Source organism: Pseudomonas sp. BIC9C, from assembly GCF_034541995.1.
Taxonomy (GTDB): domain Bacteria; phylum Pseudomonadota; class Gammaproteobacteria; order Pseudomonadales; family Pseudomonadaceae; genus Aquipseudomonas; species Aquipseudomonas fluorescens_CC.
Genome location: NZ_JAWDGM010000005.1, coordinates 454,338 through 512,008, shown reverse-complemented (window position 1 = coordinate 512,008; position 57,671 = coordinate 454,338). Strand labels below are relative to the sequence as shown.

Annotated in this window: 46 protein-coding genes, 2 pseudogenes and 2 riboswitches (2 of these 50 cut by a window edge); of the genes and pseudogenes, 20 read left to right on the top strand and 28 right to left on the bottom strand. The window is 61.1% G+C overall.

All coding sequences use genetic code 11. The annotated features are described in order from the left end of the window. The 4 genes in view from RS887_RS23355 to RS887_RS23340 are tightly spaced (at most 19 nt apart) and all read right to left on the bottom strand, a layout consistent with a single transcriptional unit that may run on beyond the window. Positions 1-955 carry the 5' portion of an extracellular solute-binding protein gene (locus RS887_RS23355; RefSeq protein WP_322617221.1) on the bottom strand. It extends 98 nt beyond the left edge of the window, so only the first 955 of its 1,053 coding nucleotides appear in the window; its start codon is at positions 953-955; the stop codon falls past the left edge of the window. A gap of 19 nt (positions 956-974) precedes the next feature. After that, positions 975-1,763 carry an ABC transporter permease gene (locus RS887_RS23350; RefSeq protein WP_111283381.1) on the bottom strand — a complete coding sequence of 263 codons (789 nt, stop codon included), beginning with the start codon at positions 1,761-1,763 and terminating at the stop codon, positions 975-977. After that, a complete protein-coding gene (locus tag RS887_RS23345; protein ID WP_322617220.1) occupies positions 1,760-2,677 on the bottom strand; it encodes an ABC transporter permease in 918 nt (305 codons plus the stop codon). The genes RS887_RS23350 and RS887_RS23345 overlap by 4 nt, the downstream gene beginning before the upstream one ends. A 1-nt stretch (position 2,678) precedes the next feature. After that, positions 2,679-3,764, bottom strand: a complete 1,086-nt coding sequence (locus tag RS887_RS23340) for an ABC transporter ATP-binding protein (protein WP_322617219.1) — start codon at positions 3,762-3,764, stop codon at positions 2,679-2,681. Positions 3,765-3,904: 140 nt separating this feature from the next. Here RS887_RS23340 and RS887_RS23335 point away from each other — a divergent pair, with 140 nt between their 5' ends. The 3 genes from RS887_RS23335 (at position 3,905) to RS887_RS23320 (ending at position 7,387) form a co-directional block, all read left to right on the top strand. Then, positions 3,905-4,594, top strand: a complete 690-nt coding sequence (locus tag RS887_RS23335) for a GntR family transcriptional regulator (protein ID WP_322617218.1) — start codon at positions 3,905-3,907, stop codon at positions 4,592-4,594. Between the two features lie 222 nt (positions 4,595-4,816). Next, positions 4,817-6,928 carry a hybrid sensor histidine kinase/response regulator gene (locus RS887_RS23325; protein ID WP_322617217.1) on the top strand — a complete coding sequence of 704 codons (2,112 nt, stop codon included), beginning with the start codon at positions 4,817-4,819 and terminating at the stop codon, positions 6,926-6,928. Positions 6,929-7,153: 225 nt separating this feature from the next. Next, the gene (locus RS887_RS23320) at positions 7,154-7,387 is read left to right on the top strand and encodes a DUF465 domain-containing protein (protein ID WP_008015939.1); all 234 of its coding nucleotides are present in this window, start codon (positions 7,154-7,156) and stop codon (positions 7,385-7,387) included. Positions 7,388-7,658: 271 nt separating this feature from the next. Here the strand turns inward: RS887_RS23320 and RS887_RS23315 are convergent, their stop codons facing one another. The 5 genes from RS887_RS23315 to RS887_RS23295 all read right to left on the bottom strand — a co-directional run bounded on the left by RS887_RS23315 (position 7,659) and on the right by RS887_RS23295 (position 12,087). Continuing rightward, positions 7,659-8,738: an SMP-30/gluconolactonase/LRE family protein gene (locus tag RS887_RS23315; protein WP_322617216.1), complete on the bottom strand. Its 1,080-nt coding sequence runs from the start codon at positions 8,736-8,738 to the stop codon at positions 7,659-7,661. Beyond that, complete coding sequence (locus RS887_RS23310) at positions 8,735-9,880, bottom strand: sterol desaturase/SRPBCC family protein (protein ID WP_322617215.1); 1,146 nt, start codon at positions 9,878-9,880, stop codon at positions 8,735-8,737. The genes RS887_RS23315 and RS887_RS23310 overlap by 4 nt, the downstream gene beginning before the upstream one ends. A 105-nt stretch (positions 9,881-9,985) precedes the next feature. Next, positions 9,986-10,849, bottom strand: a complete 864-nt coding sequence (locus RS887_RS23305; RefSeq protein ID WP_322617214.1) for a LysR family transcriptional regulator — start codon at positions 10,847-10,849, stop codon at positions 9,986-9,988. Positions 10,850-10,997: 148 nt separating this feature from the next. Beyond that, on the bottom strand, positions 10,998-11,312 hold the full coding sequence (locus RS887_RS23300; RefSeq protein WP_007976511.1) for an SCP2 sterol-binding domain-containing protein: 315 nt from the start codon (positions 11,310-11,312) through the stop codon (positions 10,998-11,000). A gap of 64 nt (positions 11,313-11,376) precedes the next feature. Continuing rightward, a complete protein-coding gene (locus RS887_RS23295) occupies positions 11,377-12,087 on the bottom strand; it encodes a histidine phosphatase family protein (RefSeq protein ID WP_057396924.1) in 711 nt (236 codons plus the stop codon). Positions 12,088-12,288: 201 nt separating this feature from the next. Here RS887_RS23295 and sohB point away from each other — a divergent pair, with 201 nt between their 5' ends. Then, on the top strand, positions 12,289-13,311 hold the full coding sequence (gene sohB / locus RS887_RS23290) for a protease SohB (RefSeq protein ID WP_008015932.1): 1,023 nt from the start codon (positions 12,289-12,291) through the stop codon (positions 13,309-13,311). A 73-nt stretch (positions 13,312-13,384) separates the two neighbouring features. Here the strand turns inward: sohB and RS887_RS23285 are convergent, their stop codons facing one another. Both RS887_RS23285 and RS887_RS23280 read right to left on the bottom strand, forming a co-directional pair. Beyond that, the gene (locus RS887_RS23285; RefSeq protein WP_111283403.1) at positions 13,385-13,879 is read right to left on the bottom strand and encodes a DUF934 domain-containing protein; all 495 of its coding nucleotides are present in this window, start codon (positions 13,877-13,879) and stop codon (positions 13,385-13,387) included. Continuing rightward, positions 13,863-15,521 carry a nitrite/sulfite reductase gene (locus RS887_RS23280; RefSeq protein WP_322617213.1) on the bottom strand — a complete coding sequence of 553 codons (1,659 nt, stop codon included), beginning with the start codon at positions 15,519-15,521 and terminating at the stop codon, positions 13,863-13,865. The genes RS887_RS23285 and RS887_RS23280 overlap by 17 nt, the downstream gene beginning before the upstream one ends. Positions 15,522-16,044: 523 nt before the next feature. Between RS887_RS23280 and RS887_RS23275 the strand changes: the two genes are divergently transcribed. After that, the gene (locus tag RS887_RS23275; RefSeq protein ID WP_322617212.1) at positions 16,045-17,130 is read left to right on the top strand and encodes an ABC transporter substrate-binding protein; all 1,086 of its coding nucleotides are present in this window, start codon (positions 16,045-16,047) and stop codon (positions 17,128-17,130) included. Between the two features lie 6 nt (positions 17,131-17,136). Here the strand turns inward: RS887_RS23275 and RS887_RS23270 are convergent, their stop codons facing one another. Next, positions 17,137-17,355 (bottom strand): DUF2970 domain-containing protein, encoded by a 219-nt coding sequence (locus RS887_RS23270; protein ID WP_008015928.1) that lies wholly within the window; start codon positions 17,353-17,355, stop codon positions 17,137-17,139. Between the two features lie 196 nt (positions 17,356-17,551). Beyond that, entirely contained in the window at positions 17,552-21,262 is a 3,711-nt protein-coding gene (metH, locus tag RS887_RS23265) for a methionine synthase (protein WP_322617211.1), read from the bottom strand. A 156-nt stretch (positions 21,263-21,418) separates the two neighbouring features. On the opposite strand from metH, the gene RS887_RS23260 reads away from it, so the two are divergent. Further along, positions 21,419-23,716 carry a fatty acid cis/trans isomerase gene (locus tag RS887_RS23260; RefSeq protein ID WP_322617210.1) on the top strand — a complete coding sequence of 766 codons (2,298 nt, stop codon included), beginning with the start codon at positions 21,419-21,421 and terminating at the stop codon, positions 23,714-23,716. Positions 23,717-23,901: 185 nt separating this feature from the next. Next, entirely contained in the window at positions 23,902-24,486 is a 585-nt protein-coding gene (gene nfuA, locus RS887_RS23255; RefSeq protein WP_008015925.1) for a Fe-S biogenesis protein NfuA, read from the top strand. A gap of 159 nt (positions 24,487-24,645) precedes the next feature. On the opposite strand, the gene cobM is transcribed toward nfuA, so the two are convergent. The 4 genes from cobM to RS887_RS23235 all read right to left on the bottom strand — a co-directional run bounded on the left by cobM (position 24,646) and on the right by RS887_RS23235 (position 26,798). Next, positions 24,646-25,392 (bottom strand): precorrin-4 C(11)-methyltransferase, encoded by a 747-nt coding sequence (cobM, locus tag RS887_RS23250; RefSeq protein ID WP_322617209.1) that lies wholly within the window; start codon positions 25,390-25,392, stop codon positions 24,646-24,648. Between the two features lie 85 nt (positions 25,393-25,477). Further along, positions 25,478-25,891, bottom strand: a complete 414-nt coding sequence (locus RS887_RS23245; RefSeq protein WP_322617208.1) for a cobalamin biosynthesis protein — start codon at positions 25,889-25,891, stop codon at positions 25,478-25,480. Continuing rightward, positions 25,888-26,595: a CbtA family protein gene (locus RS887_RS23240; protein ID WP_322617207.1), complete on the bottom strand. Its 708-nt coding sequence runs from the start codon at positions 26,593-26,595 to the stop codon at positions 25,888-25,890. The genes RS887_RS23245 and RS887_RS23240 overlap by 4 nt, the downstream gene beginning before the upstream one ends. Before the next feature lie 11 nt (positions 26,596-26,606). Beyond that, positions 26,607-26,798 (bottom strand): CbtB domain-containing protein, encoded by a 192-nt coding sequence (locus RS887_RS23235; protein WP_008015918.1) that lies wholly within the window; start codon positions 26,796-26,798, stop codon positions 26,607-26,609. A 120-nt stretch (positions 26,799-26,918) separates the two neighbouring features. Continuing rightward, positions 26,919-27,145: riboswitch (cobalamin riboswitch) on the bottom strand. Positions 27,146-27,340: 195 nt separating this feature from the next. Then, positions 27,341-27,554, top strand: a riboswitch (cobalamin riboswitch). A gap of 102 nt (positions 27,555-27,656) precedes the next feature. Here RS887_RS23235 and cobW point away from each other — a divergent pair. The 4 genes and pseudogenes from cobW (at position 27,657) to RS887_RS23215 (ending at position 34,401) form a co-directional block, all read left to right on the top strand. Continuing rightward, positions 27,657-28,726 (top strand): annotated as a pseudogene (gene cobW / locus RS887_RS23230) (cobalamin biosynthesis protein CobW). A 3-nt stretch (positions 28,727-28,729) separates the two neighbouring features. Then, positions 28,730-32,579, top strand: a pseudogene (cobN, locus tag RS887_RS23225) (cobaltochelatase subunit CobN). A gap of 150 nt (positions 32,580-32,729) precedes the next feature. Next, positions 32,730-33,755, top strand: coding sequence for an ATP-binding protein (locus RS887_RS23220; protein WP_322617206.1), 1,026 nt, complete (start codon positions 32,730-32,732; stop codon positions 33,753-33,755). Positions 33,756-33,855: 100 nt separating this feature from the next. Continuing rightward, entirely contained in the window at positions 33,856-34,401 is a 546-nt protein-coding gene (locus RS887_RS23215; protein WP_322617300.1) for a vWA domain-containing protein, read from the top strand. 124 nt (positions 34,402-34,525) lie between these two features. Here the strand turns inward: RS887_RS23215 and RS887_RS23210 are convergent, their stop codons facing one another. Further along, positions 34,526-35,770 carry an NADH:flavin oxidoreductase/NADH oxidase family protein gene (locus RS887_RS23210; protein WP_322617205.1) on the bottom strand — a complete coding sequence of 415 codons (1,245 nt, stop codon included), beginning with the start codon at positions 35,768-35,770 and terminating at the stop codon, positions 34,526-34,528. A 76-nt stretch (positions 35,771-35,846) separates the two neighbouring features. Here RS887_RS23210 and RS887_RS23205 point away from each other — a divergent pair, with 76 nt between their 5' ends. From RS887_RS23205 to RS887_RS23165, 9 genes are all read left to right on the top strand, one after another. Continuing rightward, complete coding sequence (locus tag RS887_RS23205) at positions 35,847-36,251, top strand: MerR family transcriptional regulator (protein WP_322617204.1); 405 nt, start codon at positions 35,847-35,849, stop codon at positions 36,249-36,251. Between the two features lie 266 nt (positions 36,252-36,517). Next, a complete protein-coding gene (locus RS887_RS23200) occupies positions 36,518-37,366 on the top strand; it encodes a transporter substrate-binding domain-containing protein (RefSeq protein WP_322617203.1) in 849 nt (282 codons plus the stop codon). A 52-nt stretch (positions 37,367-37,418) separates the two neighbouring features. Next, the gene (locus RS887_RS23195; protein ID WP_008015908.1) at positions 37,419-38,081 is read left to right on the top strand and encodes an amino acid ABC transporter permease; all 663 of its coding nucleotides are present in this window, start codon (positions 37,419-37,421) and stop codon (positions 38,079-38,081) included. Between the two features lie 9 nt (positions 38,082-38,090). Continuing rightward, a complete protein-coding gene (locus RS887_RS23190; protein WP_322617202.1) occupies positions 38,091-38,753 on the top strand; it encodes an amino acid ABC transporter permease in 663 nt (220 codons plus the stop codon). Then, positions 38,750-39,544 (top strand): amino acid ABC transporter ATP-binding protein, encoded by a 795-nt coding sequence (locus RS887_RS23185; RefSeq protein WP_322617201.1) that lies wholly within the window; start codon positions 38,750-38,752, stop codon positions 39,542-39,544. The genes RS887_RS23190 and RS887_RS23185 overlap by 4 nt, the downstream gene beginning before the upstream one ends. Before the next feature lie 29 nt (positions 39,545-39,573). Beyond that, the gene (locus RS887_RS23180) at positions 39,574-39,963 is read left to right on the top strand and encodes a RidA family protein (RefSeq protein ID WP_322617200.1); all 390 of its coding nucleotides are present in this window, start codon (positions 39,574-39,576) and stop codon (positions 39,961-39,963) included. 146 nt (positions 39,964-40,109) lie between these two features. Then, the gene (locus RS887_RS23175; RefSeq protein WP_322617199.1) at positions 40,110-40,874 is read left to right on the top strand and encodes an IclR family transcriptional regulator; all 765 of its coding nucleotides are present in this window, start codon (positions 40,110-40,112) and stop codon (positions 40,872-40,874) included. A 39-nt stretch (positions 40,875-40,913) separates the two neighbouring features. After that, positions 40,914-42,131: an amino acid deaminase gene (locus tag RS887_RS23170; protein WP_322617198.1), complete on the top strand. Its 1,218-nt coding sequence runs from the start codon at positions 40,914-40,916 to the stop codon at positions 42,129-42,131. A 141-nt stretch (positions 42,132-42,272) separates the two neighbouring features. Further along, positions 42,273-43,205: a sugar kinase gene (locus tag RS887_RS23165; RefSeq protein WP_322617197.1), complete on the top strand. Its 933-nt coding sequence runs from the start codon at positions 42,273-42,275 to the stop codon at positions 43,203-43,205. Between the two features lie 140 nt (positions 43,206-43,345). Here the strand turns inward: RS887_RS23165 and RS887_RS23160 are convergent, their stop codons facing one another. The 10 genes from RS887_RS23160 to RS887_RS23110 form a co-directional block, all read right to left on the bottom strand. Further along, the gene (locus RS887_RS23160; RefSeq protein ID WP_007898282.1) at positions 43,346-43,621 is read right to left on the bottom strand and encodes a peptidylprolyl isomerase; all 276 of its coding nucleotides are present in this window, start codon (positions 43,619-43,621) and stop codon (positions 43,346-43,348) included. Positions 43,622-43,697: 76 nt separating this feature from the next. Then, on the bottom strand, positions 43,698-46,235 hold the full coding sequence (locus RS887_RS23155; RefSeq protein WP_322617196.1) for a PAS domain S-box protein: 2,538 nt from the start codon (positions 46,233-46,235) through the stop codon (positions 43,698-43,700). A gap of 251 nt (positions 46,236-46,486) precedes the next feature. Beyond that, entirely contained in the window at positions 46,487-48,442 is a 1,956-nt protein-coding gene (locus RS887_RS23145; protein ID WP_322617195.1) for an acetoacetate--CoA ligase, read from the bottom strand. 102 nt (positions 48,443-48,544) lie between these two features. Further along, positions 48,545-49,318, bottom strand: a complete 774-nt coding sequence (locus tag RS887_RS23140; RefSeq protein WP_322617194.1) for a 3-hydroxybutyrate dehydrogenase — start codon at positions 49,316-49,318, stop codon at positions 48,545-48,547. 7 nt (positions 49,319-49,325) lie between these two features. Continuing rightward, positions 49,326-50,717, bottom strand: a complete 1,392-nt coding sequence (locus RS887_RS23135; RefSeq protein ID WP_322617193.1) for a GntP family permease — start codon at positions 50,715-50,717, stop codon at positions 49,326-49,328. A gap of 285 nt (positions 50,718-51,002) precedes the next feature. Further along, positions 51,003-52,418 carry a sigma-54 interaction domain-containing protein gene (locus RS887_RS23130; RefSeq protein WP_322617192.1) on the bottom strand — a complete coding sequence of 472 codons (1,416 nt, stop codon included), beginning with the start codon at positions 52,416-52,418 and terminating at the stop codon, positions 51,003-51,005. A gap of 145 nt (positions 52,419-52,563) precedes the next feature. Next, positions 52,564-54,141, bottom strand: a complete 1,578-nt coding sequence (locus RS887_RS23125) for an ABC transporter ATP-binding protein (RefSeq protein WP_322617191.1) — start codon at positions 54,139-54,141, stop codon at positions 52,564-52,566. Between the two features lie 13 nt (positions 54,142-54,154). Then, positions 54,155-55,177, bottom strand: coding sequence for an ABC transporter permease (locus RS887_RS23120; RefSeq protein ID WP_085717659.1), 1,023 nt, complete (start codon positions 55,175-55,177; stop codon positions 54,155-54,157). Then, a complete protein-coding gene (locus tag RS887_RS23115) occupies positions 55,177-56,238 on the bottom strand; it encodes a microcin C ABC transporter permease YejB (RefSeq protein WP_322617190.1) in 1,062 nt (353 codons plus the stop codon). Before RS887_RS23115 ends, RS887_RS23120 begins: the two co-directional genes overlap by 1 nt. Next, a protein-coding gene (locus tag RS887_RS23110; RefSeq protein ID WP_322617189.1) for an extracellular solute-binding protein crosses the window boundary here: on the bottom strand, positions 56,238-57,671 show its 3' portion. The gene runs 435 nt beyond the window's last position; the window shows 1,434 of its 1,869 coding nt (coding positions 436-1,869); its start codon lies off the right edge, out of view; it ends in the stop codon at positions 56,238-56,240. The genes RS887_RS23115 and RS887_RS23110 overlap by 1 nt, the downstream gene beginning before the upstream one ends.

Genomic DNA, 57,671 nt, shown 5'->3' with positions numbered 1-57,671 from the left:
TGTTGATGGCGTCCATGACTCGCCATTTGGCGTCAATCAGCTTGTCGCTCTGGATGCCGTTGGCGTAGGCGATGGCGTTGGACACGGCGGCGGCATTTTCCGGTTTCATCATCCAGTCGATGAAGATCTTCGCGTTGCCGGGGTGTGGCGCGCTTTTCGGTACGGCAAAGTTGTCCTGGAACATTGCCAGGCCTTCCTTCGGATACACGTATTTGATCGTGCTCTTCTGCAGGGTGGCCCGCGCTGTAGAACCGTTCCAGTTCTGCATCATGATCACCTCGCCGGAGGCCATGCGGTCGACGGTGTTGTCCGAGCTGTACATCTTCAGGAAGGGTTTCTGTTTTTGCAGCAGTTCGAGGATGCGCTTGGCGTCCTGCGGGTTTTCGCTGCATTCGTCGACGTTCAGGTAGTGGCTGGCGGCGTTGATCACGCTGCTGGAGGTGTCGAGGGCGGCGAGTTGGCCTTGCAGCTCCTTGCGCGGCTCGAAGAACTCTTTCCACGAGTCGTCGAGTTTGCCGCCGGGCACCCGTGCGCTGTCATAGGAGAACCCGGTGGTACCCCACAGGTAAGGTGCCGAGAATTTGCGGCCGGGGTCGAAGCCCGGGTCGCGGAACGCCGGTTTGACATACTGGAAGTTGGGCAGGGTCGAGGCGTCGATTTCCAGCAGCAGGTCCTGGTTGATCAGGGTGCGCATGATCGATTGCGACGGCACGATCACGTCATAGGCCGCGCCGCCGGCCTGCAGCTTGGCCAGCAGGGTTTCGTTGCTGTCGTAGCCGTCCATGGTGACCTTGATACCGGTCTCCTTTTCGAACTTGGCCAGCAGGTCGACCGGGTAGTAGTCGGTCCAGTTGTAGAAGAACAGTTCCTTGGGCTCGGCGGCCTGGGCGCTGAACGCGGTGAAGCAACTCAGGGCCAGACCGGCAACAGCGAAACACATGTTTTTTGTTTTCATGTTTGAAGCGCTCCAGGATTTATTGGTTTTTGCCGCGCTGTCCCAGCCAGAAGGCCAGCACCACCAGCACGATGGATATCACCAGCATCAGGGTCGAGATCGCGTTGATCTCCGGCGTCACGCCGGCCTTGATGGCTGAGAAGATGTACACCGGCAAGGTCGTCGACCCCGGTCCGGCGACGAAGAAGGTCATGATGAAATCGTCGAGGCTGACCACGAACGCCAGCACCGAACCGGACAGCACCGCCGGCCACAGCAGCGGCAAGGTCACCCGGCGAAACACCTGCCAGGGGTTGGCGTACAGGTCGTTCGCCGCTTCCAGCAGGCTCTTGTCCAGGTCATTGAGCCGCGCACGGATCGGCAGGTAGGCGAAGGGAATGCAGAAGCCGATGTGGGCGATGATCACTGTGAGCAAACCGAGCTTGATCCCCAGTGCCATGAACAACAGCAGGGTGGCCACGGCGGTGACGATCTCCGGCAGGATCAGTGGCAGGTTGATCCCGCCCTCGACCATTTTCTGCCCGTAGAACGGCCGGTAAGTCGCCAGCGCCGCGAGCAATGCAATCGCCGTGGCGCACACCGTGGCGATGCTGGCGACGATGATCGAGTTCAGCGCGGCGGTCTGGATCGACGGGTTGGCCAGGATGCGCCCGTACCAGTCGAGCGAGAACTCTGTCCACACCGTCGCCGAGCGGTTGGCGTTGAAGCTGTAGGCGATCAACACGAAAATCGGCAGGTACAGATAGGCCAGCATCAACAGGCTGACTTCACGGGTCAGGGGCAGTTTTTTCAGGTGCAGGGCGATCATGCTTGGGCTCCCCGACGCAGGGTCTTGGCGGCATTGCGGCTATAGAGGGCGTAAAGCACCAGGGACAGCAACATGATCCCCAGCAACAGGAACGACAGCGAACTGCCCAGCGGCCAGTTGCGCGCGGTGCCGAACTGCTGCTGGATCAGGTTGCCGATCATCAGCGTCTTGCCGCCGCCGAGGATGGCGGGGGTAATGAAGGCGCCCAGGCTTGGCACGAACACCAGCAGCGCACCGGCAATCACCCCCGGCATCGACAGCGGCAGGATGATCCGGCGCAATGCGTGCCAGCGGTTGGCACCCAGGTCATAGGCCGCCTCCACCAGGCGCCAGTCGAGTTTTTCCAGGGTCGAATAGATCGGCAGAATCATGAACGGCAGGAAGCTGTAGACCAGCCCGACGCTGACCGCGAAGTCGTTGTAGAGCAGGGTGATGCCACCGGCCTGCGGGAACAGCGCGTTGAGGCTCTGGGCCACCCAGCCCTGTTCGCGCAGGATGATCAGCCACGCGTAGTTGCGGATCAGCAGGTTGGTCCAGAACGGGATGGTGATCAGCAACACCATCAGGTTGCGCCGCCGTGGTGTCAGGCTCGACATCCACAGCGCCACCGGGAAGCCGAACAGGAAACACAGGACTGTGGTACCACCGGCCTGGAACACCGAGCGCAACAACGCTTGGGCGTAGACCCAATTGAGCTCAAGCTCACCGTCGAAGCCTTCCTGGAAAAACAGCTGCACGTAGCTTTGCAATTGCCAGTTGGCCTGCCAGTCGACGCCGCCATAGACGTTGCGCGGCAACAGGCTGATGTAGCCCATGATGCCCAGCGGAATGGCGATCAGGGCCAGCAGGGTCAGGACTACCGGGCTGAGCAACAGCGCGCGGTTGAGGGCCGGGGAAGTGCTGCTGACGCTCATCTCAGGCCTCCATCAACAGGCAGGCGTGGGGCGGCAGGTTGACCGCGACGCGATCACCCACCACCCGCCCGTGGCTCAGGCCTTCGTTGTTCTCGCGCAGCATGACCTTGATGTCGTTGTTCAGGCGGCATTGATAGAGCGTGGCCGTGCCGACATACAGCACGGCTTCGATCACGCCGCGCAGGTGGTGGGGTTGTGTCGGTTCGACCAGTTGCGAGCGCTCGGGGCGGAACGCCAGTTGCACCTTGCTGCCGTCAAAGCCCTGGGCCGGGCAGGGGATTTCCACGGGCATGCCATTGGGCACGAAGAGTTTTTCGTTTTGCTGGCCGCGCTTGAGGTGGCCAGGGAGGAAGTTGATATCGCCGATGAATTGCGCGACGAACTGGTGTTGCGGGCGCTCGTAGATCTCATTGGGCGTGCCGATTTGCAGAATCTTGCCGGCGGACATCACGGCAATGCGATCGGACAGGGTCAGCGCTTCTTCCTGATCGTGGGTGACAAAAATGAAGGTGATCCCGGCTTCTTTCTGCACGCGCTTGAGTTCGACCTGCATTTCCTTGCGCAGCTTGAGGTCCAGGGCCGACAGCGGCTCATCGAGCAACAGCACTTTGGGTTTCGGCGCCAGGGCCCGGGCCAGAGCCACCCGTTGCTGTTGGCCGCCGGACAGTTCGGCTGGTTTGCGCCTGGCCAGGTGCTGCATTTGCACCAGCGCGAGCATCTCATCGACCCGCTGCGGGATCAGTTTGCGATCAAGACCCTGCATCTCGAGGCCGAAGGCGATATTCTGCGCAACACTCATGTGCGGAAACAGTGCGTAACTCTGGAACACCGTATTGACCCGACGCTTGAACGGCGGCAAGTCATTGACCGTCTCGCCCGCGAGGCGAATCTCGCCGTCGCTGACATGCTCGAAGCCGGCGATGGTGCGCAACAGGGTGGTCTTGCCACAGCCGGAAGGACCGAGCAGGGTGAAGAATTCGTTGTCGGCGATGTCGACAGAAACATTGTCGAGGGCAGGAGCCAGCCCTGGATCGTCGGAATAGCGTTTTGAGACGTTTCGCACTTCAATTGCAACTGGATGACCCATAATGGTGCATTCCTCTAATTATTGTATGCAAAATCTGGATGCAATTTAGAAATACCCGGATTAATCTGCTCGTGCAAGCCCCTTTTTCAATGGCTGTTCATTCGCCAGGGTTGTTTGCGCAGGGCTGAAGGAGTTGATGAATGACGGAAAAGAAACTGGAAACCACGGTCGACCGCGTCTACCAAGGGGTTTACGAGGCGATCAGCAAGCGTTCGCTGCGTCCGGGAATGAAGCTGGGCGAAGCCTCGTTGGCGGAACTGTTCAATGTCAGCCGCACGTCTGTCCGGGCCGCGCTCAAGCAATTGGAAGCCGATGGCCTGGTCACCACCGAACCCAATAAAGGTGCATCGGTGTCGTTACCCAGTGACGAGGAGATCCGCTCGCTGTTCGAAACCCGGCGTCTGGTCGAGATCGGTATCGTCAGTGAACTGTGCCGTCGTCGCGATACGGCGGTGACCCAGGACCTGCGCGATCATTTGCTGCTGGAGGACGAAGCGCATCGAAGCGGCGATCACGAGCGGTTGATTCACCTGCTCGGCGAGTTCCACATCAAACTGGCCCGCAGCCTGAACAACCCGGTGCTGCTCGACTGGTTCCAGAAACTGATTTCCCGGGCGTCGCTGTATGCCGCCGCACTGGATGACGACAGCCATGAAGCCTGCCGCGACGATGAACACCTGCGGCTGATCGAGTTCATCGAAGCAGGCAACCAGAGCGCGGCCATCGAGCTGACCTGCATGCATCTGAATGGCATCGAGAAGGCCATTCTCGACGTCGCGGCCACGCTGAAAAGCAGTTACAACCCGCTCAAACATTTGATAGAGGTCTAGACCCCACTGAAGATCAAAACTGTGGGAGCGGGCTTGCTCGCGAAAGCGGTGTGTCATTCAACCTGTTCGTCTGCTGATACACCGCCTTCGCGAGCAAGCCCGCTCCCACAGGGGGCAATAGAGGCCAAATGGCCCGCGAGAATCAGCTATACCTCTATGAAGCGAATAGCGTCCAGAATGCTCGAAACAAACGGGTGCAATTTACCGGGATTGAGCCAGCCAATGCAGTTTCTAGCGGATAGCCACGGGTGTGCCGGATGGAACGGCGAAATGGCCGGGCGTATTCGTGCGTTCGACTGGAGCAAGACTGAACTTGGCCCACTCGACTCATGGTCGAAAAGCCTGAACAGTGCAGTGCAGTTGATGCTTGCCTCGCCGTTGCCGATGGTGATGCTCTGGGGACAGTCGGGGTACATGATCTACAACGACGCCTACTCCAAGTTTGCCGGTGGACGTCATCCGTACTTGCTCGGCTCTACGGTCGAGCTGGGCTGGCCCGAAGTCGCCGAATTCAATCGCCACGTGGTGGATACCTGCCTGGCGGGCGGCACCTTGTCCTATCGCAATAAAGTCCTGGTATTGCTGCGCGACGGCGTTCCCGAGGATGTCTGGCTCGACCTCTATTACAGCCCGGTGGCCGACGATAACGGGCGTCCGGCCGGGGTCATGGCCATGGTGGTGGAAACCACCGAATGGGTGATATCCGAACGTCGGCGACAGGCGGCCGAAGACGCCTATCACGCTGACAATGAACGGGTACGGCTGGCGCTGAACGCCGGAGCGCTGCTCGGTTCCTTTGTCTGGGACATCAAGACCAACCTGTTGTCCGGTGATGAGCGCTTCGCCCGCACGTTTTCCTATCCACCCGGGCAAGACCTGCAAAATCTGTCTCGGGACATCGCTGAAAGCCGGATCCATCCGGACGATCGCGGCTGGGTCCAGGAGCGCATCACACTGTCGGTCGAGACAGGCGAGCCCTACAACGTCGAGTACCGGATCCAGCGCCCCGATGGCAGTTACCTCTGGGTACTCGCCAGCGGGTGTTGCGAGTTCGATGAGCAAGGCGAGGCGTTTCGTTTCCCTGCCGTGCTGATCGATATTCACGAACGCAAGACCGCCGAAGAATCCCTGCTCAAGTTCACCCGCAACCTGGAACAGCGGGTGGCCGATGAGGTCGAGGCGCGGCTGGCAGCGGAAGAACAACTGCGCCAGTCACAGAAACTCGAAGCCATCGGCGGCCTCACCGGCGGTGTGGCCCATGACTTCAACAACCTGCTGCAAGTGATCGCCGGCAACCTGCACCTGCTGGCACGCCATGAGCCGGGCAACGCCAATGTGCAGCGCCGGGTCGCGGCGTCGATTGCCGCCGTCGAGCGCGGTGCCAAGCTGTCCTCGCAATTGCTCGCATTCGCCCGTCGCCAACCGTTGTCGCCTGCGGTCTTTACGCTGCGGCAGATTTTCGATGGCCTGGCGGAGCTGTTGCTGCGTGCCCTGGGTGAAACCCTTCAGGTGCACATGACGGCACCTGAAGATTCCTGGAATGTGTTTGTCGATCGCAATCAACTGGAAAACGCCATTCTCAATCTGGCGATCAATGCCCGTGACGCTCTTCAGGGTGAGGGCAGGATTGACCTTTGCGCGGAAAACATCACCCTCGATCGCAAATTTTGCGCCGCGAAGGGCATTACCGCCGGGGACTATGTGCGGGTGTCCGTGACGGATACCGGTGTCGGCATGCCGCCGCAGGTGCTGGCCCAGGCGTTCGAACCGTTCTTCACCACCAAGGCCGACGGACAGGGCACCGGATTGGGCTTGAGCATGGTGTTTGGTTTCGTCAAACAGAGTGGCGGTCATATCGAAATTGCCAGCGACGTCGGGCAGGGCACCCGGGTGCAGTTGTACTTCCCGCGCACCTTGCGCGCGGCACCCAGCGAAACACTGAGCCCTGATGTGCCGCAGCGGGGCGGGCACGAACGCATCCTGGTGGTCGAAGACAATGAGGCGGTGCGGGTGTCGGTGGTGGAGTGGTTGCGCGAGGAGGGCTATCAGATTCTCACGGCCCCCAACGGTGACGTTGCCATGCAAATGTTGCTGGAAGGGCTGGCGGTGGACCTGATCTTCACCGACGTGGTCATGCCCGGCCTGATCAAGAGTTCGGACTTGGCGGCCTGGGCGAAAGTACAGGAACCTCCGGTGGCTGTGCTGTTCACCTCGGGGCATACCCGCGACATCATCTCGCGCAATCACCAGCTCAGCCCCGACACCCACCTGCTGAGCAAACCCTATAATCCCGAAGCACTCAGGCAAATGGTGCGCACGGTGCTTAACGGCTGACAAAAACAGGTGATTCTCTACACCGGTTTCAAAAGCTGATCGAGTCATCGTCAGCCGGTGGAGGCGTCGGCGCAGGCGAAGGTTTTATCGCCTTTGCGACAGGACGACGAACGGACACCGCTGGTCTGACAGGTGGTCGACAGAACGGGCTAACCGAGGCCATTCTGATAGTTGGTGAACGCAATTGATCGCGTCTCGCTGCCGATCAACAAACGGAGGTGTTCCATGCCGGTGCCCCATGACCTTTATCAGGATCTGAAACGCTCAAAGGAAGAAATCCAGCAGAAACGCACCAAGGATCCGTTACTGGATTCACTGATCAACAAGTATTCCCTGGCTGATGCCGAAGTGGTGAAGGCGGAGGAGGCCAAATCCAGCGATGACACGGTGACGAAGCTCAAGGCGAAGCGCTTGGAGGTCAAGGACAAGATCGTCAAGCAACTTGGCTCGTCGTCCTGATCCCGCGAGCCTGCCACCGTCGATCGGTGGCTGAAAAGCTGGAGCGGCAACCAGAACCGGCACCTCGAATGCTCAGAGACCGATGTTACGGCTCTCGACGAGGTGCCTCATCATCCAGCCCAACTACCCCTGTGAACTGAACTCCGCCCCCTGTAGGAGCGAGCTTGCTCGCGATAAACCCGAGAACGCCGCGGGGCATCTGCCAACCAGCGTTATCGTTGACGACCATCGCGAGCAAGCTCGCTCCTACAGGATCAGATGCGGGGCTTGCTCATTGCAATGCCTTGCTCAACGGCAACCTCGCCATGTTCTGCGCTTTCAGCGAGCCGAAATACAACCAGTCCCCATACTCGCGCACCGTGGTGATGGGGGAGTAGTTGTCGCTGCTGCCGTCCTGCAAATTGGCGATCACTTTGCCTTCAAGGTCCAGGCCCAGGGCAAACCCGCGTTTTTCCACGGGTTTGGGCAAGACGGTCATGGCTCGCACGATCATCTTGCGCACGAACGGATGCGCCGCCGTGCCGTCGAGCAGGGCGTTGCGGGGGGCATAGAGTGCCACCCAGAACCGGTCGTGACCATTGAACGACAGGTTGTCCGGCAGCCCCGGCAGGTTGTCGATGAACAGGTCATGGGTGCCGGCCTTGGGGCCGCTGAGCCAGTAACGGCTGATACGGTAGGCGCCGGTTTCATTGACCAGCACGTAGGCATCGTCCGGTCCCAGGGTCACGCCGTTGGCAAACTCCAGCTTGTCCAGCACAACCGATGTTTTGCCGGTCTGAAAGTCATAACGCAGCAGACGGCCATCGCCGCCGTGTTCGAGCACGGCCTCACCATCGTGGCCATAGCCGAAGCGGCTCGAAGCATCGCTGAAATAGGCGTAGTGACCCGGTTTGTCGATAGCCACATCGTCGGTAAAGCCGAAGGGAACGCCATCGGCCTCCGTGGTCAGGGCCACCAGGCGACCCTGGGCGTCGAGTGACAACAAGCCTTTGATGGCATCGGCGATCACCAGCAGGCCATTGGGATGCCGGGCCAGGCCCAATGGCCGGCCACCGGTATCGACCAGGACTTTGGTGGTCTTGCCGTCCAGGCTGGTGCGGATCAGGCGACCGTCGTGCAGGCCGGTGAGGAGTGTGTCGTTTTCCAGCAACAAGGCCTCCGGCCCGTCGATGTCGGCGGCACCGACGCGTTCCATGCCCTTGAGCCGCTGATTGTCGGCGTAGATGCCGCTGGTGAGGGACGGCGCGGGTTGTGGCGCCCAGGCCACCGGTTGCACCCTGGTTGGCATCAGCAGCAGGAAGGCGCCGATGGCGACGATGACCAGCAACAGGCATTTGAGGATTCGGCTCACGCGTTGACCCCTGTCGCCGCCAGGTATTTCTGCGCCATGTCACGCAACGCCTGCATCGACGCCGCCGATTCCCGATCGATGCGCCGCTGGAGCAACAACCGGTTGGCGATCCGCATTGCCAGGCCGCTGAATTGATATTCCAGGGTCCGGACGAAACGTGTGTCCGGGCCTGTGGCATCGCATTCATAGGTCACCACCAGCGACAGGCCATGATCACCCCGGGCCCGGGCGCTCCAGCGCCGTCCGGGCAGGTACTCCGCTACCTCCCAGCTCAAGTGCCCGTCGCGGCCGCCGGCGCGGATGTCCTCCTCGAATCGTGCGCCGGCATGCAACGGGCCATTTGGCCCATCGATATGCAGCGACGAGGGATGCCATTGCGGCCAAAGGGTCACGGTACTGGCATAGGCCAGAACATCTATCGGATGTCCGGCAATGACAATCTGATGCTGCATGCGGGTCATGGGCGTTCTCGGCGGGTTGAGCGGCGCAGGTTCCGGCTCCCAATAGAGGGTGCCGAACAGGTAGTCCATCAGCGGGAAAACGATGTTGAAATTACGCTGCTGCATCAGTTCGCGGCGGTGATGCAGCTCATGCAGCCGGCGCATCTGGCGGATCCACGGCCACCGCGTAACCGGATTGCGCGGCGGCAAGTGCTCGCAGGCATGAAACACTTCATAAGCCAGGTAACCGAGGACAAGAAGGCCGCCGACCAATCCGGCAACGTTCGCATCCAATGGCTTGAGCAGCCACCAGAGGGGCAAGGCGACGGCGAGGGTGTGCAGCACGATCAGCCATGCCGGAAACAGAATCACCCGCCAGTCGCGGGCGCTGTCGTAGGTCATGTGGCCGGGGGTGAAAAAACTGTGGTGGTCGCCAGCGTGACGGGCATAAAACAGGCGGGCGAAGCTCTTTTTATGATGCCCCAGGTGGCGATGCACCATGTACACGCCGAAGTTGAACAACAGCAGCGTGACGGGCACCGCCAGCCATTGTGCCGGCCGTACCTGATGTACGTTGCTCCAGAAAATGCTGATCGCCAGCGCCCCGAACGACAGGACAAAAGCGCCGTGCAACCAGGGGTTGTAGAGCGGATGAATGGCGGCGCGGTAGCGGCTGCGGAATCCTTCGGTGGTCTGCCTCACTGCAATCACCTGTCGTTATTGTTATCTCTGCAGATTAGTCGATTCCAGCGTGTTGACGGGCCGAACCTTGAAGGCACATTGGCCATGATCCGGTGCAAACCGTTATCAGGTCAGTGGGTCCCAGCGCTGTGACCAGTCTTCGTCGGAATCGATGACCTCGCGCAGCAGGTCGAAGGCGTGTTGCAGGGTTGGCGAGTCACGGTCGCGGGAATAAACCAGGTAGGTCGGATTACTGAATTCAGGGGCCTTGGGCACCAGTTCCAGCACGCCGCTTTCAAGGTAGCGCTGTACCACGCGGGTGCGGAAATAGCCGCTCCCGCCGTTTTCGAGAATGTACTGCAAACCCAACGGACCAAGGTTGAAGGTCAACGCAGCCTTGGCTTTTTCCGGCAGGGCAGCGTCATGCTGGCGGCGAAATCCCGGGCCCCAATCGATGTACACGTAAGGCTCGGGCCGTTCGACTGAACGCACGAGGATGAGTTTTTCTTCAAGAATCTGCTCGACCTGCAATCGCGGCCAATACTCGGGCTGATACACCAGCGCGGCATCCAGAACCCCCAACTCCAGTTGGCGCAGCAGGTTTTCGCCGTCACGGATTTCCATGCGCAAGGCGTGGCTGGGGATTTTTTCGCGGATTTCACCGGCCCAACCGAGCATCAGCGGATTGCACAGACTCACCTCGCCACCGATGTGCAGCACATCGCGATAACCCTCGGGCAACGGTAAATCACGCCGCGCGGCTTCCCAGGTTTGCACCAGTTGATTGGCGTACACCACGAAGGCTTCGCCGTTGGGCGTCAGGCGGGCGCCGGCGCGATTGCGCACGAACAGGGTGCTGCCCAGTTGGCTCTCGAGTTTTTGCACCCGCGCAGTGATCGCGGTCTGGGTGACATGGAGTTTCTCGGCAGCCGCGGCCAGGCTGCCATGGCGGACGATTTCGAGGAAGGTGCGGGCGAGGTCGATGTCCATGGGGCGGCCGGTGTGGGAGGTTCAGGCATTGTAAGAGCTCCCTCGCCACACAGAGTATCTTTTCGAAGCCCGAGAACGACGAATCCCGCCACGAGGGGCGGGATTCACTTGCGGCCTTGCACGCTCCCGAAGATCAGGAGCCAGGTGCTCAGGACGGGAACAGCTCGGACAGTTTCATGGCCAGCATCATGTCGCCTTCGGCGCGCAGTTTGCCGCCCATGAATGCTTGCATGCCGTCAGTCGAACCGTCGACGATGCCTTCCAGGGTTTCGCCGTCCATCACCAGGGTCACCTGGGCGTCCGGGTTCTCGCCTTCCTGCAGTTCGCAAGTGCTGTTCTTGACGATCAGCGAGAAGTTCTTGGTGTCGTCGATGCGGAAACCGAAGACCAGGTCCAGGCCGGCAGCAGCGGCTGGGTTGAACTTGGCTTTCATTGCTTGTACGGCATCTGCTACGGAGGTCATGGTTCGATCCTTTCTTGGGTATTAAGAGCTGGTTGATTACAGCCAGGGTCACAATAGTCCGGACTCAGCGAAACGTGATGAGTTCCGGAGCCTTCAACAGTTGCAGGTGCGCATGACTGTTGAAGGAAGCCAGGGCCACCTCGCGACCACGAAACTTGAGTTGGTTGAGCGAGGTGTTGACGATTTGCCAGTTCAATTCAAAGGCCTGCCGGGCAGGCATTTGCGTAATCAGGTGGAGCAGGGCGGTGATGGTGCCGCCGGAGGTGAACACGGCGATTTTCTGGGTGTTGTCGGCCTGGTCGAGGATGCGATGCAAACCGGCCTGTACCCGCTCGACAAACCCCAGCCAGCTTTCCAGGCCCGGTGTGTCGTAGGTGCCGGTGAGCCAGCGTTCGATGATCAGGGCGAAGATACGCTGGAACTCACCACGGTTTTGCGCGGCGTTGCGCAAGATGTGCAACGCTTCGGGCTCGTCCGGCAGCATGGCCGGCAGCAGTGCGCGGATCACCGCATCGGCGTCGAATTCGTTGAAGGCAGAGTCGGTTTCCAGCAGCGGCACCGGCAGGCCCGCCGCGGCGAACTGTTCCAGCGCGCTGTTGGCCGTGTGCTGCTGGCGGCGCAAGTCCCCCGCCAGGCAGCGGTCGAAGCTGATCCCGAGTTCGGCCAGGTGCCGGCCAAGGATTTCAGCCTGACGAATGCCGGTCGGCGACAGGACGTCGTAGTCGTCTGCACCAAAGGAGGCCTGGCCATGTCGAATCAAATAGATGCTGCCCACGTCCGCGTCATCCCGGTACGTTGAAGGTTTGGCGAGGTTATGAGGATGGCGGTGAGCTGTCAATGAAAAAACATACGCTTGTTTGAAATGCCCGTTACAGGCCTGTTGCCAGAAGTTACGCGACTGGTCGCAAGGCCGGCGCATGGGTATGCTGGAAGTATCCCGCGCGCGTTTGAGCCGCGCATCGTTTGAGGAGTCCCTGTGGAGTTTTTTTCCGAGTACGCCATTTTCCTGGCCAAGACCGTGACCCTGGTGATCGCCATTCTGGTGGTCCTGGCCAGTTTTGCGGCCTTGCGCAGCAAAGGGCGGCGCAAGTCGTCCGGCCAGTTGCAGGTCAGCAAGCTCAATGATTTCTACAAAGGCCTGCGCGAACGCCTGGAGCAAACCTTGCTCGACAAGGACCAGCTCAAGGCCCTGCGCAAGACCCAGGCTAAAACCGACAAGAAACAGAAGAAAAAAACCGAGGCCAAACCCCGGGTGTTCGTGCTGGATTTCAACGGCGATATCAAGGCTTCGGCCACCGAAAGCCTGCGCCACGAAATCACTGCCTTGCTGACCCTTGCCACGCCGAAGGACGAAGTAGTTTTACGCCTGGAAAGCGGCGGCGGCATGGTTCACAGCTACGGCCTGGCTTCCTCGCAACTGGCGCGTATCCGCGAAGCCGGCGTGCCCTTGACCGTATGCATCGACAAGGTCGCGGCCAGCGGCGGCTACATGATGGCGTGCATCGGCCAGAAGATCATCAGTGCACCGTTCGCGATCCTCGGCTCGATTGGCGTGGTGGCGCAGTTGCCCAACGTCAACCGCTTGCTGAAAAAGCACGACATCGACTTCGAAGTGCTGACCGCCGGTGAGTACAAGCGCACCCTGACCGTGTTTGGCGAAAACACCGAGAAGGGACGGGAGAAGTTCCAGCAGGACCTGGACATCACCCATCAACTGTTCAAGAACTTCGTGTCGCGCTATCGCCCGCAACTGGCGATCGATGAAGTGGCCACCGGCGAAATCTGGCTCGGTGTTGCGGCGCTGGAAAAACACCTGGTCGATGAACTCAAGACCAGCGATGAATACCTCGCCGAGCGCGCCAGGCAGTCCGAGCTTTATCACCTGCACTATGCCGAGCGCAAAAGCCTGCAGGAGCGCATTGGCATGGCCGCCAGCGGTTCGGTCGACCGCCTGTTGCTGAACTGGTGGAGCCGTTTGACCCAGCAACGCTTCTGGTAACGGTTGACGCCGGACACAAAAAAGCCCTGAGCCGGTTTCCGGCTCAGGGCTTTTTTTCGGGCTACGTACTTGCTTAGCGGCGACGGAACAGCGGCAGCGGTTCGTCAGTGGCGGCCTGATAGGTCACCGAGAAGTCCTTGAGACCTTCCAAAGCTTCATACGGGTCTTTATCGGGGCGTACGGCAAAAGCGTCGAATCCACAGCGATGCATGTAGAACAACTGGTCACGCAGCACGTCGCCAATGGCCCGCAATTCGCCCTTGAAACCATAACGGTCACGCAGCAGGCGGGCATTGGAGTAGTTGCGGCCATCGGTGAAGGCCGGGAAGTTCAGGGCGATGACCTGGAACTGCGCCACGTCTTCACCGATTTCCTCGGCTTCTTCATCGGCGTCCAGCCAGATGCCCAGGCCACCGTCGCGGGCCAGGAGCATACGACTGTGTTCGCGCCACAGCTGCAACGGGACGATGTAGTCGTCGCAGTTGGTGATCTCGTCGATACTGAAATCCTTGGGCAGCAGGTGCCAGGTTTCGTCGACGACCTCGTTGTTCTTAATTATTCGCTGCATAGACGCGTTCCTTGAAGAGGTCGATGCCAATACGCTGGTAGGTGTCGATGAAACGCTCGTCTTCGGTACGTTGTTCGATGTACACGTCGATCAGCTTCTCGATCACGTCAGGCATGGCTTCCTGGGCGAAGGACGGGCCGAGGATCTTGCCCAGGCTGGCGTCGCGACTGGCGCTGCCGCCGAGGGAAACCTGGTAGAACTCTTCGCCTTTCTTGTCCACCCCGAGAATGCCGATGTGGCCGACGTGGTGGTGACCACAGGCGTTCATGCAACCGGAAATGTTCAGGTCCAGTTCGCCGATGTCGAACAGGTAGTCCAGGTCGTCGAAACGGCGCTGGATCGATTCGGCGATCGGGATCGACTTGGCGTTGGCCAGGGAGCAGAAGTCACCACCCGGGCAGCAGATGATGTCGGTCAGCAAGCCGATGTTCGGCGTGGCGAAGCCTTGCTCGCGCAGCTCGCCCCACATGGCGAACAGCTTGTCCTGTTCGACGTCGGCCAGAATGATGTTCTGCTCGTGGGAGGTGCGCAGTTGACCGAAGCTGTAACGGTCGGCCAGGTCGGCCACGGCGTCGAGCTGCTTGTCGGTGATGTCGCCCGGTGCAACGCCGGTCGGCTTCAGGGACAAGGTCACGGCCACGTAGCCCGGCTTCTTGTGGGCCAGGGTGTTGCGCGCGCGCCAACGGGCGAAGCCCGGGTGCTGCTGGTCGAGCTCGGCCAGGGCGGCGGTCTGGTTCTCCAGCGCCTTGTAGTCCGGGTCGACGAAGTGTTTGGCGACGCGCTGCACTTCGGCTTCGGTCAGCGTGGTCTGGCCACCGCGCAGGTGCTCCATTTCCGCATCGACTTTCTGTGCGAAGACTTCAGGCGTCAGCGCTTTGACCAGGATCTTGATCCGCGCCTTGTACTTGTTGTCGCGACGGCCGTAGCGGTTGTAGACCCGCAAGATGGCATCGAGGTAGCTCAACAGGTCTTGCCATGGCAGGAATTCATTGATGAATGCACCCACCACCGGCGTACGGCCCAGGCCACCGCCGACCAACACACGAAAGCCCAGTTCGCCAGCGGCGTTGTGCACAGGCTCAAGGCCGATGTCATGGACTTCGATGGCGGCGCGGTCGGAGGTCGAACCATTGACGGCGATCTTGAATTTGCGCGGCAGGTAGGCAAATTCCGGGTGGAACGTGGTCCACTGGCGCACGATTTCGCACCATGGGCGCGGGTCGATCAGTTCGTCGGCGGCGACGCCGGCAAACTGGTCGGTGGTGACGTTGCGCAGGCAGTTGCCGCTGGTCTGGATCGCGTGCATCTGCACGGTGGCCAGTTCAGCGAGAATGTCCGGAATATCTTCCACGGCCGGCCAGTTGAACTGCACGTTCTGCCGGGTACTGATGTGGGCGTAGCCCTTGTCGTAGTCGCGGGCAATCCTGGCCATCATTCGCACTTGCCGCGAAGTCAGTTGGCCGTAAGGCACGGCGACTCGCAACATCGGTGCGAAACGCTGGATATACAGGCCATTTTGCAGGCGCAGGGGGCGGAATTCTTCTTCGCTCAGCTCGCCTGCCAGATAGCGTCGGGTCTGATCACGGAACTGCTTGACGCGGTCCTCGATGATCCGCTGATCGTATTCGTCGTATACGTACATATAAGTCCTGTTCTCAGGCTTGGGTCGCTCGGATACAGCTGCGTTTTTGTGCTTGCCGGAGTCCGATGGAGCCTCTGCAATTCTGCGCGCACGGCCGCGCACTCCCTTCGGAGCCGGGGCAAGATAACAGTTTGCAGTTATGCGTAAAAGTGATGTTTGAGCATATGTAAAGAACCAAATCGCCTAATGAGAATCGTTGCTGCATAGACCCTGTTTGTGGTGCGGGCAATCGTCGTCTTTACTCTGCTCGAGTCTTTCTGCAATCACCGATAAAACCGACAAGAGGCGATGCAATGAGCAACCCAACCAAAGCACGGAAAAGCGATAGCACCGTTGATGCCTGGGCAATTTTGTTCCTGATCATTCTGGTCGTGGGGACGGCGGTTTTCTGGGTCAGCCATCAGTAAACGACCCCGTCCGGGCCCGGTTCCGACGATTGTCCGACAAAAAACGGATAAATCGCCGTTTTACGGACGTTCGCTGGCTATAATGCGCAGCGAATTTCCGGGGGCTCGGACGACCAATGTTGAAGTTTCTGTGTGGCGTATTACTGACGCTGGGCATGGTCGTGGGACCCTGTGCCCAGGCGGCGTCAGTGCTGTTCCTGAACCCGGGAACCCCCACGGAAGCTTTCTGGCTGAGTTACTCGCAGTTCATGCAGGCCGCGGCGACCGACCTGGGGATGGACTTGAGCATCCAGTATTCCGACCGGGTCTCCGAAAATACCATCCACCAGGCTCGTGAAGCCCTTCAGGGCTACCATCGTCCCGACTATCTGGTTTTCGTCAACGAGCAGTACATCGCCCCCGAAATCCTGCGGCTGGCCAAAGGCAGCGGTGTGAAGCTGTTCATGGTCAACAACGCCCTGACCCCGGATCAGATGAAGCTTGTCGACGCGCGACCAGACAAGTATCCCGATTTGCTCGGCAGCCTGGTGCCCAATGACGAAGAGGGCGGCTACCTGATGCTCAAGGAACTGATCCGACAGCACGGCCCGGTAGCTCCCGGCCACACCATCGATTTGCTGGCATTTTCCGGTTTGAAAATCACCCCGTCGGCGCAGTTTCGCGAGAAAGGCATGCGACGCGCCCTGGCCGAGCACCCTGAGGTGCGCTTGCGGCAGTTGGTATACGGCGGCTGGACCCGGCAACGCGCCTACGAGCAAGCCAGGTTATTGTTCAAACGTTATCCGCAGACATCGTTGGTCTGGGCTGCGAATGACGAAATGGCGTTCGGCGTGATGCAGGCCTATGTCGAAGCTGGAGGCGTGCCAGGCAAAGGCGTGTTGTTCGGCGCGATCAACAATTCACCCGCGGCGCTGCAGGCACTGCTGGACGGTCGCCTGAGTGTGTTGCTGGGCGGGCACTTCACCCTCGGTGGCTGGGCGTTGGTGCAATTGCATGACTACGATGAAGGCGTAGACATCAGCCAATACGGTGGCCGTGACCGACAGGTGCCGTTGTTGCAACTGATCGATCGGACACAGGCCAGGCGACTGCTGGCGATGGGCGCCGCGCAGGGCTTCGGTGTGGATTTCCACAAACTCTCGGCCAAGGGGCGTCCCGCGTCATGGCGTTACCCGTTCACCCTGCAAACCCTTATGCACTGAGTCGCCTCAAACCCCGGCCAGCAGTAGCACCAGCTTGACGATGCCGAACAGCGTCAATGCGAACACCACCGTGAACCCAATCCCCAGAATCACGAAATGACTCGGCTTGCCGTGAGTGAAATCACGGGCCCGGTTCTTCCCGCTCTGCACCCCGAACGCCGCCGCCATGACGCTGTGCAGCATTTGCCAGAAGGTTGGCGGCTTGTTGTCGGCCGGATCGTCCATAAATCCCTCGCCACGAATGTGTGAGTCGTAAGCATAGACAATTCAGACATGCACAAGACAAAAGTGGGAGCGGGATTGCTTGCGAAGAGGTCGTGTCAGTCGATATTAAAGTCGCCTGATGCACCGCATTCGCGAGCAAGCCCGCTCCCACAGGAGGTCTGTGTTGGCCACAGTATTGTGGCCAACACAGCGCGGCTTAGTTGTCGTAACCCAGGTTCGGCGCCAGCCAGCGTTCGGTCACGCTCAACTCCTGGCCTTTACGCGAGGTGTAGCTCTGCACCTGGTCCTTGTCGATCTTGCCCACGGCAAAGTATTGCGCCTGCGGGTGAGCGAAGTACCAGCCGCTGACTGCTGCCGCCGGGAACATGGCGTAGTGCTCGGTGAGGAATACACCACTGCGGCCTGCGCGCATTTCCTGGGCTTCTGGATCGAGCAGGGCAAACAACTGGGCTTTCTCGGTGTGGTCAGGGCAGGCCGGGTAGCCCGGTGCCGGACGGATGCCGGTGTATTGCTCCTTGATCAGCGCTTCGTTATCCAGCACTTCATCCTTGGCATAGCCCCAGTGTTCTTTACGCACTTGCTGGTGCAGCCACTCGGCGCACGCTTCGGCCAGGCGGTCGGCCAGGGCCTTGACCATGATCGAGTTGTAGTCGTCGCCAGCGTCCTGATAGGCCTTGGCCACTTCTTCGGCGCCGATGCCGGCGGTGGTGATGAAACCACCCACGTAGTCGGTCACTTCACTGTCTTTCGGCGCGACGAAGTCGGCCAGGGAGAAGTTCGGCTTGCCGTCGGTCTTGATGATCTGCTGGCGCAGGTGATGCAGCTTGGCCATTGGCTTGCCGTCATCGCCATAGAGCTCGATGTCGTCGTCATGCACCTGGTTGGCCGGCCAGAAGCCGAACACCGCGCGAGCGCTGATCAATTTCTCGTCGATCAGCTTGGTCAGCATTTCCCGGGCATCTTTGTACAACGCGGTGGCGGCTTCACCGACCACTTCGTCCTGGAGGATGCGCGGGAACTTGCCGGCCAGGTCCCAGGAGATGAAAAACGGCGTCCAGTCGATGTACTCGGCCAGAACATTGAGGTCGATGTTGTCCAGTACCCGCGTGCCGGTGAAAGTCGGTTTGACCGGCGTGTAGGACGCCCAGTCGAATTGCGGCTTCTTGGCGATGGCCGCGCCATAGCTCAGGCGTTCGGTGCGGGCGCTGCGGTTGGAGGTGCGCTCGCGAACCTCGATGTAATCCTGGCGGGTTTTCTCGACGAAACCGGCCTTGAGCTCCTTGGACAGCAACTGCGTCGCCACACCCACGGCGCGGGAGGCGTCGGTGACGTAGATCACCGCATCATTGCTGTACTTTGGTTCGATCTTCACCGCCGTGTGCGCCTTGGAGGTGGTGGCGCCACCGATCATCAACGGCAGGTGGAAGTCCTGACGCTGCATTTCGCGGGCGACGTGGACCATCTCGTCCAGCGACGGAGTGATCAGCCCGGACAGGCCGATGATGTCGCACTTCTGCTCCCTGGCCACCTGGAGGATCTTCTCCGCCGGGACCATCACGCCGAGGTCGACGATGTCATAGCCGTTGCAGCCCAGCACCACGCCAACGATGTTCTTGCCGATGTCGTGTACGTCGCCTTTCACTGTGGCCATCAGGATCTTGCCCTTGGCCTCCGGCTTGTCGCCCTTTTCCAGTTCGATGAACGGGATCAGGTGCGCCACGGCCTGCTTCATCACGCGGGCGGATTTCACCACCTGAGGCAGGAACATTTTGCCGGCACCGAACAGGTCGCCGACGATGTTCATGCCGGCCATCAACGGGCCTTCGATCACTTCGATCGGGCGGCTGAAGGACAGGCGCGATTCTTCGGTGTCTTCAACGATGTGGGTGGTGATGCCTTTGACCAGCGCATGTTCCAGACGCTTGTTGACGTCCCAGTTGCGCCACTCTTCGGTCTCGGCTTCCTTGACGCTGCCGTCACCCTTGTACTTGTCGGCGATGGCGAGGAGGGCGTCGGTGCCTTCCAGAGTGCGGTTGAGGATCACGTCCTCGACGGCGTCACGCAACTCCACCGGGATCTGGTCGTAGATCTCCAGTTGGCCGGCGTTGACGATGCCCATGGTCAGCCCGGCGCGGATCGCGTACAGCAGGAACACCGAGTGGATCGCCTCGCGCACCGGGTTGTTGCCGCGGAACGAGAACGACACGTTGGACACGCCGCCGGAGGTCAGCGCATACGGCAGCTCGTCACGGATGTAGGCACAGGCGTTGATGAAATCGACGGCGTAGTTGTTGTGCTCTTCGATACCGGTGGCCACGGCGAAGATGTTCGGGTCGAAGATGATGTCTTCCGGCGGGAAGTCCACTTCGTTGACCAGAATGTCGTAGGAGCGTTTGCAGATTTCTTTCTTGCGCGCTTCGGTGTCGGCCTGGCCGGCTTCGTCGAAGGCCATCACCACCACCGCGGCGCCGTAGCGCTTGCACAGTTTGGCGTGGTGAATGAACTGCTCGACGCCTTCTTTCATGCTGATCGAGTTGACGATGCCCTTGCCCTGGATGCACTTGAGGCCGGCTTCGATCACTTCCCACTTGGAGGAGTCGATCATGATCGGTACGCGGGAGATGTCCGGTTCGCCGGCAATCAGATTGAGGAAGGTCACCATGGCCTTCTTCGAATCGAGCATCCCTTCGTCCATGTTGATGTCGATCACCTGGGCGCCGGCTTCGACCTGCTGCAGGGCGACTTCCAGGGCTTCGGTGTAGTTGTCTTCGCGGATCAGGCGGGCGAACTTGGCGGAACCGGTGATGTTGGTGCGTTCGCCGACGTTGACGAACAGCGAGCTGCGATCGATGGTGAAGGGTTCCAGGCCTGAGAGGCGGCAAGCCTTGGGAATGTCCGGAATTTCGCGCGGCGCGTAACCGGCCACGGCCTTGGCGATGGCTTCGATGTGGCCCGGCGTGGTGCCGCAGCAGCCGCCGACGATGTTGAGGAAGCCGCTTTGGGCGAACTCTTCGATGACCTTGGCGGTTTCCGATGGCAACTCGTCGTACTCGCCGAATTCGTTCGGCAGGCCGGCGTTCGGGTGCGCGGAAACGTGGGTGTTGGCCTTGTTCGACAGCTCTTCGAGGTACGGGCGCAATTCACGGGCGCCGAGGGCGCAGTTCAGGCCGACGGAAATCGGCTTGGCGTGGGCCACGGAGTTCCAGAACGCTTCAGTGGTCTGGCCCGACAGGGTGCGGCCCGAGGCGTCGGTGATGGTGCCGGAAATCATGATCGGCAGTTCGACGCCCAGTTCCTCGAACACGCCTTGTACGGCGAAGATCGCGGCCTTGGCGTTCAGGGTGTCGAAAATGGTTTCGATCAGGATCAGGTCGGCGCCGCCTTCGATCAGGCCTTTGGTGGATTCGGTGTAGTTCTCCACCAGTTCATCGAAGGTCACGTTGCGATAGCCGGGGTTGTTCACGTCAGGCGACAACGAGCAGGTGCGACTGGTCGGGCCGAGTACGCCGGCAACGAAGCGCGGCTTGTCCGGGGTTTCCAGGGTCTTGGCGTCGGCAACCTTGCGTGCCAGGCGTGCGCCTTCTACGTTTAACTCATACGCCAGGCCTTGCATGCCGTAGTCAGCCAGAGAGATCTGGGTGGCGTTGAAGGTGTTGGTTTCCAGAATGTCGGCGCCGGCGTCCAGGTAGGCTTTTTCAATGCCGCCAATCACGTCCGGGCGAGTCAGCACCAACAAGTCGTTGTTGCCTTTGACATCGCTCGGCCAGTCAGCGAAGCGTTTGCCACGGTAATCCTGCTCTTCGAGCTTGTAGCTCTGGATCATCGTGCCCATACCGCCATCGAGAATCAGGATGCGCTCTTTGAGGGCGTGCTTGAGAGCTTGAAGGCGAACGCTGCGATCGGACATTTGGACTACTCGGTAAGACCATGACGAAGGGCCGGGATGATAGCAAACCTGTGCGCTTTTAGAGCATGACTCGGTTTTGCATGAATATCGTTCATGTTGGCAGGGATGACAGACCGGTAGAATCGCGGCGTTTTTTCAGGATTCGGGACCAGGGACATGTCGTATCGCTTCGTCATCGGCACATTGCTGTTGTTTTTAAGCTGGGGCGCCGTGGCGCAAAGTCCGGCAGTTTTCTCTGCCATTTCCTACAGCCGTGATATTCAACCGATCTTCACTGAAAAGTGCGTGGCCTGCCACGCCTGCAACGACGCCGCCTGTCAGCTCAACCTGGGCAGCGGCGAGGGCGCGGCACGGGGCGCGACGAAAGTCCCGGTGTATGACGGTGACCGCACCAAAGCGGTGGCACCGACGCGACTGTTTTTGGACGCCTCCGGAAAAACCGCCTGGCAGCAAAAGGGCTTCTATTCGGTGCTCGATGCCCAGGGTAGCCAGGCCGCATTGATGGCGCGGATGCTGGAGCTTGGCCACAACACCCCGTTGCAACCCAACGCGAAACTGCCGCAAGACATCGTCCTGGGTCTGAACCGGGAAAACATGTGCGCCATGCCCGCGGAGTTCGGCGGCTATGCCGCTGCGCACCCGAAGGAGGGCATGCCGCTGGCAGTGACCGGCCTGACCGACCAGCAGTACCAGACGCTGCAACGCTGGCTGGCGGCAGGGGCGCCCATCGACCAGCAGGGCCTGGTCCCGAGCGCCAGGGAAGCCCAGGAAGTGGTCCAGTGGGAAAATCTGCTCAATTCGCCGGGCGCCCGGGAAAGTCTGGTGGGGCGCTGGCTGTACGAGCACTGGTTCCTCGCCCATCTCTACTTCAAGGATGGCGAGCCCGGGCATTTCTTCCAGTGGGTGCGTTCGCGCACCCCGACCGGCCAGCCGATCGACCTGATCAACACCCGTCGCCCGAACGATGATCCGGGCACGCAGTTTTACTACCGCTTGTGGCCGGTGCAGGGTGTGATCGTGCACAAGACCCATATCACTTATCCGCTGAATTCAGCGAAGCTGGCGCGGGTCAAGAGCCTGTTCTACAGCGGCAACTGGCAGGTCGACGCATTGCCGGGCTATGGGCCGCAGAGCCGGGCCAACCCGTTTGCCACCTTCGAAGCGATTCCGGCCCAGGCGCGCTATCAGTTCATGCTCGATAACGCCGAGTACTTTGTGCGCACCTTTATCCGTGGGCCAGTGTGTCGTGGCCAGATCGCCACCGACGTGATCCGCGATAATTTCTGGGCGCTGTTCCAGGCGCCCGAGCACGACCTCTATGTCACCGATCCGAATTATCGCGGGCAGGCTACGCCGCTGCTGGCCATGCCGGGGCAGAACGACGATGTCGGCAGCGTCCTCAGCCTGTGGCACGACTACCGCGACAAACGCAATGAATATGAAGTCTTGCGCCGTGACAGCTACGCCGACCAGCCGGCACCGAGCTGGTCGACCCTGTGGGCCGGCAACGACAATGCGTTGCTCAGTATTTTCCGTCATTTCGACAGTGCTTCGGTGACCAAGGGTCTGATCGGCGAGGTGCCGCAAACGATGTGGCTGTTCGACTATCCGCTGCTGGAGCGCACCTACTATCAACTGGCAGTGAACTTCGATGTGTTTGGCAACGTGTCCCACCAGGCCCAGACGCGCCTGTATTTCGACCTGATCCGCAACGGTGCCGAGCAAAACTTCCTGCGCCTGATGCCTGCCGATTCCCGGGATGGCTACCTCGACGACTGGTATCAGAACAGTGGCAAATTCAAGATGTGGCTGGACTACGAGTCCATCGACGATGACAAGCCGACTGCACTGAAGCTTGACCCGCAGGATCCCAAGCGGGATTTCGCCCAACAATTGCTGGCCCGTTATGGCGATCTCAATGCCCGGCCCGACCCGATCAACCGCTGCGATGGTGCCTACTGCTCGCGACCGAATATCGATCCGGACCTGCAAAGTGCCGAGCAGGCGTTGAGCCGACTGACTTCGCGCCCGGCGGCGGGACTCAAAGTCATCGATCAACTGCCGGAAGCGACCCTGCTGCGGATCGAGACCCGCAGTGGCAAGCGCGAGGTCTACAGCCTGCTGCGCAACCGTGCCCACAGTAATGTCGCGTTCCTGCTTGGCGAATCCCTGCGCTATCAGCCGGGGCTCGACACCCTGACGATTTTCCCGGGCGTGCTCAGCAGCTACCCGAACTTCATGTTCAACATCCCGGCCGGGCAAGTGCCGGCGTTTGTAGATGCGATGGAAAACGCCAAGGATTCCGATAGCTTCGAGAAAATCGTCGAACGGTGGGGAATACGGCGCAGTCATCCGCAATTCTGGGTGTATTTCCATGATCTGAGCCGCTACATCCACGAAACCGATCCGGTGGAAGAGGGCGTGCTGGACATGAACCGATACGAGAACCTCTGATCGGACGCAGATCCCCTGTGGGAGCGGGCTTGCTCGCGAAAGCGGTGTGTCAGTCGCAATTGATTTGCCTGACACGACGCCTTCGCGAGCAAGCCCGCTCCCACAATTCTTTCCCGACAAAATACTAGGACTTTGTCCGGCGCGTTGATTGGCGTAAACTGCGCCCAAGCCTGCGAGGAGTTTCCATGACCGCTATTACCATCACTGACGCCGCCCACGATTACCTGGCTGATCTGCTCTCCAAGCAGAACACCCCGGGCATCGGCATCCGCGTCTTCATCACCCAGCCTGGCACCCAGTACGCAGAAACCTGCATTGCCTACTGCAAGCCGGGCGAAGAAAAACCCGAAGACACTGCGCTGGGGCTGAAAAGCTTCACCGCGTACATCGACCATTTCAGCGAAGCCTTCCTGGACGATGCCGTTGTCGACTACGCCACCGACCGCATGGGCGGCCAGCTGACCATCAAGGCGCCAAACGCCAAGGTGCCGATGGTCAACGCCGACAGCCCGGTCAACGAGCGCATCAACTATTACCTGCAAACCGAGATCAACCCGGGTCTGGCCAGCCACGGCGGTCAGGTCACCCTGATCGACGTGGTCGACGACGGCATCGCTGTCCTGCAGTTCGGCGGTGGTTGCCAGGGCTGCGGTCAGGCCGACGTGACGCTGAAGGAAGGCATCGAGCGCACCTTGCTCGAGCGAATTCCCGAGCTCAAGGGCGTTCGCGACGTGACCGACCATACGCAGAAAGAAAACGCCTACTACTAAGGTGTTCGCTGCGAAACGAAAAAACGGCGCCCCGTGAGCGCCGTTTTTTTATGGGTTGAATTCACTGACGCCTTCGCGAGCAAGCCCGCTCCCACAGGGGAATGCATTCCAAATGTGGGAGCGGCGGTGCGGCGATCCGACTTGCTCGCGAAGAGGGCGCTATGGGCGATAGAGATGCGCATGCCCCGCGCGATACAGCGACGACTCGCTGAAGTGGTCACTGCCCAGCACCCGGCCCACCAGAATCAACGCCGTACGACGAAATCCCCTGGCTTCAACCTTCCCGGCAATATCCTCAAGCGTTCCCACCACCCAATCCTGATCCGGCCAGCTCGCGCGGTGCACCACCGCAATCGGGCAATCGGCGCCGTAATGCGGCAGCAGTTCTTCAACGATCTTCGGCAGGTGACTGACCCCCAAATGAATCGCCATGGTCGCGCCGTGCTGCGCCAGGCCGGAGAATTCCTCACCGGGTGGCATCGTGGTTTTGTCGGCGTAGCGAGTGAGGATCACACTCTGTGAAATATCCGGCAGTGTCAGTTCTGTACCCAAAAGCGCTGCACAAGCGGCTGTGGCCGTCACGCCTGGCACGATTTCGAACGCAATGCCCAGCTCACGCAGATAGCGGATCTGCTCGCCAATGGCGCCATACAGGCTCGGATCGCCGGAGTGCACCCGGGCAACATCCTGACCTTTGCCGTGGGCGGTCTTGATCAGGTCGATGATCTGTTCCAGGTGCAGTTCTGCGCTGTTGACCACCTGTTCGGCACAATGACCTTCCAGTACGGCGGCAGGCACCAGGGAACCGGCATAAATGATCACCGGGCAGCTGCGAATCAGCCGCTGGCCCTTGACGGTAATCAGTTCGGGGTCGCCGGGACCTGCGCCAATAAAGTAGACGGTCATCGTCGGTTCCTGTGGGGAAAAAAGGGGCTGAACAGGGCTTCAGATGAAGAATGTTCATGATTGATGGCGGGGATTATCGGGGATTTCAGGCGGCGCCGGCCAATGCCAGTGTTGCCTGGGCATACTTTTGTCGTGGAATCAGCAGTTTTGCCGGGGCCTGGGCCAGTTGTTCTGCCAGGGCCAGTGCGGCGCTTTCCGCCACGCCGTAGCAACCGGTACGTTCAAACGCTATTTGCGATTGATGACTGAGTTGCGGCTCATAAACGGCCAGTTGTTCGCTGCTGAAGTACATCAATTCCAGGCCAAGTTGCGTCGCCAACTCGATCAGTGCCGGTTCGTCGCGTTTCAAGTCGATGCTGGCCAGGGCCTTGATTTCATGCAGCGGGATCTGATGCGCCGCCAACGCCTGGTCGAGCAGCGCCCGCAACGTGCTGACGGGGCAGCCCCGCTGGCAGCCCAGGCCGACCACCAGGGTCGGCGCTGTGCTGACAATCGTCATGCGTGGTATTGGCCATCGCTTTTGCGACGGAACAACCAGGCGCTGATCAGGCCCAGGGCCAGCCAGAACGCCACGTTGGTCAGTTGCGAAGCGATTTTGAACTGGGCTTCCAGCGCCTCGGGAGCAAGCATCGAATGCACCTCCGGTTGCGGTGCACCAATCACATGGGGAACGGCGAGGATGGCCGCGCCGAGGACTTTCATCAGCCAGTGACGGCTGAATACGATCAGGGCGATACCGACGGCGGTGGAGGCGGCGGTGCCGACCCACCACAGTTGCCGTTGTGCCAGATCGGCTGCGGCAGTGCCAGGCAATTCAGGTGGCAGGCCGAGGGTCGGCGCGAGCACGAATGTCGCATAACCGGCCAGGCCCCAGAGCAGGCCCTGGGAGGTTCTGGTCGGCGCGCGCAAGGTGTACAGGCCGGCCAGCATCAGGGCGAAACCGACAGCCACCACCAGGTTACCGCCGGTGGTCGACAGTACGCGCTGCCAGCCATCTTCCGGCTCCCAGGCTTGCGCATCGTGAGTGTGGGCAGCCATCGCACCGTCGGCATGCTCATGCATTTCAACAGTGGCCGGTTCGGCTTTTTCGTAGGTTTCGGCTTGCAGAATCAGGGGCGCGACCCAGAAGCTTTGCAGCAGGGTCAGCAACAGGGCGGCCAGCAGCCCGGTGAAACCTGCGGTTTGCGCAATACGCTTGATCATATTGGCAGGTCTCAATGGCACGGAAACGCGGAGCTGTGGCGGGTATCGTGGGCGGCGTTGTGCACCGCTTCGATGTGCGAGAAACCGGCGAAATACACCAGGCACGCGCCCAGGATCGACGCGCAGACGGCGGCGGTCAGGCGTTGAGTCAGGGTAGAAGTGGTGCTGGTTGTAGTGTGGCCGGCGCTGCTGATGATCGACATGGCGTTTCCCTCTGGTCTGTCAGCGGGGAATGAGAGCGCATGCAAAACCCCGCACGACCAGGCGCGCAGCGTTTCAAACAGCGCCCGCCCACCGCGGGTTTGTTGTTTCAGTGACCGTTCTGGTCACTTTGTGTTGCGGGCCGGTCTCCGGGCTCACGAGGGGCGCAGGCATCCGCCTGATCCAGCAAGCATCACCTTCCCATGCCGTGATGGCACAGTGGATCTGATGCTTCGCTCGCTTACCGTTGCGGGGGCAGCACCGGACTGACATGGCTTTAGAGTAAAGCACATGATTCACCGGTTTCCCGTTTCACCCTGTGAAGGGCACCCGTAACAAGGTGTGTAGGAGAGCATGGGCAGGGGTTGGGCGTCAATTGGCAAGGGTTCTCAACTGGAAACCGAGTCGCTTTCTTCGCGAGCAAGCCCGCTCCCACACTTGACCCTTTTTCCCTGAAAGGACTCGATCAAATGTGGGAGCGGGCTTGCTCGCGAAGGGCACACCGCAGAAGTCACGTGAACATTGACCCGCCCCAATACCATGCGTAGCCTTGCGCTTTCGAGGTTCTTCGGCGTTTGTCGAAGCTAAGAAGGGAACGCGGTCGATGCCGCGGCTGCCCCCGCAACTGTGAACGGTGATGTTCGTTGCCACGCCACTGCAGGCTCAATCCATGAGACCGGCGGGAAGGCGCAGCGAATGCCAGGCTCAAGGCCGGCACACCGTCAGCCAGGAGACCTGCCTCGACACAGATTCTCACTTTCAACCGGGCGGGGTGATCCGGTGGCGAACTCTTCAGGCAACCGCGTGCGCGTTGCCGGTCGTCGTCCCGTATGCCCGCCACCTAAGCCATAGGGCATCCGATGAAAACACTGGCCAAACTCCCCGTCACCATCGTTACCGGCTTTCTCGGCTCGGGTAAAACCACGCTGCTGCGGCACATGCTCGACAACGCCCAGGGTCGCCGCATCGCGGTGATCGTCAACGAATTCGGTGAATTGGGCATTGATGGCGAAATCCTCAAGCAGTGCTCGATCGGTTGCACCGAAGAAGAAGCCAGCGGCCGTGTCTATGAGCTGGCCAATGGCTGTCTGTGCTGCACCGTTCAGGAAGAATTCTTCCCGGTGATGCGCGAGCTGGTGGCCCGTCGCGGCGATCTCGACCACATCCTCATCGAAACCTCCGGCCTGGCCCTGCCAAAGCCGCTGGTGCAAGCCTTCCAGTGGCCGGAAATCCGCAGCGCCTGCACCGTTGACGCGGTCATCACCGTGGTCGACAGCCCGGCAGTGGCCGCCGGCACCTTCGCTGCGTTCCCGGACCAGGTCGACGCCCAGCGCAAACTCGACCCGAACCTGGACCACGAATCGCCACTGCACGAACTGTTCGCTGACCAACTGGCCAGTGCCGACCTGGTGATCCTCAACAAAACCGACCTGATTGCACCGGTAGACCTGACCCGCGTGCGCCTGGAAGTCGCCGAAGAGTTGCCGCCAGCGGTGAAAATCGTCGAAGCCAGCAGCGGTCGCCTGCCGCTGGACGTGCTGATCGGCCTCGGTGCCGGCTCCGAAGAGCACATCGACAGCCGCCACAGCCACCACGACCATCATCACGATGGCGACGACGATCATGATGACCACGATCACGACGCCTTCGATTCGATTTCCATCGAACTGCCGCAAGCCGACGAAAGCCTGCTGATGGACGCGCTGACCCAACTGGTGGTCCAGCACGGCATCCTGCGCGTCAAAGGTTTCGCCGCCGTTCCGAACAAGCCGATGCGCCTGCTGATCCAGGGCGTGGGCACGCGTTTCGACAAGCACTTCGACCGCCAGTGGGGGCTGAAGAAGCGCGCATCACCCGCCTGGTGCTGATCGGCCAGGAGCTGGACGCCACTGTTCTCGAAGCGCAACTGCGCGCCGCACTCAGCGTGTAAGCCATGCACCTGCTCAGGACCCAGCCCGGCGGTTTCGTGTCGGATGACAACATCGCCGACCTTGGACAAACCCCCGCCGAGCTGGTGGTCCTGTGCAGCGGCGACTCCAGCCTGGCGCTGCTCGCCGAAGCGGCGCAGCGGTTGCCCGACGATTACCCGAGCCTGCGCCTGGCCAACCCGATGCAGGTGCAGAACCATGCCTCGGTCGACTTGTACGTCGACGAAGTGCTGCGTCACGCCAAGGTGATCCTGATCTCACTGCACGGCGGCATCGCCTATTGGCGTTATGGCATCGAACGTCTGGTCGAGCTGTCGCAGCGTGGCGTGCAGGTCATTCTGGTACCGGGCGATGATCGCCCGGACCCGGAGCTCAGCGACCTGAGCACCGTCGGCGCCGAGGATCGCGACCGGCTCTGGCAGTTTCTGCGTCAGGGGTGGCATGGGCAACGCCCTGGATTTCTTCCGCTGTCTGGCCAATCGCTGGCTGGATCGCGACTACGCTTGGGCCGAACCGCAAGCCCTGCCGCGCACCGCGATTTACCACCCACAAAAAAGCCCCGCAGACCTGCGCGATTGGAAAGCTGACTGGCAACCCGATCAACCGGTGGCAGCGGTGCTGTTTTACCGCTCGCATTTGCAGGCGGCGAATACCGCTTTTATCGATATTTTTTGCCAACGTCTGCAAGCGGCGGGGTTGAACCCTTTGCCGATTGCCGTGGCCAGTCTGAAAGAGCCCGGCTGCCTGACGGTGGTCGAGGATTGGCTGGATGAAGTCGAAGCAGGGGTGATTTTGAACACCACCGGTTTCGCCCAATCCAGCCCCGAAGCGCCGCACCTGCGACCGTTTCGCCGCAACATCCCGGTGATCCAGGCGATTTGCGCCCAGGACAACGAACCCGGTTGGCGTGCCAGTGAACAGGGCCTCGGCCCGCGCGATCTGGCGATGCACATCGCGCTGCCGGAACTGGACGGGCGGATCATCAGCCGGCCCATCAGCTTCAAGGACCTGGCCTGGCGCAGCGAGCGCAGTCAGTCCGACGTGGTCTGCTACCGCCCGCAACCGGAGCGCATTTATTTCGTCGCCGAACTGGCGCGGCGCTGGATCGATCTGGCGCGGGTGCCGAATGCTGAAAAACGCATCGCCCTGATCCTCGCCAACTACCCGACCCGTGATGGTCGCATCGGCAATGGCGTCGGCCTAGACACACCCGCCGCGGCGCTGAACATCCTGCGTGCGCTGCATAAAGAAGGTTATCCGCTGCCCGGCGAACTGCCGGACAGCGGCACCGCACTGATCCAGCAATTGCTCGGCGGCGTCAGCAACGATCTGGACACCCTGGACCAGCGTCCATGCCAGCAAAGCCTGGCGATGGATGATTACCTGCTGATGTTCAATGCGCTACCCGAAGCCAACCGCCAGGCCGTGCTGGACCGTTGGGGCACGCCCGAAAACGATCCGATGTTCCGTGGCGGGCGAATGATGATCGCCGGGCTGCGTTTTGGACTGACCTTCGTTGGCATTCAACCGGCACGGGGTTATCAGGTCGACCCGAGCGCGGCGTACCACGACCCGGACCTGGTGCCGCCTCACGGCTACCTGGCGTTTTACTTCTGGCTACGCAACACCTATGGCGCCCACGGCGTGATCCACATCGGCAAACACGGCAACCTCGAATGGCTGCCGGGCAAGGGTGTCGGGCTCTCGGAAAACTGCTGGCCGGATGCACTGCTCGGGCCGCTGCCGAACATCTATCCGTTCATCGTCAACGACCCGGGCGAGGGCGCCCAGGCCAAACGTCGCACTCAGGCCGTGATCATCGATCACTTGATGCCGCCGCTGACCCGCGCCGAAACCTACGGTCCGCTGCGCAACCTCGAACTGCTGGCGGACGAATATTACGAAGCGCAGTTGCTCGATCCGCGCCGCGCCCGAGAGTTGCAACGCGACATCCTGCAACTGGTGCGCGACACGCATATCGACCGTGAACTGCAACTGGACGAACAACTCGACAGCGATGCCGACGCAGCGATCTGGTTGCCGCGACTCGACACTTACCTGTGCGACTTGAAAGAGTCGCAGATCCGTGACGGCCTGCATGTGTTCGGCGAATCGCCCGCCGGTCGTTTGCGTATCGACACCTTGCTGGCGTTGTTGCGCATTCCACGGGGCGATGGCCGGGGTGCGCAGTCGAGTCTGCTGCGGGCGCTGGCCAAGGCTTTCGAGCTGGGGTTCGATCCGCTCGATTGTGCTTTGGCCGAGCCGTGGACCGGGCCGCGCCCCGAACCACTTTTGCTTGTCAGCGACGAAACCTGGCGTACGGCGGGGGATACCCGCGAGCGCCTGGAACTGTTCGCCGCGCAGTTGATTTCGGACGCGTTGAATCGCCCCTGTGGGAGCGGGCTTGCTCGCGAATGCGGTGAATCAATCGATATAAATGTTGAAGGATCAACCGATTCGCGAGCAAGCCCGCTCCCACAAGGGGCCGGTTGGGCTGAGGTGCAGGCCATTCTCGACAGCCTGCGCGAAGTGGTCGCGCCAAGGCTGGACGCCTGCGGCCCGGCGGAAATGCGCGGTTTGCTCGATGCCCTGAACGGCCGTTTCGTTCCGGCCGGCCCCAGCGGTGCGCCGAGCCGCGGTCGTCTGGACGTGCTGCCCACCGGGCGCAACTTTTACTCGGTGGACGTGCGCAACCTGCCGACCACCACGGCGTGGCGCATCGGTTTCCAGTCGGCCAACCTGATTCTCGAACGGCACCTGCAAGACCACGGCGATCATTTGCGCCAGCTCGGCCTGTCGGTATGGGGCACCGCGACCATGCGCACCGGCGGCGATGACATCGCCCAGGCGATGGCGTTGATGGGGGTGCGTCCGGTCTGGGCGACCGGCAGTCAGCGGGTCGATGATTTCGAGATTCTGCCCCTGAGTTTGCTTGATCGTCCGCGGGTGGACGTGACCTTGCGTGTGTCCGGTTTCTTCCGTGATGCCTTCGCCAATCTGATTCGTTTGTTCGACGCGGCGGTGCAAGCGGTCGCCGACCTGGATGAGCCGAATGACCTCAACCCGTTGGCGGCCAAGGTGCGCGCCGAGCGTGCAGCCTTGTTGCAGACAGGGCTCGATGAGGAGGCTGCGCGACGTCAGGCCGGCTGGCGGATTTTCGGGGCCAAACCCGGTGCCTACGGCGCAGGCGTGCAGGGCGCCATCGACGGTCGGCTGTGGCAAACCCGCGAGGATCTGGCCGAGGTTTACCTCAACTGGGGTGGCTATGCTTACGGTGGTGCTGACGAAGGCACCGCTGCGCGTGAACAGTTCACCCAGCGTCTGAGCCAGGTACAGGCGGTGCTGCAAAACCAGGATAACCGCGAGCACGATCTGCTCGACTCCAACGATTACTACCAGTTCCAGGGCGGTATGCTTGCGGCGGTGGAAAGCCTGAAAGGCGAGGCGGCGGCCAGTTATCATGGCGATCACAGTCAGCCGGACCTGCCGAAGATTCGCACCCTGAAGGAAGAGCTGAACCGGGTCATCCGCTCCCGGGCCGCCAATCCGAAATGGCTCGAAGGCGTTAAACGTCACGGCTACAAAGGTGCGTTCGAAATGGCCGCGACAGTCGATAACCTGTTCGCCTTCGATGCCACCACACAGTTGATTGACGATCACCAGTACGCGTTGCTGGCCGATGCCTATTTGCTCGACCCGGACACCCGGGATTTTGTCCGCGAACACAATCCCCATGCCTTGCGCGACATGACTGAACGCATGCTCGAGGCTCAGCAACGCGGGATGTGGAAGGACCCGGGCGAGTACCGCGAGGCGCTGGAGAATTTGTTGCTGGATATAGAAGAAGACGGCTAATCACCGCAAACCCTGTGGGAGCGGGCTTGCCCGCGAAGGCGTCAACACAGTCGACATCGATTTCGACTGTCAGGCCGCCATCGCGAGCAAGCTCGCTCCCACAGGAATTGGGGCGCCTGTGAGATCACCGACCATGACCGAGATTCAACAATGACCGACACCCCGCATTTCCCGCTCTGCGCCGTGGTCGGCGCCGACGATTTGAAGCTGGCCCTGTACCTGACCGCCATCGACCCGAAAATCGGCGGTGTACTGATCGAAGGCCCGCGGGGCATGGCCAAGTCGACCCTGGCCCGCGGTCTGGCGGACCTGCTGGCCAGTGGTCAGTTCGTCACCTTGCCATTGGGTGCCACCGAGGAACGCCTGGTCGGTACCCTCGATCTCGACGTGGCGCTGGGCGAAGGTCGCGCGCAGTTTTCGCCCGGCGTACTGGCCAGGGCTGACGGCGGCGTGCTCTACGTCGACGAGGTCAATCTGTTGCCTGATCACCTGGTAGATCTGCTGCTCGATGTGGCCGCCAGCGGCACCAATCTGGTCGAGCGTGACGGCATTTCCCATCGGCACTCGGCGAAGTTTGTGCTGATTGGCACCATGAACCCGGAAGAGGGTGAGCTGCGCCCGCAATTACTCGATCGCTTCGGCCTGAACGTCGCCCTCAGTGGCAATACGGCGCCGGCCGAGCGCGGGCAGATCATCCGTCGGCGACTGGATTTCGACAGCGATCCGCAAGGTTTCTGCGTCGAATGGGAATCGGCGCAGGCGTCTCTGCGCGATCGTTGCCAGAACGCACGCAACGCACTGGCAAGCATTCCCCTCGACGACCAGGCACTGGCATGCATCACCGAACGCTGCTTTGCCGCCGGCGTCGATGGTTTGCGCGCCGATCTGGTCTGGCTGCGTGCCGCACGGGCTCATGCCGCCTGGCGCGGGGCAAACGCCATCGCCGAGGAAGATATCGACGCAGTCGCCGAGTTCGCCTTGCGCCATCGTCGTCGCGAGCATTCGCCACCTGCATCGCAACCTTTCCAAGCACCGCAGCAGCCATCCACCCAACATTCCAACCCGAGCGAAGGCCAGGGCCAATGGGGCGACATGCCCGCCCAGGTGCTGCCGGTCGGCGCACGTCGTGAAGTGCCGAGCTGGCCAAAAAGCCATAGGCATTCGCCCTCGCTCTGACGCGGGGGCGAATGCCAGACCCCGAGCCGGACGGCTGGACCACGGCAAACAGGGCAAGCGCCACGCAGCCCGCAGTGGCTCGGTCAACTGGCCTGGCACATTGCTCAATGGCCGGCCGCGTCAGCGCGACGATCTGTTGTTTCACCTGCGTACTCGCTCGCCCCATGAACTGTGGCTGGTGATCGTTGATGCCTCGGCATCGACCCGCCGTCATCAGGCATTGAGCGATGCCAAGGGCTTGTTGGCGCAGTTGTTCGACGATGCCTATCGCCAGCGTGCACGCCTGGCCCTGCTCACGGCCAGCGGTTCTGCCCCCAAGTGGCAGATGCAGGGATTGAAGGCGTCCACGGGACTGCGTCAGTGGCTCGATGGCCTTGGCGCGGGTGGCGGCACGCCGTTGCTGGCGGCATTGAGCGAAGCGGGGCGATGGCTTGCCGCACGGCAAAAGCGCTTTCCGGCAGAACAGCAGCGGTTGTTGTTGGTGACCGATGGCCGTCTTAAAGAGTGGCCGTCGTTGCCCGCGCTCGGTTGTCCTGGCTTGGTGATCGACATCGAACGTGGCCCGATTCGCCTCGGGCGCAGCAAGGTATTGGCTGCGCAACTGCAGTCCGAGTATCGACATATCGACGAACTGCTTCCGGGTTGAGTCTGTGGTGTTTTTGCTGGCCTCTTCGCGGGCAAGCCCGCTCCCACAGGAGTTTGGGTTGAAGCATGGATGTGTGGACGCCGCAGAACCCTGTGGGAGCGGGCTTGCCCGCGATAGCGGTGTATCAGGCGAGATCAATTCTGGATGACTTGCCCATCGCCTGCCGGTACTGCCGGGTACGCTTGCCGATGTACAGCTGGTCGAGAATCAACGCCCATAGCGCCGAGACTTCAGGGCGGGTTTTGCGCCCACGGCTCAAGCGATGCAGCTGGAATTTCACCACCGCCATGCTCGCCAGCGCCGCCAGGGGTTTGCGCTTCCAGCGGATCGCCGGCAGTTGCGGATGGCTGTCCTGGCCTTCGTGCCAGCGTTTGACCAATTGCGGCTCCACGGCCAGGGCGGTGCCGATGCCGGCCATGGCGAGGCCGCTGTCGAGGACCTGTTCGACGATTGCCAGTCGCCGGATCCCACCGGTCACCATCACCGGCATCCGCGCCACGCTGGCCAGCTCTCCTGCCATTTCCAGAAAGTACGCCTCCCGCGCCAGGGTCCGGCCGTCGCGCGCTTCGCCTTGCATGGCCGGTGCTTCGTAGCTGCCACCGGAAAGCTCCAGCAGGTCGATCGGTTGTTCGTTAAGCCACTGGATCACTTGCCGTGCATCGTCGGCATCGAACCCACCGCGCTGGAAATCCGCTGAGTTGAGCTTTACCGACACACAAAATTGCGGCGACACCATCTGACGAACGGCCTCGACGACGGACAACAGCAAGCGCGCACGATTCTCCAGCGAACCGCCCCAATGGTCGGTGCGCCGATTGGTGAGCGGCGACAGGAACTGGCTGATCAGATAGCCGTGGGCGGCGTGGATCTGCACACCGGTAAAACCGGCTTTCTCGGCCAGTGCGGCGCTGGTGGCGAAGCGTCGGATCACCTCCTGGATGTCGTCCTCGCTCATGGGCCTGGGTTCGGCGAACATCTTCGAAAACTGGCCGAGATCCAGTGCAACCGCCGACGGCGCCAGAGCTTGCTGACCAAGGTTGGCCATGGTCTGACGGCCAGGGTGGTTGAGCTGCATCCAGAAGTGCGCACCGCCAGCCCGGCCGACACTGGCCCATTGGCGAAAACGCTCCAGGTGGCGCTCGTCCTCCAGCGCTACACCACCGGGACCGGTCATGGCCCGGCGGTCGATCATCACATTGCCGGTCAGCAACAAGCCGGCCTCGCCCTCGGCCCAGGCCTGGTACAGGCGAAACAGCGCCTGGTCGGGCACCTGATCGGTGTTGGCAAGGTTCTCTTCCATCGCGGCTTTGGCAATGCGATTACCGATGGTCTGGCCGTTGGGCAAATTCAAAGATTGGAAGGGCGACATGCTTGACTCCTCATAGTGATGAGCAGAGGCTAAGCTTAAAGTTAACTTTAATGTCAAGCGGACAAATGAGAATCCTATGAAGATCGGCGAATTGGCACAGTTGAGCGGGTTGACCGCCTCGCGCATCCGTTTTTACGAGTCTCAGGAATTGATCCGGCAGGTCGAGCGTTCTGCCAACGGTTATCGGCGTTACTCGCAACAGGCGTTGCAAACCCTGCAAATCATCCAGTGTGCGCAACAAGCCGGTTTCAGCCTGGACGAACTCAAACAGTTACTGCCGGATAATGTGACGGGCACATTCAAGCACGGTGAGTTGATGGCCGGCCTGCATCGCAAGATCGAGCAGATTGAAGAGATGCAACGGCACCTGGCCCATAGCAAGGCGCAGCTGTTGGGCTGGATCGACACTATCCAGGCCCGGCCCGAAGGCATGAGCTGCGATGAAAATGCCGAGCGGGTGATGACTTCATTCAAGCACTAGGTCAGGTCGGATTACTCATCAGCGTACCGGCCCTCCACACGCCCGGTTGTGAAGCAGATACCCGCCCTTTGTAGCCAACGGTAGCGGTCGGGGTTCCGTGGGTTTGGTAACGTTTTATTTGTATTTACGCATCCCTCTGATTCAAAACAAATTTCAATCCCCCTCACATTCCCTCCACAGCCTGTGGCACACTTTCTGCTGTCTATTCCGTTGTTACATACCAAGTTCCGGTATAGCGGAATAAACATCATCCTGGAGTGCTTGCCATGCATCGCCGACCTTCGTTGTTCAAAGCGTGTGTTTTTCTTTTCGCGGCATCCGCCGCTGCCATGGGCGTGGCTCAGGCGGCGGACAGTAAGCTCGACAGCGTTCTGGCCCGCGGCAAACTGATTGTAGGCACCGGCAGCACCAATGCGCCGTGGCACTTCCAGGGCGCGGATGGCAAGTTGCAAGGCTTTGATATTGATATCGGGCGCATGGTGGCCAAGGGGTTGTTCAACGATCCGGGCAAAGTCGAGTTCGTGGTGCAGTCGTCTGACGCGCGTATCCCCAACCTGCTGACTGACAAAGTCGACATGAGTTGCCAGTTCATCACTGTGACGGCCAGCCGCGCCCAGCAAGTGGCGTTCACCCTGCCGTACTACCGCGAAGGCGTTGGCCTGTTGTTGCCGGCCAACAGCAAGTACAAGGAAATCGACGACATGCAAGCCGCCGGCGATGGCCTGACCGTGGCGGTGCTGCAAAACGTCTATGCCGAAGAACTGGTGCATCAGGCGCTGCCCAAGGCCAAGGTCGATCAGTACGACAGCGTGGACCTGATGTACCAGGCCGTGAACTCCGGTCGCGCCGACGCGGCGGCCACCGACCAGTCTTCGGTGAAGTACCTGATGGTGCAGAACCCTGGCCGTTATCGCAGCCCGGTTTACGCCTGGAGCCCGCAGACCTATGCGTGCGCGGTCAAGCGCGGCGATCAGGACTGGCTGAACTTCGTCAACACCACCCTGCATGAGGCCATGACCGGCGTTGAATTCCCGACTTACGCGGCGTCCTTCAAGCAGTGGTTCGGTGTCGATCTGCCGTCGCCAAAGATTGGTTTCCCCATCGAATTTCAATGATCCCGTGAGAGCGGGGCGGTTTTGAATCGCCCCGCTCAAGGTACTGCCGACCATGAACTATCAGTTGAACTTTGCCGCCGTCTGGCGCGATTTCGACACCTTGCTGGCGGGGCTCGGTCTGGGCCTGGAGCTGGCCCTGGTGTCGATCGCCATCGGCTGCGTGATCGGCCTGATGATGGCGTTTGCTTTGTTGTCGAAGCATCGCGCATTGCGGGTGCTGGCATCGGTGTATGTCACGGTGATCCGTAACACGCCGATCCTGGTGTTGATCCTTTTGATCTACTTTGCGTTACCGAGCCTGGGCATTCGTCTGGACAAGATCCCTTCCTTCATCATCACCCTGTCGCTGTATGCCGGGGCCTACCTGACCGAGGTGTTCCGCGGCGGATTGCTGAGCATTCCCAAGGGGCAGCGTGAAGCCGGCCTGGCCATTGGCCTCGGCGAATGGCAGGTCAAGGCCTACGTCACCGTGCCGGTGATGCTGCGCAATGTGTTGCCGGCGCTGTCGAACAACTTCATTTCGCTGTTCAAGGACACCTCGCTGGCGGCGGCGATTGCCGTACCGGAGCTGACCTATTACGCGCGCAAGATCAATGTCGAGAGTTACCGGGTGATTGAAACCTGGCTGGTGACCACGGCGCTCTATGTGGCGGCCTGTTACCTCATTGCCATGATGCTGCGTTACCTCGAGCAGCGTCTGGCGATTCGCCGATAGGAGGCCCCCATGTACGAATCCCCCAGTTGGTTGCATGAGTTGTGGGTGGCGCGCGAAGTGCTGTGGCAAGGCTTCTTGACCAGTGTCCAGGTGTCGGTGCTGGCGATTTTGCTCGGCACGCTGGTCGGCGTCTTCGCAGGACTGGTGCTGACCTATGGCAAGTTCTGGATGCGCGCGCCGTTTCGTTTTTACGTGGACGTGATTCGCGGCACGCCAGTGTTCGTGCTGGTGTTGGCGTGCTTCTACATGGCGCCGGCGCTGGGCTGGCAGATCGGTGCGTTCCAGGCCGGTGCGCTGGGTTTGACGCTGTTCTGCGGCTCCCACGTCGCCGAGATCGTGCGCGGTGCGTTGCAGGCCTTGCCGCGCGGGCAAATGGAAGCGAGCAAGGCCATCGGCCTGACGTTCTTCCAGGCCCTCGGGTATGTGCTGTTGCCCCAGGCGTTGCGGCAAATCCTGCCGACCTGGGTCAATTCGTCCACCGAGATCGTCAAGGCTTCGACCCTGTTGTCGGTGATCGGTGTGGCGGAGTTGCTGCTCAGTACCCAGCAGATCATCGCCCGGACCTTCATGACCCTGGAGTTTTACCTGTTCGCCGGTTTCCTGTTCTTCGTCATCAACTACGGCATCGAGTTACTCGGCCGGCACATTGAAAAGCGGGTGGCTTTGCCATGACTCAGACTCAATCCAATGCACAAAACGGCCAACCGCTGCTGGACATTCGCGGCCTGCACAAGCGCTACGACCAACTCGAAGTGCTCAAGGGTGTCGACCTGACCCTGCAGCGCGGCAACGTGGTGACGCTGATCGGTTCCAGCGGCTCGGGCAAGACCACGCTGCTGCGCTGTGTGAACATGCTTGAAGAATTCCAGGGCGGGCAGATCCTGCTTGACGGCGAATCCATCGGTTATGACGAGGTCAACGGCAAACGCATTCGCCACCCGGAAAAAGTCATTGCCCGTCATCGCGCCATGACCGGCATGGCGTTCCAGCAGTTCAACCTGTTTCCGCACCTGACGGCATTGCAGAACGTCACCCTGGGCCTGCTCAAGGTCAAGAAGCTGCACAAGGACGAAGCCGTGGCCCTGGCCGAGAAATGGCTGGAACGTGTCGGCCTGCTGGAACGGCGTGATCACTTTCCCGGTCAGTTGTCTGGCGGCCAGCAGCAGCGCGTGGCGATAGCCCGGGCCATTGCGATGAACCCGAGCCTGATGCTGTTCGACGAGGTGACCTCGGCGCTGGACCCGGAACTGGTCGGCGAAGTGCTCAGCGTGATCAAGGGCCTGGCCGAAGACGGCATGACCATGTTGCTGGTGACCCACGAAATGCGCTTCGCCTTTGAGGTGTCGGACAAGATCGTCTTCATGAATCAGGGGCGTATCGAGGAGCAGGGGCCACCCAAGGACCTGTTCGAACGCCCGCAATCGCCACGACTGGCGGAATTCCTCAAAAGCACACGTTTTTGATCCTTTGATTTCAATCAGGAGAAACACCCATGAGCATTACTCGTTACGGCACCGGCAGCACCGCCGCTGGCGGTGCGCCTCGCCCTTTCGCCCGAGCCGTGGAAGCCGATGGCTGGCTGCACGTTTCCGGGCAGGTGCCGGCGGTGGATGGCGAGATCATTGTTGGCGGCATCGTCGAACAGACCCACCAGACCATGAAGAACCTGATCGCGATTCTCGAAGAGGCGGGCTTTAGCCTGGAAGATGTGGTGCGTGCCGGGGTATGGCTGGAGGACCCGCGGGATTTCACGAGTTTCAACAAGGTCTTCTCCGAGTACTTCAAACCTGAACATGCACCGGCCCGGGCCTGTGTGCGGGCGAACATGATGGTCGACTGCAAGGTCGAGATCGACTGTATTGCGTACAAGAAAAAGGCTTGAGATTTGTGGTGAATTCTTCGCGAGCAAGCCCGCTCCCACAGGGGAACGCATTCCAATGTGGGAGCGGGCTTGCTCGCGAAGGCGGCCTTACGGTCGCCACCAGACTCTGCGGTAAACTCCCGGCACTTTGAATGGGAACCACTGAAATGACCGAAGACACCATCAAACGCCGGGCACGCGGCCTGGACCGGGCGTTCGATATCCTCGATTTCCTCAAGGAGATTGGCCAGCCGCTGCGCCCAAACGACATCGCCAACGGCATCGGCAGCCCCAAATCCACGGTCTACGAATTGGTCGCCTCGCTGCTGGAACGGCGGATCCTGGAGCCGGTGGGCAAGGACGGTCATGTCTACCTCGGTCGTCAGTTGTACTTTCTCGGCCAGGCGCATTTGCGTCATTTCGACCTCACCCGCGAGGCCGATCACGCCTTGCAGGAAATCGTCAGCCAGACCCGCGAAACGGCGCAGATGTGCCTGCTCAACGGGCGCAAATACACCGTTGCGCTGATGAAGGAGGGGGAGCGGCATTTCCGCATTTCCTCGGACATCGGCGAAAACGCGCCCATCCCCTGGACCGCATCCGGACGCCTGTTGCTGGCGCACTTGAGCGACCAGGAAATCGTCGACCTGATCGACCACGACGACTTCATCCTGCCCGATGGCGAGCGTCTGCCGCTTGAGCAGTTCCTCAAGGAAATCCGTCAGGCCGGTATCGATGGTTTCTTTTCTTTCGATAGCGTCGCCGACACCTTTACCCATTGCTTCGCCGCGCCGGTCAAAGACCCCAGTGGCGTGGCCATCGCGACCCTGTGTATCGTCGCCCCACGGGCCGATGCCAAGAACAATTACAACGACTACCGCCGGGTGCTGATCGAAAGCGCCAACAGCCTGGCCCGTCGCATCAACGAATAACAGCGGCTGCCTGCGGCCGCGTGAACGAGGAGTTCGACCATGTCTTCTGCCCCCAATACTGCCAATGTGGATAAAGGCACAGCCCCGATCGGTGCCAGCCTGGTGCGTGACGTCAGCCTGCCCGCGCTGGTACTGCACCGCGAGGCGCTGGAGCACAACATCCGCTGGATGCAGGCGTTCGTCAGCAACAGCGGTGCGGTGCTGGCGCCCCATGGCAAGACCAGCATGACCCCGGCATTGTTCCGTCGCCAACTGGACGCCGGTGCCTGGGGCATCACCCTGGCCAGTGCCACACAAACCCGTGCGGCCTACGCCCATGGCGTGCGCCGTGTGCTGATGGCCAACCAGTTGGTCGGCACGCCGAACATGGCGCTGATCGCCGACCTGTTGGCCGATCCGGCGTTCGATTTCTATTGCATGGTCGACCACCCGGACAACGTCGCCGACCTCGGCGCTTATTTTGCCTCCCGCGGCGTGCGCCTGAACGTCATGATCGAATACGGCGTGGTGGGTGGTCGATGCGGTTGCCGCAGTGAACAGGAGGTGCTTGATCTGGCCAAGGCCATCGCCGCGCAACCGGCCCTGGCCCTGACCGGGATCGAAGGCTACGAAGGTGTGATCCATGGCGATCACGCCGTGACCGGTATTCGCGATTTCGCCGCGTCACTGGTGCGTCTGGCGGTGCAGTTGCAGGACAGCGGCGCGTTCGCCATTGCCAAGCCGATCATTACGGCGTCCGGTTCGGCCTGGTATGACCTGATTGCCGAGTCCTTCGAAGCGCAGAACGCCGCTGGACGTTTCCTCAGCGTGTTGCGTCCCGGAAGCTATGTGGCTCACGACCATGGCATCTACAAGGAAGCGCAGTGCTGCGTGCTCGACCGGCGCAGCGACCTGCACGAAGGCCTGCGCCCGGCGCTGGAAGTGTGGGCGCACGTGCAGTCGTTGCCGGAGCCAGGGTTTGCGGTGATTGCCCTGGGTAAACGCGACGTGGCCTACGACGCCGGATTGCCGGTGCCGTTGCTGCGTTACAAGGCGGGTGTGGTACCCGCCAGTGGCGATGATGTGAGTGCCTGCAAAGTCACCGCTGTGATGGACCAGCATGCGTTCATGACCGTGGCGCCAGGGGTTGATCTGCGGGTGGGCGACATCATTTCGTTCGGCACTTCGCACCCGTGCCTGACGTTCGACAAGTGGCGCATCGGCTGTCTGGTGGATGAGCAGCTGAACGTCATCGAGACCATGGAAACCTGTTTCTAATAGGTTTCGAGACCGCGGCGCGGCCATCGCGGGCAAGCCCGCTCCCACAAGGTTCTTCAGTGTTCACAAAACCTGTGGGAGCGGGCTTGCCCGCGATGAGGACCGCCCAGACAACACAGCAACACCAGAGAACCCACATCAATGAACACCATCAACACCCTGGGCCCCAACGCTCCGCGCATCGCCCTGATCGGCGAATGCATGATCGAGTTGCAGCATCGCGCCGACGGCAGCCTGCAACAGAGCTTCGGCGGCGACACCTTGAACACGGCGGTGTACCTGTCCCGGGAACTGGGGGCGAGCGGCACCGTGGACTACGTCACCGCCCTGGGCGATGACAGTTTCAGCGATGCGATGTGCCAGAGTTGGGCCGCGGAAAACATCGGTCTGGGCATGGTTCAGCGTCTGCCGGGGCGACTTCCGGGTTTGTATTGCATCCAGACCGACGCTGCTGGCGAGCGACGCTTTCTGTACTGGCGCAACGAAGCGGCGGTCCGCGATTGCTTCACGACGCCGGCCGCCGAGCCGATCCTGGCGGCGCTGCCGGATTACGACGTGCTGTACTTCAGCGGCATCACCCTGGCGGTACTCGGCGAGCAAGGCCGGGAAAAACTGCTGGAAACCCTGATCGAGGCCCGCCAGCGTGATGCGCGAATTGTGTTCGACAACAACTACCGGCCACGGCTGTGGGCCTCGGTCGAGGACGCTCGGGCGGCGTATCGCCGTGTGCTGGCGTATGTCGACCTGGCGTTGCTGACAGTGGATGACGAACAGGCGTTGTTCGGTTATGCCGATTGTGACGCGGTGTTTGCCGCGTATGAGCAGATCGGAACGCCGGAGGTGGTGCTCAAGCGCGGTGCTCAAGCGTGCCTGATTCGTTGCACGGGCGAGTCGTTCGAGGTGCCGGCGCAGAAGGTCGAGCGGGTGGTGGACACCACCGCGGCGGGGGATTCGTTCAGTGCGGCGTATCTGGCCTCGCGGCTCAAGGGTGGTAGCCCTTCGCAAGCTGCCGAGGCTGGGCATCGGCTGGCGAGCCGGGTGATTCAGGTGCCGGGGGCGCTGATCCCAAGGTAAGCGGTGAATGGCCGCTGGCTGCGCCATCGGATCGCTGGCAAGCCAGCTCCCACAGGGATTGCAAGTTGCCATAGATTGCAGCCATGGCACTGGTCCTGTGGGAGCTGGCTTGCCAGCGATTAGGCCCAGAGGCCAACCCTTCAATCCCGGTAGAACACCTGCACCAGGTGATACCCGAATTTGCTCTTGATCGGCCCATGGACCACCCGCAGCGGTTTCTTGAAGATCACCGCGTCGATCACGCCGACCATCTGCCCCGGCCGTACTTCGCCGAGGTCACCGCCGCGCTTGCCCGATGGGCAGGTCGAATACTTCTTGGCCAGCACATCAAACGCTTCACCCTTGGCGATGCGTTGTTTGAGCTGCTCGGCTTCTTCCGAGGTTTTCACCAGAATATGGCGGGCTTGAGCTTTCATGGGCGGTACCTTGCAACGGTGGTGGCTATGTGGGTGGCTAGTGGGTGGCAGTGGGGGCGCGCGATTATGCCTCAACTCAGTCCGGTTGACCGATCATCGTGCGAATCTTGTTGGCCAGCAGGTCGATGGAAAAGGGTTTGCTCACCATGTCCATGCCTTCTTCGAGGAAACCCTGGCGCTCGGCGGCGATCTCCGCGTAACCGGTCATGAACAGCACTTTCAGTCCGGGACGATGCTGGCGGGCGATTTCTGCCAGTTGTCGGCCGTTCATGCCCGGCAACCCCACGTCGGTCACCAGCAAGTCCACCCGCAGGTCCGACTCCAGTACCGGCAGGGCGCCCCTGGCATCTTCGGCTTCATGGGCGCGATAACCGAGCTCATTGAGCAGGTCCAGCACCAGCATGCGCACCGCCGCATCGTCCTCGACCAGCATCACGGTTTCGCCGGCAATCGCCGCCGGTGCCTCGCCGACGACGGGTGACAGGACCTTGTCCGGCTCGGTCGAGTGCAGGCGCGGCAGGTACACGCGTACGCTGGTGCCCCGGCCGGGGAGGCTGAACAGACTGACGTGGCCTCCCGATTGCTGGGCGAAACCGTAGATCATCGACAAACCCAAACCGGTGCCCTGGCCGATGGGTTTGGTGGTGAAGAACGGATCGAATGCCTTGGCCAGTACCGTGGGCGTCATGCCGGTGCCGTTGTCGCTGACGGCAATCATCACGTAGTCGCCGGCCTTGACCGGCTCCAGGGTCGTGAGGTCACTGCCGTCGAGGTACAGGTTGGCTGTTTCGATCTGCAGTTCGCCGCCCTCGGGCATGGCGTCCCGGGCGTTGATCACCAGGTTGAGCAAGGCGTTTTCCAGTTGGCTGACATCGGTGCTGACCCGCCAGATGTTCTCGGCCAGCTGCAGTTTGAGTTCGATGTGGTCGCCTGTGGTGCGACTGAGCAGGTCTGCGAGTGAATGAATCAACTCGTTGGGGTTCAGCGGCTTGCGGTTGAGCGACTGACGCCGGGAGAACGCCAGCAAGCGATGGGTGAGGGCGGCGGCACGGTTGGCCGAGGACACGGCCGCCTCGGTGAATCGGCCGATCTCGCTGGCACGTCCGTCGGCGATATAGCGTTGCATCAGGTCGAGGCTGCCAATGATGCCGGTGAGCATGTTGTTGAAGTCATGGGCGATGCCGCCGGTAAGCTGGCCGACCGCTTCCATTTTCTGGGCATGGCGCAAGGCGTCTTCGGCCCGCTCACGCTCGAACATCTCGTTTTGCAAGCGCTCGTTGGCCTCGGCCAGTTGCCGGGTGCGGGCGGCAACCCGTTCCTCAAGGGTTTCGTTCAGGATGCGCAGGGCCTCTTCGGTCTTTTTGCGTTCGGTTTCGTCGATCACGAAGATGTAGAAGCCGTTCACCGCGCCGTCCGCACCGTGGCGTGGCAGGTAATTCATCAAGGCCTGGCGGATGCTGCCGTCGCGGTGTGGCGTACTGATGCTGAAACAGCAGGGCCGGCCGGACAGCGCCTCGGTGATGTACGGGGCGCGCAGCGCATAGGCTTCTTCGCCGAGCACTTCAAGAATGGTTCGCCCGTAAAGCTCTTGCGGCGTCAGCCCGTACCAGTCGAGGTACGCCGCGTTGTTCAGGCGAAAGCGTTCTTCGCGGTCGACGTAGCTGATCAGGATTGGCATGGCGTTGATGATCAGTTGCAGCTCGGTCTGGCTTTGGCGCAGGGCCTGTTCGGTGTGTTTGCGTTCGGTCAGGTCCAGGGCGGCGCCGAGGAAACGCGTCGGCCGGCCATGGTGGTCCTTGTAACAGCGACCGCGGGCAAACACCCAGCGCAGCTGGCCGTCGGTTTGCAGCAGACGATACTCTTCGGCGTATTCAGTGCCGTGGGTGATGCAATGCTTGATGCTGCGGGCGATCAGGGCACGGTCTTGCGGGTGAACGCCGTGCAGGTACTCACTGATCGGTAACTGGTTGGCCATGGCCGGGTCGATGCCGTGCAACTGGGCGAAATGCGCATCGGCGATGAAACGGTCCTCGCTGATGTCCCAGTCCCAGGTGCCGACCGCATCGGTGGCGGCGAGGGCCAGCTGCAGGCGCTCCTCGGTTTCACGCTGGGCCTTGAGGCTGGCCGCCGAGCGCTGTTCGAGCTCGAGGGCGATGCGCCGGCGTTCGTTGGTTTCGATGGCGGTGACCAGAATCCCGGCCACCTCGGCACTTTCGTCGCGGATCGGGCTGTAGGTCAGGTCGAGCCAGAAGTCTGACTCCCGACCGTCACGTTGCAGGGTAAAGCGCTGCTCGCTGTAGGTTCGCACCTGACCTTGCAGGACGGCGCTGTATATCGGGTCGGTAAAGTCTTTCAACTCGGGCCAGATCAGGTGTGCCGGTTGTCCGAAAGCGTGTGGATGTTTGCTTCCGGCGAGCAGGGCGAAGCCGTCGTTGTAGATCTGCGTCAGTTGCGGGCCCCATAGCAGCAGCATCGGCATCGGTGAGTGAATGACGATGTCCACGGCGGTTCGCAGGCTCTGTGGCCAGGTGCTGGCAGCGCCCAGCGGACTGTTTGCCCAGTCGAGCCGGGCTATCAGGGCCTGGGCATCACTGCCGGTCGGTATTGCGTTCATCAAGGTGTCCTGCGCCTGAGTCGCTTTATCTGGCGTCTATTCTTGCACAGGTGACAGGCTCAGGTTGATTTGCAGGCTTGAGTGGCTCCGCGAGACACGACCCTGTGGGAAAAGGGGGCATTGGCCCACGGTGCTGAAAACACCAAACCCTGTAGGAGCGAGCTTGCTCGCGATGGACGTCAACGATAACGCTGGCTGGCAGGTGCCCCGCGGCGCTCTCAGGTTTATCGCGAGCAAGCTCGCTCCTACATTCAATCCAGCAGTTCGGGCCTGTTTCGGTACTGCTCCAATGCTTCGGGGTTGGCTAGCGCATCGGTATTCTTCACCTTCTGCCCATGCACCACATTGCGCACCGCCAGCTCGACGACCTTGCCGCTGATGGTCCGGGGAATGTCGGTGACCGCGACAATTTTCGCCGGCACATGACGCGGCGTGGTGTTAGCGCGAATCGTCTGGCGGATCTGCTGTTGCAGCGCCTCGTCCAGTTCGAGCCCTTCGCGCAGCCGTACGAACAGCACCACCCGCACGTCATCCTGCCATTGCTGACCGATGGCCACGCTGTCGAGCACCTGCGGGATTTTTTCCACCTGGCGATAGATTTCCGCCGTGCCGATGCGCACGCCGCCGGGATTGAGCACGGCATCCGAGCGGCCGTGGATCATCATCCCGCCATGGGGCAACTGTTCGGCGTAGTCACCCTGGGCCCAGACGCCGGGGAACAGGCTGAAATAGGATTTGCGCAGCTTTTCGCCATCGGCATCGTTCCACAGGCCAACGGGTATCGCCGGGAAGTGGCGGGTGCAGACCAGTTCGCCTTTTTCGCCGATCACCGGTTGGCCGGCGTCGTTCCACACTTCGACGGCCATGCCCAGGCTCTTGCCCATGATTTCGCCACGCCTTACCTGCGACACAGGGTTGCCGTTGACGAAGCACGAGACGATGTCGGTGCCACCGGACATCGAGGCCAGGCACACGTCAGCCTTGAAGTCGCGATAGACGAAGTCGTAACTCTGCGGCGACAGCGCCGAGCCGGTGCAAAGCAACGTCTTGAGGCTGCCCAGGTCATGACTTTCACGCGGCTTGATGCCGTTGCTTTCCAGGGTCGCGAGAAATTTCGGGCTGGTGCCAAAGACGCTGATGGACTCGTCGTCGATCAGGTCGATCAAGCGTTGCGGGTCGGGCTGGAATGGCGAGCCGTCATACAGCACCACGGAGCTGCCTACCGCCAATGCCGACACCAGCCAGTTCCACATCATCCAGCCGCAGGTGGTGTAGTAGAACAGGCGTTCGCCGGGGCCGAGATCACAATGCAAGCCGTGTTCCTTGACGTGTTGCAGGAGCACGCCACCGGTGCTGTGGATGATGCATTTGGGCACGCCGGTGGTGCCGCTGGAGTAGAGGATATACAGCGGATGGGCGAAGGGCACCGGGACGAAATCCGGCTCGCCGCCGGGATCGTAGAAATCGTCCCACAGCGTCACGTTGGCCGGGGTGCGGAAATGTTCGATCCGCGTATGCGGCCGCCCATACGGGAGGATGATCAGCTGCTGCAACGACGGCAGGCGTTCGAGGATTTCGTTGACCTTGGCGGTCTGGTCGATCTCCTTGCCGGCATAGCGATAACCGGCGCAGGTCACCAGCACTTTCGGTTCGATCTGGCCGAAACGGTCAACGACCCCGTGAGTGCCGAAGTCCGGTGAAGAACAGGACCACACAGCGCCAAGGCTGGTGGTGGCGAGCATGGCCACCAGGGTTTGCCAGGTGTTGGGCATGCAGGCGGCGACCCGGTCACCCACACCGACGCCGGCGGCTATCAAGCCGTTCTGAAAACCGGCGACCTGTTCTGCCAGTTCGGCCCAGGTCAGGTGTTCGCGTTGACCGTTTTCGCCGATGGCGACCACGGCCACCGCGTCGTCGCGACGAAGCAGCAAGTGTTCGGCGAAGTTAAGCGTTGCGCCGGGGAACCACTGGGCGCTGGGCATCTGCGGGCCTTCGAGCAGTACGGTGTCGGGCTGTTCATGAAAGCGAATGTCGAAGAAATCGACGATCGCCTGCCAGAAGTCGGGACGTTGCTCAATGGACCATTGGTGCAGGGCAGGGTAGTCGTCAATCTTGAGGTGATACCGTTGATTGACGAAGCGCCGGAAGGCCTCCATGCGGGTCTTGCCAATGCGTTTGGCGTCGGGTTGCCAGAGGATGTCGGACATGGTTTGCCTCTTCTTATGTGTGTAGATCCATTCGCGAGCAAGCCCGAACCCCTGTGGGAGCGGGCTCGCCCGCGAAGAACGATAACGCGGTCCATCGGCCAGTTACTGCGCCAACCACCCACCATCCACATTCCACGCCGCGCCACGCACCTGGCTGCCGGCATCGCTGCACAAGAACAGCACCAGTTCACCCAGTTGCGGCGGCGTCACGAACTCCAGCGATGGCTGCTTCTCGGCGAGCAAATCATGCTGCGCCTGCTGCGGATCAACGCCACTGGCGGCACGATCATCGATCTGTTTTTGCACCAGCGGCGTCAGTACCCAGCCCGGGCAGATCGCGTTGCAGGTGACCTGGGTGGTCGCGGTTTCCAGCGCCACCACTTTGGTCAGGCCGATCACCCCATGCTTGGCGGCGACATAGGCTGACTTGCCCACCGAGCCGACCAGGCCATGCACCGAGGCAATGTTGATCACCCGGCCCCAACCCTTGGCGCGCATGCCCGGCAGACTCAAACGGGTGCTGTGGAACACCGACGACAGGTTGATGGCGATGATCGAATCCCAGCGCTCCACCGGAAACTCGTCCACCGTTGCCACGTGTTGAATGCCTGCATTATTGACCAGAATGTCGACGCCGCCGAACTCGCGCTCGGCGTAGGCGATCATGTCGGCAATTTGCGCCGGATCGCTGACATCGGCCGGGTGATGGCCGACCTTGCTGCCGAACTGTTGCACCTCGGCGATCACGCTGGAGGCATCGCCGAAGCCGTTGAGGATCAGGTTGGCCCCGGCCTTGGCCAGGCTGAGGGCAATCCCCAGGCCGATGCCGCTGGTGGAGCCAGTGACCAGTGCGGTCTTGCCCGAAAGAGTCGTCATGAATACCTCACACAATGCCAGTGGCGTAGAAGGTGCCGATCACCACGAAAACCGCAAGGGTCTTGATCAGCGTAATACAGAAAATGTCTTTGTAAGCCTCGCGGTGGGTCAGCCCGGTGACGGCCAACAGGGTAATCACCGCGCCGTTGTGCGGCAGGGTGTCCATGCCGCCGCTGGCCATCGCGGCGACCCGGTGCAGGACTTCCAGCGGAATGTTCGCAGCATGGGCGGCGCTGATGAACTGCTCGGACATCGCCGCCAGCGCAATGCTCATGCCGCCCGAGGCGGAACCCGTGATGCCGGCCAGCAGGGTCACGGTAATCGCTTCGTTGACCAGTGGGTTGGGAATGCTCTTGAGCCAGTCGGCCAACACCAGAAAGCCGGGCAGGGACGCGATCACGGCACCGAAGCCATATTCCGAGGCGGTGTTCATCGCCGCCAGCAGCGCACCGCTGACTGCGCTTTTACTGCCTTCGGCCAGCTTGCGGCTGATCGCCTTGTAGCCGAACGCCAACACCATGAGGATGCCCACCAACAGCGCGGCCTGGACCGCCCAGATCGCCGTGAGCTTGGCGATTTCCGTGGTCACCGGCGCGGCCATGCCCGGCAGCGCCAGGCTGTGGGTCTTGCCGTACCACTGGGGAATCCACTGGGTGAACAGCAGGTTCATGATGCCCACCGCCAGCAGCGGAGACAGGGCGATCCAGGGATTGGGTAGTTTGATGTCGACGGCGGTTTCCGGCTCGTTGCGCAGGTCCGAACCATAGCCCTCACCGGTACGCTGGGCCTTGTTGCGCTGGCGCTGGAGAAACAGCATGCCGGCGCAGAACACGAAGATCGTGCCGATCACGCCCAGCCACGGCGCTGCCCAGGCAGTGGTGTTGAAGAAGGTGCTGGGGATGATGTTCTGGATCTGCGGCGTGCCAGGCAGGGCGTCCATGGTGAACGAGAAGGCGCCCAGGGCAATGGTCGCCGGGATCAGCCGCTTGGGGATGTTGCTCTGGCGGAACATTTCCGCGGCAAACGGATAGACCGCGAACACCACCACAAACAACGATACGCCGCCGTAGGTCAGCAGGGCGCAGACCAGCACGATCACCAGCATCGCCTGGCGGGTGCCGAGCAGGCGAATCGCGGCCGCGACGATGGAGCGCGAGAAGCCGGACAGTTCGATCAACTTGCCGAACACCGCGCCAAGCAGGAACACCGGGAAATACAGCTTGATGAAACCGACCATTTTTTCCATGAACACCCCGGTGAAAGCGGGGGCGACGGCGGACGGGTCAGTCAGCAGGACAGCGCCGAGGGCGGCAATCGGGGCAAAAAGGATAACGCTATAGCCACGGTAGGCAGCCAGCATCAGCAGCGCGAGGGCTGCCAAGGCAATGATCACACTCATGGTGTGTCTCCTGGTTTGTTATTTTTGTAGGGTGAAACTTGACAGGAGAGGCGTATAGCGGGTTTTGTGCCAAGTGCTTAAGTTATTGAAATATAAGAATATATTTTGATTTTACTGAGGTTGTATGGATGTATTGTCTCTATGTTGAGACTTTTATCGGTAGTGCCGGCCTCTTCGCGGGCAAGCCCGCTCCCACAGTTAACTGAATTGGTCAGTGGAGCACTGTATCCTGTAGGAGCGAGCTTGCTCGCGATGGGTTGTCTATCAACGGAGATTCATGTCTCTTTATGGAGATTCAGCAATCCCCAACGCCGCCATTTTCTTGTACAGCGTCGACCGCCCAAGCCCCAACCGCGCGGCTGCATCAGGCACCCTGCCCGCGCATTGCGCGAGGGTCGTTTCAATCAGTTGCCGGTCAAACCGCTCCCGCGCCGCACTGAACGTCTCGTGGGCAATCGGTTCGATGGCCAGGGGCACCACGCGCTCCACCGGGGTGAACGTGCCAATCGCTGCGCGGATGTCCGCCACCGACAGGCGCAAGTCATCACTGAGCAATGCGGCCCGTTCCAGCACATTGCGCAGTTCCCGGATGTTCCCCGGCCAGGCGTGTTGCCCCAACAGTTCCAGGGCTTCGTGGTGCAGTTCATGCTGGCTGCGCAGTTCCTCAAGGATCGCCTCGCTGAGCGCCGGCACGTCATCGAGGCGATCGCGCAGGGGCGGAACCTGGATCGGCAACACGTTGAGCCGGTAATACAGATCGGCGCGGAATTCTCCGCGCTTGATGGCCGCTTCGAGGTCCGTAGAGGTCGCGGCGATCACCCGCACATCGCTCTGGATCACTTCGTTGGAGCCCACTGGCTCGAATTCCTTTTCCTGCAATACCCGCAGCAGTTTGCTTTGCAGGGGCAGCGGCATGTCGCCGATTTCGTCGAGGAACAACGTGCCGCCCTGGGCGATCTGCAGTTTGCCGGCACGGCCCTTGCGGTCGGCACCGGTAAACGCGCCGGGGGCGGTGCCGAAGAATTCGGCCTCCAGCAACGATTCAGGAATCGCCGCGCTGTTGATGCTCACGAACGCCTTGTGCGCACGGGGTGAGGCATTGTGGATGGCCTGGGCCAGCAACTCCTTGCCGGTACCGGTCTCGCCGAGCAGCAGTACCGGCGATTCGGTACTCGCACTGCGCCGGGCGCGGCGTTTGACTTCCAGGCTGGCGGCACTGGTGCCGATGAAGTGGGCGAAGTTGTATTTGGTCTGTCGCGCCCGCAGCAGCGAGCGGGTGGAAGCCAGTTCTTCCTGCATGCTCATGTAGCGCTTGAGCATCGGCGACAGGCTGCGCAATTCGTCGAACAGGGCGAAACCGATGGCACCGATCACCACGCCGGCATCGTCGTGAATCGGCAGGCGCATGACCACCAGCGGCTCTTTGGGGGTGTCTTGCATATCCAGCAAAATCGGCCGGCCGGTGCGCACCACCTCACGCAACAGGCTGCCGGGGATCACGCTTTCGCAGGGCTTGCCAATCGCGACTTCCGCCGATTGCAGGCCGAAGCGCCGGGCATAGCGCTCGTTCATCCAGACGATGTTGGCATCGCGGTCGACAATCACCGTGCCCTCGCTCGATTGCTCGATGATCTCGAACAACGAGCGGATTGCCAGCAGGCGAACGCGCTGGTAGTCCTTGAGGCTTTCGGTGGTGTTCATGGGGCTGATCCTGATTGTGTTTTGCTTGTGCCGGCCTCTTCGCGAGCAAGCCCGCTCCCACAGTTGATCTGTGTCGTTCACAAATCCCCTGTGGGAGCGGGCTTGCTCGCGAAGGCCGCACCGCGGTCCAACTGAATACAACCGATTATGCCTGCCCCAGCAACGCCGCCGCCAACAACTCCTTGGTGTACGGATGCTGCGGTGAGTCAAACACCTCATGGCTGGCGCCGCGTTCCACCACTTTGCCGTCCTTGACCACGATCATGTCGTGGGCCAGGGCGCGCACCACCGCCAGGTCATGGCTGATGAACAGATAGGTCAAGCCGTGTTTTTCCTGAAGCTGGCGGAGCAGGGCGACCACCTGTTTCTGTACCGTGCGGTCCAGCGCCGAGGTCGGTTCGTCGAGCAGGATCAGCGCCGGCTTCAGCACCAGCGCCCGGGCGATGGCGATGCGCTGGCGCTGACCGCCGGAGAATTCGTGAGGGTAGCGATGGCGACTTTGCGGGTCGAGGCCGACTTCGTTCAGTGCCCGGATCACTTCGGCATTGCACTCTTCAGGGCTCAACTGGCTGTGCACTTCCAGGCCTTCGCTGATGATCTGCGCTACCGACATTCGTGGGCTGAGGCTGCCGAAGGGGTCCTGGAACACCACCTGCATTTTCTTGCGCCACGGTCGTAGCTGTTTTTGCGTCAGGCCGTCCAGCGCCTGGCCTTGAAAGCGGATGCTGCCTTCGGAGTCGAGCAAACGCAGGATCGCCTGGCCGAGCGTGGACTTGCCGGAGCCGGACTCGCCGACAATGCCCAGGGTCTTGCCACGTTGAATGTTCAGGCTGATGCCATCGACAGCGCGCAGCCAGGTCTTGCGCTGAAACAGGCCACCACCGACGGGAAACCGCACCTGCAGGTTGTCCACCTCCAGCACGTTTTCGCGCGCGTCCCGGGGCAAGGCTTCGCCCTCGGGTTCGGCGTGCAGCAATACGCAGCTGTAAGGGTGCTTCGGTTCGGTGAAAAGGATTTCGCACGGCGCCTGCTCGACGATTTCCCCGGCCTTCATCACGCACACGCGCTGGGCGATGCTGCGCACCAGATTGAGGTCATGGCTGATCAGCAGCAGCGACATACCCAGCCGCTGTTGCAGGGATTTGAGCAGCAGCAGGATCTTGCGCTGCACCGTCACATCCAGCGCGGTGGTCGGTTCATCGGCAATCAGCAGTTCCGGTTCGCACGCCAGGGCCATGGCGATCATCACCCGCTGACGCTGGCCGCCGGACAATTGATGGGGATAGGCCTTGAGGCGTTCCTCGGGTTTCTGGATGCCCACCAGGTGCAGCAATTCGAGGATCCGCGCTTGCGCCGCTTTGCCCGCCAGGCCTTTGTGCACCAGCAAGGTTTCACCGATCTGCTTTTCGATGCTGTGCAGCGGGTTGAGGGAGGTCATCGGCTCCTGGAAGATCATCGCGATGCGATTGCCGCGCAGTTGTCGCAACTTGCCGGTATCGGCGCCCACCAGTTCCTGGCCGCGATAGCGAATGCTGCCGGTTGTCTGGGTATCGGTTTGCGGCAGCAACTGGAGGATCGAGTGGGCCGTCACCGACTTGCCCGAACCCGATTCGCCCACCAGCGCCAGGCATTCGCCAGGGCGGATGTCCAGGCACAGATTGCGCACCACGGTCTGGCCGCTGAAGGCCACGCTGAGGTCACGGATTTCAATCAGGTTGGTCATATCAACATCCGCGTCAAGACCGTGGATCAAAAGCGTCGCGCAGGGCTTCGCCAATGAACACCAGTAAAGAAAGAATCAGCGCCAGGGTGAAGAACGCCGTCAGGCCCAGCCACGGCGCTTGCAGGTTTTGCTTGCCCTGACCGATCAGTTCACCCAGGGACGCACTGCCGGCAGGCATGCCGAAGCCGAGGAAGTCCAGCGCTGTCAGGGTGGAAATCGCCCCGGTGAGAATGAATGGCAAGTAGCTCAAGGTCGCGTTCATGGCGTTGGGCAGAATGTGCCGCACGATGACTTTGCGGTCGGTCAGGCCCAGCGCGCGTGCGGCCTTGACGTATTCCAGGTTGCGCCCGCGCAGGAACTCGGCGCGCACCACGTCCACCAGGGCCAGCCATGAAAACAGCGCCATGATTCCCAGCAGCCACCAGAAATTCGGCTCGACGAACCCCGACAGGATGATCAGCAGGTACAACACAGGCAATCCGGACCACACCTCCAGCAGACGCTGGCCGAGCAAATCCACCCAGCCGCCGTAATAGCCTTGCAGTGCCCCGGCCGCGATGCCGATCAGGGCACTGACAAACGTCAGCATCAAGGCAAACAGGATCGACACCCGGGCACCGAAGATCACCCGGGCCAGAACGTCCCGTGCCTGGTCGTCGGTGCCCAGCCAATTGACGCTGGAGGGCGGGCTGGGGGCGGGTTTGTTCAGGTCATAGTTGGGGGTGTCGTCACTGAACGGAATCGGCGGAAACAGCAACCAGCCTCCGTCCTGCTTGATCAGCTTCTGCACGTAGTCGCTGCGGTAGTCGGCCTGAAACGGCAATTGCCCGCCGAACTCCTGTTCGGTGTGGCGCTTGAAGACCGGGAAATACCACTGGCCTTGATAACTGACCACTAACGGTTTGTCATTGGCGATCAGTTCGCCGCCCAGGGTCATCAGGAACAGGCCGACAAACAGCCAGAGCGACCACCAGCCCCGACGGTTTTTCTTGAATCGCTCGAAGCGGCGACGCGCCAGCGGTGAAAGCTTGAGCATCAGGCATTCCTCGCGGCGAAGTCGATACGCGGGTCGACCAGGGTGTAGCAGAGGTCGCCGACCAGTTTTATCAGAAGGCCGAACAGGGTGAAGATGAACAGCGAGCCGAACACCACCGGATAGTCCCGTGATACCGCCGCTTCGTAGCTCATGCGGCCCAGGCCGTCGAGGGAGAAGATCACTTCGATCAGCAGGGAGCCGGCAAAAAATACACTGATGAACGCCTGGGGAATGCCCGACACTACCAGCAGCATGGCGTTGCGGAATACGTGTCCATAGAGCACCCGTCGTTCACTCAAACCCTTGGCCCGGGCAGTGACTACGTACTGGCGGGTGATTTCATTGAGGAACGAGTTCTTGGTCAGGATGGTCAGTGTGGCGAAACCGCCGATCACCAGCGCGGTGACCGGCAACACCAGATGCCAGAAGTAGTCGGCCACCTTGCCAAGGGTCGACAGCGACTCGAAGTTGTCCGAGACCAATCCGCGGACCGGGAACCAGTTGAGCGAAGTGCCACCGGCAAAGACCACGATCAGGAACATCGCAAACAGGAACGCCGGCATGGCATAGCCGATGATGATCGCGGTACTGCTCCAGATGTCGAATTGGCTGCCATGGTGCACGGCCTTGCGGATGCCCAGGGGTATCGACACCAGGTAGGTGATCAGCGTCGCCCAGAGCCCGAGGGAAATGGTCACGGGCATTTTTTCGAGGATCAGGTCAGTGACGGTGGCGCCGCGGAAAAAACTCTTGCCGAAGTCCAGGCGTGCGTAGCTGGTGAGCATCAGCCAGAGGCGTTCGTGTGCCGGTTTATCGAAGCCGTACTGTTTTTCAATGTCCTTGATCAGCTGTGGATCAAGGCCGCGACTGGCCCGGGACTTGCCGCTCATGGATTCGCTGGAACCACCGCCGACCGCGGCGCCGCCAATGCCTTGCAGGTGCGCGATGGCCTGTTCGACCGGCCCGCCCGGCGCGGCCTGGACGATGACAAAGTTGACCAGAAGAATGATCACCAGCGTCGGAATGATCAGCAGCAGGCGCCGCAATATGTAAGCCCACATCAGTGCGGCCCTCCGGGTCTGCCACGGCTGATACGCTCGGCAGTCATCTGTTGGTTGGTCAATGGCGTGGTGCTCATTTCCCACCAGCTTTCGATGGCTTCGTCATTGCTCGCTTGCACGTTCGGGATGCCGAAGCGGTTCCACCACACTGTAGAGGTTCCCGGCGGGTAGTAGTTGGGGATCCAGTAGTAGTTCCATTGCAGCACCCGGTCCAGGGCATGGGCGTAATGCAGCATGTCGGTCTGGCTATTGGCGCGGATCAGCCCGGTGATCAGGGTGTCCACTGCCGGGTTCTTCAGCACCATGTAGTTGTTTGATCCCGGGTCGTTGGCCGCCGCCGAACCGAAATAATTGAGCAGTTCGTTTCCCGGGGAAGTGGTGACCGGATAGCCGGTGACGATCATGTCGTAGTCGCGGCTCATCAGGCGATTGACGTACTGGGACGAATCGATGCGGCGGATGTTCAGGTCAATGCCGATCTGTTTCAACGTGCGTTTATAGGGCAACAGCAGGCGGTCCATGCCGTTCTGACTGACCAGGAACGTAAAGCTCAACGGCTCGCCGTCGGCATTCACCAGTTGGTCACCATCGGGCTTCCAGCCGGCCTGTTCGAGCAGGTCCAGGGCCTGCAACTGCTTGTCACGAATCACGCCGCTGCCATCGGTCTTCGGCGCCTCGAACACTTTGGTGAAGACTTCGTCGGGAATCTGCCCGAGCAACGGTTCGAGAATCGCCAGCTCACCCGCATCCGGCAGTTGCCGGGCCGCGAGATCGGTATTGGAAAAAAAGCTCTGCTGGCGGATGTACATGTCGCGCATCATCTGCCGGTTGCTCCACTCGAAGTCCCACAGCATCACCAGCGCCTGGCGCACGCGACGGTCCTGGAACATGGGCTTTTGCAGATTGAACACAAAACCCTGGGCTGGCTGCGGCGCCTCGGTGGCGAGGTGGGCCTTTTGCAGGCGACCGTCGCTCAGGGCCGGGCTGTCGTAGCCGATGGAATAGCCAGTGGCGGAAAACTCGCGATTGTAGTCAAAGGCGCCGCCGCGCAGAACCTGGCGCGCCACGTCGGTATCGCCGAAGTACTCGATGCTGAAGTGATCGAAGTTGTACAGGCCACGGCTGACCGGGAGGTCCTTGCCCCACCAGTCGGGATTGCGCTCGAAGGTGATGCTGCGCCCGGAATCGATCTTGCCGACTTTATAGGGGCCGCTACCCAGCGGCGCTTCATAGCCGCCACCACCGGCGAAATCGCGGGTTTTCCACCAGTGTTCGGGAAACACTGGCAAGGTCGCTATATCCAGCGGCAGGGTGCGATTTTCGTTGTTCCTGAAATCAAAGCGGATGGTCAGTGGCGATTCCACTTCGACGCCTTTTACGTCGGCGAACTGGGTGCGGTAACGCAGGCTGCCCTGGGTCATCAGCAGGTCGAA

What these genes read in the sequence shown, in the direction of transcription:
- RS887_RS23350 (WP_111283381.1), bottom strand. Translation starts at nt 1,763, where the DNA reads ATGATCGCCCTGCACCTGAAAAAACTGCCCCTGACCCGTGAAGTCAGC.
- RS887_RS23345 (WP_322617220.1), bottom strand. Translation starts at nt 2,677, where the DNA reads ATGAGCGTCAGCAGCACTTCCCCGGCCCTCAACCGCGCGCTGTTGCTC.
- RS887_RS23340 (WP_322617219.1), bottom strand. Translation starts at nt 3,764, where the DNA reads ATGGGTCATCCAGTTGCAATTGAAGTGCGAAACGTCTCAAAACGCTAT.
- RS887_RS23335 (WP_322617218.1), top strand. Translation starts at nt 3,905, where the DNA reads ATGACGGAAAAGAAACTGGAAACCACGGTCGACCGCGTCTACCAAGGG.
- RS887_RS23325 (WP_322617217.1), top strand. Translation starts at nt 4,817, where the DNA reads ATGCAGTTTCTAGCGGATAGCCACGGGTGTGCCGGATGGAACGGCGAA.
- RS887_RS23320 (WP_008015939.1), top strand. Translation starts at nt 7,154, where the DNA reads ATGCCGGTGCCCCATGACCTTTATCAGGATCTGAAACGCTCAAAGGAA.
- RS887_RS23305 (WP_322617214.1), bottom strand. Translation starts at nt 10,849, where the DNA reads ATGGACATCGACCTCGCCCGCACCTTCCTCGAAATCGTCCGCCATGGC.
- RS887_RS23300 (WP_007976511.1), bottom strand. Translation starts at nt 11,312, where the DNA reads ATGACCTCCGTAGCAGATGCCGTACAAGCAATGAAAGCCAAGTTCAAC.
- RS887_RS23285 (WP_111283403.1), bottom strand. Translation starts at nt 13,879, where the DNA reads ATGCAGCGAATAATTAAGAACAACGAGGTCGTCGACGAAACCTGGCAC.
- RS887_RS23280 (WP_322617213.1), bottom strand. Translation starts at nt 15,521, where the DNA reads ATGTACGTATACGACGAATACGATCAGCGGATCATCGAGGACCGCGTC.
- RS887_RS23275 (WP_322617212.1), top strand. Translation starts at nt 16,045, where the DNA reads ATGTTGAAGTTTCTGTGTGGCGTATTACTGACGCTGGGCATGGTCGTG.
- RS887_RS23270 (WP_008015928.1), bottom strand. Translation starts at nt 17,355, where the DNA reads ATGGACGATCCGGCCGACAACAAGCCGCCAACCTTCTGGCAAATGCTG.
- metH (WP_322617211.1), bottom strand. Translation starts at nt 21,262, where the DNA reads ATGTCCGATCGCAGCGTTCGCCTTCAAGCTCTCAAGCACGCCCTCAAA.
- RS887_RS23260 (WP_322617210.1), top strand. Translation starts at nt 21,419, where the DNA reads ATGTCGTATCGCTTCGTCATCGGCACATTGCTGTTGTTTTTAAGCTGG.
- nfuA (WP_008015925.1), top strand. Translation starts at nt 23,902, where the DNA reads ATGACCGCTATTACCATCACTGACGCCGCCCACGATTACCTGGCTGAT.
- cobM (WP_322617209.1), bottom strand. Translation starts at nt 25,392, where the DNA reads ATGACCGTCTACTTTATTGGCGCAGGTCCCGGCGACCCCGAACTGATT.
- RS887_RS23245 (WP_322617208.1), bottom strand. Translation starts at nt 25,891, where the DNA reads ATGACGATTGTCAGCACAGCGCCGACCCTGGTGGTCGGCCTGGGCTGC.
- RS887_RS23240 (WP_322617207.1), bottom strand. Translation starts at nt 26,595, where the DNA reads ATGATCAAGCGTATTGCGCAAACCGCAGGTTTCACCGGGCTGCTGGCC.
- RS887_RS23235 (WP_008015918.1), bottom strand. Translation starts at nt 26,798, where the DNA reads ATGTCGATCATCAGCAGCGCCGGCCACACTACAACCAGCACCACTTCT.
- RS887_RS23220 (WP_322617206.1), top strand. Translation starts at nt 32,730, where the DNA reads ATGACCGACACCCCGCATTTCCCGCTCTGCGCCGTGGTCGGCGCCGAC.
- RS887_RS23210 (WP_322617205.1), bottom strand. Translation starts at nt 35,770, where the DNA reads ATGTCGCCCTTCCAATCTTTGAATTTGCCCAACGGCCAGACCATCGGT.
- RS887_RS23205 (WP_322617204.1), top strand. Translation starts at nt 35,847, where the DNA reads ATGAAGATCGGCGAATTGGCACAGTTGAGCGGGTTGACCGCCTCGCGC.
- RS887_RS23200 (WP_322617203.1), top strand. Translation starts at nt 36,518, where the DNA reads ATGCATCGCCGACCTTCGTTGTTCAAAGCGTGTGTTTTTCTTTTCGCG.
- RS887_RS23195 (WP_008015908.1), top strand. Translation starts at nt 37,419, where the DNA reads ATGAACTATCAGTTGAACTTTGCCGCCGTCTGGCGCGATTTCGACACC.
- RS887_RS23190 (WP_322617202.1), top strand. Translation starts at nt 38,091, where the DNA reads ATGTACGAATCCCCCAGTTGGTTGCATGAGTTGTGGGTGGCGCGCGAA.
- RS887_RS23185 (WP_322617201.1), top strand. Translation starts at nt 38,750, where the DNA reads ATGACTCAGACTCAATCCAATGCACAAAACGGCCAACCGCTGCTGGAC.
- RS887_RS23180 (WP_322617200.1), top strand. Translation starts at nt 39,574, where the DNA reads ATGAGCATTACTCGTTACGGCACCGGCAGCACCGCCGCTGGCGGTGCG.
- RS887_RS23175 (WP_322617199.1), top strand. Translation starts at nt 40,110, where the DNA reads ATGACCGAAGACACCATCAAACGCCGGGCACGCGGCCTGGACCGGGCG.
- RS887_RS23170 (WP_322617198.1), top strand. Translation starts at nt 40,914, where the DNA reads ATGTCTTCTGCCCCCAATACTGCCAATGTGGATAAAGGCACAGCCCCG.
- RS887_RS23165 (WP_322617197.1), top strand. Translation starts at nt 42,273, where the DNA reads ATGAACACCATCAACACCCTGGGCCCCAACGCTCCGCGCATCGCCCTG.
- RS887_RS23160 (WP_007898282.1), bottom strand. Translation starts at nt 43,621, where the DNA reads ATGAAAGCTCAAGCCCGCCATATTCTGGTGAAAACCTCGGAAGAAGCC.
- RS887_RS23155 (WP_322617196.1), bottom strand. Translation starts at nt 46,235, where the DNA reads ATGAACGCAATACCGACCGGCAGTGATGCCCAGGCCCTGATAGCCCGG.
- RS887_RS23145 (WP_322617195.1), bottom strand. Translation starts at nt 48,442, where the DNA reads ATGTCCGACATCCTCTGGCAACCCGACGCCAAACGCATTGGCAAGACC.
- RS887_RS23140 (WP_322617194.1), bottom strand. Translation starts at nt 49,318, where the DNA reads ATGACGACTCTTTCGGGCAAGACCGCACTGGTCACTGGCTCCACCAGC.
- RS887_RS23135 (WP_322617193.1), bottom strand. Translation starts at nt 50,717, where the DNA reads ATGAGTGTGATCATTGCCTTGGCAGCCCTCGCGCTGCTGATGCTGGCT.
- RS887_RS23130 (WP_322617192.1), bottom strand. Translation starts at nt 52,418, where the DNA reads ATGAACACCACCGAAAGCCTCAAGGACTACCAGCGCGTTCGCCTGCTG.
- RS887_RS23125 (WP_322617191.1), bottom strand. Translation starts at nt 54,141, where the DNA reads ATGACCAACCTGATTGAAATCCGTGACCTCAGCGTGGCCTTCAGCGGC.
- RS887_RS23120 (WP_085717659.1), bottom strand. Translation starts at nt 55,177, where the DNA reads ATGCTCAAGCTTTCACCGCTGGCGCGTCGCCGCTTCGAGCGATTCAAG.
- RS887_RS23115 (WP_322617190.1), bottom strand. Translation starts at nt 56,238, where the DNA reads ATGTGGGCTTACATATTGCGGCGCCTGCTGCTGATCATTCCGACGCTG.